Origin of the sequence: Psychrobacter sp. ANT_WB68 (assembly GCF_008369115.1) — a bacterium.
Lineage (GTDB): Bacteria > Pseudomonadota > Gammaproteobacteria > Pseudomonadales > Moraxellaceae > Psychrobacter.
This window is the reverse complement of the sequence record NZ_VOAZ01000003.1, coordinates 115,343-173,013: the sequence shown is the minus strand read 5'-3', so window position 1 is coordinate 173,013 and position 57,671 is coordinate 115,343. Positions and strand designations below refer to the sequence as shown.

General features: G+C 43.2%; 54 protein-coding genes and 2 tRNA genes (2 of these 56 running past the window's edge). 31 read left to right on the top strand and 25 right to left on the bottom strand.

Annotated features, from left to right (window positions below; genetic code table 11):
* The 4 genes from FQ084_RS09245 to FQ084_RS09230 all read left to right on the top strand — a co-directional run.
* On the top strand, positions 1–1,561 hold the 3' portion of the coding sequence (locus tag FQ084_RS09245; RefSeq protein ID WP_149490350.1) for a M3 family metallopeptidase. Its footprint begins 623 nt before the window's first position; only the last 1,561 of its 2,184 coding nucleotides appear in the window; its start codon lies off the left edge, out of view; the stop codon is at positions 1,559–1,561.
* Positions 1,562–1,819 carry a YheV family putative metal-binding protein gene (locus FQ084_RS09240; protein ID WP_149490349.1) on the top strand — a complete coding sequence of 86 codons (258 nt, stop codon included), beginning with the start codon at positions 1,562–1,564 and terminating at the stop codon, positions 1,817–1,819.
* A gap of 121 nt (positions 1,820–1,940) precedes the next feature.
* Positions 1,941–2,471, top strand: a complete 531-nt coding sequence (locus FQ084_RS09235; RefSeq protein WP_149490348.1) for a hypothetical protein — start codon at positions 1,941–1,943, stop codon at positions 2,469–2,471.
* 26 nt (positions 2,472–2,497) lie between these two features.
* Positions 2,498–3,082, top strand: coding sequence for a hypothetical protein (locus FQ084_RS09230; RefSeq protein ID WP_149490347.1), 585 nt, complete (start codon positions 2,498–2,500; stop codon positions 3,080–3,082).
* A gap of 122 nt (positions 3,083–3,204) precedes the next feature.
* Here the strand turns inward: FQ084_RS09230 and pnp are convergent, their stop codons facing one another.
* From pnp to tpiA, 14 genes are all read right to left on the bottom strand, one after another.
* Positions 3,205–5,301, bottom strand: coding sequence for a polyribonucleotide nucleotidyltransferase (gene pnp, locus FQ084_RS09225; protein ID WP_410477342.1), 2,097 nt, complete (start codon positions 5,299–5,301; stop codon positions 3,205–3,207).
* 732 nt (positions 5,302–6,033) lie between these two features.
* Complete coding sequence (rpsO, locus tag FQ084_RS09220; protein ID WP_058023603.1) at positions 6,034–6,300, bottom strand: 30S ribosomal protein S15; 267 nt, start codon at positions 6,298–6,300, stop codon at positions 6,034–6,036.
* A 363-nt stretch (positions 6,301–6,663) separates the two neighbouring features.
* On the bottom strand, positions 6,664–6,837 hold the full coding sequence (locus FQ084_RS13270; protein ID WP_188032942.1) for a hypothetical protein: 174 nt from the start codon (positions 6,835–6,837) through the stop codon (positions 6,664–6,666).
* Positions 6,838–6,902: 65 nt separating this feature from the next.
* Positions 6,903–7,064, bottom strand: a complete 162-nt coding sequence (locus FQ084_RS13265; protein ID WP_188032941.1) for a hypothetical protein — start codon at positions 7,062–7,064, stop codon at positions 6,903–6,905.
* 84 nt (positions 7,065–7,148) lie between these two features.
* Positions 7,149–7,673 (bottom strand): type 1 glutamine amidotransferase domain-containing protein, encoded by a 525-nt coding sequence (locus FQ084_RS09215; protein WP_149490345.1) that lies wholly within the window; start codon positions 7,671–7,673, stop codon positions 7,149–7,151.
* Between the two features lie 355 nt (positions 7,674–8,028).
* Positions 8,029–9,105, bottom strand: coding sequence for a tRNA pseudouridine(55) synthase TruB (gene truB / locus FQ084_RS09210; RefSeq protein WP_149490344.1), 1,077 nt, complete (start codon positions 9,103–9,105; stop codon positions 8,029–8,031).
* A gap of 8 nt (positions 9,106–9,113) precedes the next feature.
* On the bottom strand, positions 9,114–9,518 hold the full coding sequence (locus FQ084_RS09205; RefSeq protein ID WP_149490343.1) for a ribosome-binding factor A: 405 nt from the start codon (positions 9,516–9,518) through the stop codon (positions 9,114–9,116).
* A gap of 286 nt (positions 9,519–9,804) precedes the next feature.
* Positions 9,805–12,534: a translation initiation factor IF-2 gene (gene infB, locus FQ084_RS09200; RefSeq protein ID WP_149490342.1), complete on the bottom strand. Its 2,730-nt coding sequence runs from the start codon at positions 12,532–12,534 to the stop codon at positions 9,805–9,807.
* Positions 12,535–12,698: 164 nt separating this feature from the next.
* Entirely contained in the window at positions 12,699–14,183 is a 1,485-nt protein-coding gene (nusA, locus tag FQ084_RS09195; RefSeq protein WP_149490341.1) for a transcription termination factor NusA, read from the bottom strand.
* Positions 14,184–14,340: 157 nt separating this feature from the next.
* Entirely contained in the window at positions 14,341–14,841 is a 501-nt protein-coding gene (rimP, locus tag FQ084_RS09190) for a ribosome maturation factor RimP (RefSeq protein WP_149490340.1), read from the bottom strand.
* 529 nt (positions 14,842–15,370) lie between these two features.
* A tRNA-Met gene (locus FQ084_RS09185) sits at positions 15,371–15,447 on the bottom strand.
* Between the two features lie 134 nt (positions 15,448–15,581).
* Positions 15,582–15,666, bottom strand: a tRNA-Leu gene (locus tag FQ084_RS09180).
* Positions 15,667–15,908: 242 nt separating this feature from the next.
* Positions 15,909–16,217, bottom strand: a complete 309-nt coding sequence (secG, locus tag FQ084_RS09175; RefSeq protein WP_025652589.1) for a preprotein translocase subunit SecG — start codon at positions 16,215–16,217, stop codon at positions 15,909–15,911.
* A gap of 266 nt (positions 16,218–16,483) precedes the next feature.
* Positions 16,484–17,284 (bottom strand): triose-phosphate isomerase, encoded by an 801-nt coding sequence (gene tpiA / locus FQ084_RS09170; RefSeq protein WP_149490698.1) that lies wholly within the window; start codon positions 17,282–17,284, stop codon positions 16,484–16,486.
* Positions 17,285–17,712: 428 nt separating this feature from the next.
* On the opposite strand from tpiA, the gene pilB reads away from it, so the two are divergent.
* The 4 genes from pilB (at position 17,713) to coaE (ending at position 22,588) form a co-directional block, all read left to right on the top strand.
* Entirely contained in the window at positions 17,713–19,422 is a 1,710-nt protein-coding gene (gene pilB / locus FQ084_RS09165; protein ID WP_149490339.1) for a type IV-A pilus assembly ATPase PilB, read from the top strand.
* Positions 19,423–19,631: 209 nt separating this feature from the next.
* Entirely contained in the window at positions 19,632–20,855 is a 1,224-nt protein-coding gene (locus FQ084_RS09160) for a type II secretion system F family protein (RefSeq protein ID WP_149490338.1), read from the top strand.
* Positions 20,856–20,880: 25 nt separating this feature from the next.
* Positions 20,881–21,780 carry a prepilin peptidase gene (locus tag FQ084_RS09155; protein WP_149490697.1) on the top strand — a complete coding sequence of 300 codons (900 nt, stop codon included), beginning with the start codon at positions 20,881–20,883 and terminating at the stop codon, positions 21,778–21,780.
* A 118-nt stretch (positions 21,781–21,898) separates the two neighbouring features.
* Positions 21,899–22,588: a dephospho-CoA kinase gene (gene coaE / locus FQ084_RS09150; protein WP_149490337.1), complete on the top strand. Its 690-nt coding sequence runs from the start codon at positions 21,899–21,901 to the stop codon at positions 22,586–22,588.
* On the opposite strand, the gene rlmB is transcribed toward coaE, so the two are convergent.
* Positions 22,551–23,321 carry a 23S rRNA (guanosine(2251)-2'-O)-methyltransferase RlmB gene (rlmB, locus tag FQ084_RS09145; protein ID WP_149490336.1) on the bottom strand — a complete coding sequence of 257 codons (771 nt, stop codon included), beginning with the start codon at positions 23,319–23,321 and terminating at the stop codon, positions 22,551–22,553. The genes coaE and rlmB overlap by 38 nt on opposite strands.
* A 198-nt stretch (positions 23,322–23,519) precedes the next feature.
* On the bottom strand, positions 23,520–23,855 hold the full coding sequence (locus FQ084_RS09140) for a pyrimidine/purine nucleoside phosphorylase (protein WP_068407914.1): 336 nt from the start codon (positions 23,853–23,855) through the stop codon (positions 23,520–23,522).
* A gap of 542 nt (positions 23,856–24,397) precedes the next feature.
* On the opposite strand from FQ084_RS09140, the gene recN reads away from it, so the two are divergent.
* The 8 genes from recN to FQ084_RS09100 all read left to right on the top strand — a co-directional run bounded on the left by recN (position 24,398) and on the right by FQ084_RS09100 (position 30,970).
* Entirely contained in the window at positions 24,398–26,077 is a 1,680-nt protein-coding gene (recN, locus tag FQ084_RS09135) for a DNA repair protein RecN (RefSeq protein ID WP_149490335.1), read from the top strand.
* Positions 26,078–26,195: 118 nt separating this feature from the next.
* A complete protein-coding gene (locus FQ084_RS09130) occupies positions 26,196–26,759 on the top strand; it encodes a YqgE/AlgH family protein (RefSeq protein ID WP_149490334.1) in 564 nt (187 codons plus the stop codon).
* Between the two features lie 72 nt (positions 26,760–26,831).
* Positions 26,832–27,344 (top strand): Holliday junction resolvase RuvX, encoded by a 513-nt coding sequence (gene ruvX, locus FQ084_RS09125; RefSeq protein WP_149490696.1) that lies wholly within the window; start codon positions 26,832–26,834, stop codon positions 27,342–27,344.
* Between the two features lie 74 nt (positions 27,345–27,418).
* Positions 27,419–27,898 (top strand): hypothetical protein, encoded by a 480-nt coding sequence (locus FQ084_RS09120; RefSeq protein ID WP_149490333.1) that lies wholly within the window; start codon positions 27,419–27,421, stop codon positions 27,896–27,898.
* 78 nt (positions 27,899–27,976) lie between these two features.
* Positions 27,977–28,303, top strand: a complete 327-nt coding sequence (tusA, locus tag FQ084_RS09115) for a sulfurtransferase TusA (protein ID WP_149490695.1) — start codon at positions 27,977–27,979, stop codon at positions 28,301–28,303.
* Between the two features lie 106 nt (positions 28,304–28,409).
* The gene (locus FQ084_RS09110) at positions 28,410–29,624 is read left to right on the top strand and encodes a methyltransferase (RefSeq protein ID WP_149490332.1); all 1,215 of its coding nucleotides are present in this window, start codon (positions 28,410–28,412) and stop codon (positions 29,622–29,624) included.
* Positions 29,625–29,648: 24 nt separating this feature from the next.
* Positions 29,649–30,587 carry a site-specific tyrosine recombinase XerD gene (gene xerD / locus FQ084_RS09105; RefSeq protein WP_149490331.1) on the top strand — a complete coding sequence of 313 codons (939 nt, stop codon included), beginning with the start codon at positions 29,649–29,651 and terminating at the stop codon, positions 30,585–30,587.
* 44 nt (positions 30,588–30,631) lie between these two features.
* Positions 30,632–30,970, top strand: coding sequence for a DUF3817 domain-containing protein (locus FQ084_RS09100; RefSeq protein ID WP_149490330.1), 339 nt, complete (start codon positions 30,632–30,634; stop codon positions 30,968–30,970).
* A 104-nt stretch (positions 30,971–31,074) separates the two neighbouring features.
* Here the strand turns inward: FQ084_RS09100 and FQ084_RS09095 are convergent, their stop codons facing one another.
* A complete protein-coding gene (locus FQ084_RS09095) occupies positions 31,075–32,331 on the bottom strand; it encodes an ImmA/IrrE family metallo-endopeptidase (RefSeq protein WP_149490329.1) in 1,257 nt (418 codons plus the stop codon).
* A 236-nt stretch (positions 32,332–32,567) separates the two neighbouring features.
* Between FQ084_RS09095 and FQ084_RS09090 the strand changes: the two genes are divergently transcribed.
* On the top strand, positions 32,568–33,176 hold the full coding sequence (locus FQ084_RS09090) for a class I SAM-dependent methyltransferase (protein ID WP_149490328.1): 609 nt from the start codon (positions 32,568–32,570) through the stop codon (positions 33,174–33,176).
* A gap of 109 nt (positions 33,177–33,285) precedes the next feature.
* On the opposite strand, the gene lptG is transcribed toward FQ084_RS09090, so the two are convergent.
* Positions 33,286–34,512, bottom strand: coding sequence for an LPS export ABC transporter permease LptG (gene lptG, locus FQ084_RS09085; RefSeq protein WP_149490327.1), 1,227 nt, complete (start codon positions 34,510–34,512; stop codon positions 33,286–33,288).
* Positions 34,512–35,801, bottom strand: a complete 1,290-nt coding sequence (locus FQ084_RS09080) for an LPS export ABC transporter permease LptF (RefSeq protein ID WP_149490694.1) — start codon at positions 35,799–35,801, stop codon at positions 34,512–34,514. The genes lptG and FQ084_RS09080 overlap by 1 nt, the downstream gene beginning before the upstream one ends.
* 494 nt (positions 35,802–36,295) lie before the next feature.
* Here FQ084_RS09080 and FQ084_RS09075 point away from each other — a divergent pair, with 494 nt between their 5' ends.
* From FQ084_RS09075 to sstT, 4 genes are all read left to right on the top strand, one after another.
* Positions 36,296–36,916: a cysteine hydrolase family protein gene (locus FQ084_RS09075; protein ID WP_262880717.1), complete on the top strand. Its 621-nt coding sequence runs from the start codon at positions 36,296–36,298 to the stop codon at positions 36,914–36,916.
* 217 nt (positions 36,917–37,133) lie between these two features.
* Positions 37,134–38,795 carry a leucyl aminopeptidase gene (locus FQ084_RS09070; RefSeq protein ID WP_149490326.1) on the top strand — a complete coding sequence of 554 codons (1,662 nt, stop codon included), beginning with the start codon at positions 37,134–37,136 and terminating at the stop codon, positions 38,793–38,795.
* Positions 38,796–38,816: 21 nt separating this feature from the next.
* Complete coding sequence (locus tag FQ084_RS09065; RefSeq protein ID WP_149490325.1) at positions 38,817–39,308, top strand: DNA polymerase III subunit chi; 492 nt, start codon at positions 38,817–38,819, stop codon at positions 39,306–39,308.
* 199 nt (positions 39,309–39,507) lie between these two features.
* Positions 39,508–40,710: a serine/threonine transporter SstT gene (sstT, locus tag FQ084_RS09060; RefSeq protein WP_149490324.1), complete on the top strand. Its 1,203-nt coding sequence runs from the start codon at positions 39,508–39,510 to the stop codon at positions 40,708–40,710.
* A 79-nt stretch (positions 40,711–40,789) separates the two neighbouring features.
* Here sstT and FQ084_RS09055 read toward each other — a convergent pair whose 3' ends face one another.
* A complete protein-coding gene (locus tag FQ084_RS09055) occupies positions 40,790–41,113 on the bottom strand; it encodes a chaperone modulator CbpM (RefSeq protein ID WP_149490323.1) in 324 nt (107 codons plus the stop codon).
* 92 nt (positions 41,114–41,205) lie between these two features.
* Positions 41,206–42,180: a DnaJ C-terminal domain-containing protein gene (locus FQ084_RS09050; protein ID WP_149490322.1), complete on the bottom strand. Its 975-nt coding sequence runs from the start codon at positions 42,178–42,180 to the stop codon at positions 41,206–41,208.
* Between the two features lie 459 nt (positions 42,181–42,639).
* On the opposite strand from FQ084_RS09050, the gene FQ084_RS09045 reads away from it, so the two are divergent.
* Entirely contained in the window at positions 42,640–43,002 is a 363-nt protein-coding gene (locus tag FQ084_RS09045; protein WP_149490321.1) for a septal ring lytic transglycosylase RlpA family protein, read from the top strand.
* 92 nt (positions 43,003–43,094) lie between these two features.
* Here FQ084_RS09045 and FQ084_RS09040 read toward each other — a convergent pair whose 3' ends face one another.
* A complete protein-coding gene (locus FQ084_RS09040; protein WP_149490320.1) occupies positions 43,095–45,140 on the bottom strand; it encodes an ABC-F family ATP-binding cassette domain-containing protein in 2,046 nt (681 codons plus the stop codon).
* A gap of 470 nt (positions 45,141–45,610) precedes the next feature.
* Here FQ084_RS09040 and erpA point away from each other — a divergent pair, with 470 nt between their 5' ends.
* From erpA to FQ084_RS08995, 9 genes are all read left to right on the top strand, one after another.
* Positions 45,611–45,991, top strand: a complete 381-nt coding sequence (gene erpA, locus FQ084_RS09035) for an iron-sulfur cluster insertion protein ErpA (RefSeq protein WP_149490319.1) — start codon at positions 45,611–45,613, stop codon at positions 45,989–45,991.
* 349 nt (positions 45,992–46,340) lie between these two features.
* Positions 46,341–46,697 carry a roadblock/LC7 domain-containing protein gene (locus FQ084_RS09030; protein ID WP_149490318.1) on the top strand — a complete coding sequence of 119 codons (357 nt, stop codon included), beginning with the start codon at positions 46,341–46,343 and terminating at the stop codon, positions 46,695–46,697.
* Between the two features lie 309 nt (positions 46,698–47,006).
* On the top strand, positions 47,007–48,590 hold the full coding sequence (gene gshA, locus FQ084_RS09025; RefSeq protein ID WP_410477339.1) for a glutamate--cysteine ligase: 1,584 nt from the start codon (positions 47,007–47,009) through the stop codon (positions 48,588–48,590).
* Between the two features lie 53 nt (positions 48,591–48,643).
* A complete protein-coding gene (locus FQ084_RS09020; protein ID WP_149490316.1) occupies positions 48,644–49,156 on the top strand; it encodes a disulfide bond formation protein B in 513 nt (170 codons plus the stop codon).
* A 474-nt stretch (positions 49,157–49,630) separates the two neighbouring features.
* Positions 49,631–50,251 carry a copper resistance protein NlpE N-terminal domain-containing protein gene (locus FQ084_RS09015; RefSeq protein WP_149490315.1) on the top strand — a complete coding sequence of 207 codons (621 nt, stop codon included), beginning with the start codon at positions 49,631–49,633 and terminating at the stop codon, positions 50,249–50,251.
* 210 nt (positions 50,252–50,461) lie between these two features.
* A complete protein-coding gene (gene mpl, locus FQ084_RS09010) occupies positions 50,462–51,961 on the top strand; it encodes a UDP-N-acetylmuramate:L-alanyl-gamma-D-glutamyl-meso-diaminopimelate ligase (RefSeq protein WP_149490314.1) in 1,500 nt (499 codons plus the stop codon).
* 422 nt (positions 51,962–52,383) lie between these two features.
* A complete protein-coding gene (locus FQ084_RS09005) occupies positions 52,384–52,638 on the top strand; it encodes a GlsB/YeaQ/YmgE family stress response membrane protein (RefSeq protein ID WP_149490313.1) in 255 nt (84 codons plus the stop codon).
* A 247-nt stretch (positions 52,639–52,885) separates the two neighbouring features.
* Positions 52,886–53,440: a peptide deformylase gene (gene def, locus FQ084_RS09000; RefSeq protein WP_149490312.1), complete on the top strand. Its 555-nt coding sequence runs from the start codon at positions 52,886–52,888 to the stop codon at positions 53,438–53,440.
* 183 nt (positions 53,441–53,623) lie between these two features.
* Positions 53,624–54,799 (top strand): type III PLP-dependent enzyme, encoded by a 1,176-nt coding sequence (locus FQ084_RS08995; protein ID WP_149490692.1) that lies wholly within the window; start codon positions 53,624–53,626, stop codon positions 54,797–54,799.
* Positions 54,800–54,917: 118 nt separating this feature from the next.
* On the opposite strand, the gene FQ084_RS08990 is transcribed toward FQ084_RS08995, so the two are convergent.
* The 3 genes from FQ084_RS08990 to dnaJ form a co-directional block, all read right to left on the bottom strand.
* On the bottom strand, positions 54,918–55,853 hold the full coding sequence (locus tag FQ084_RS08990) for a type II and III secretion system protein (protein WP_149490311.1): 936 nt from the start codon (positions 55,851–55,853) through the stop codon (positions 54,918–54,920).
* Positions 55,854–55,941: 88 nt separating this feature from the next.
* Positions 55,942–56,784: a 4-hydroxy-tetrahydrodipicolinate reductase gene (gene dapB / locus FQ084_RS08985; protein WP_149490310.1), complete on the bottom strand. Its 843-nt coding sequence runs from the start codon at positions 56,782–56,784 to the stop codon at positions 55,942–55,944.
* A 210-nt stretch (positions 56,785–56,994) separates the two neighbouring features.
* Positions 56,995–57,671: the 3' portion of a molecular chaperone DnaJ gene (gene dnaJ / locus FQ084_RS08980; RefSeq protein ID WP_149490309.1), read on the bottom strand. 454 nt of this gene lie beyond the right edge of the window; the window shows 677 of its 1,131 coding nt (coding positions 455–1,131); the start codon falls outside the window, past its right edge; the stop codon is at positions 56,995–56,997.

Below are 57,671 nucleotides of genomic sequence, written 5' to 3'. Positions count from 1 at the left end.
TGCAGGCGAACAGTATAAAGCCCGCGAGCTTGCCAGCGGTACGCTCACGCAAGCAGATATCGACGCGTTGCCGAGCCCTTATTATGTGGCAAGCTTAAATATCCCGGTTTACCTTGCCGTCATGACTCATGCGGATGATCGCAATCTGCGTGAAACGTTATATCGCGCTTATGTTACCCGCGCCTCTGAGTTCGATAAGCACACCAATGCCAAAGGCGAATCACTCAATAACGCCGATATCATGAGTCAAATCCTACAATTGCGTGAGAAAAAGGCCAAGCTATTAGGTTTTGATAATTATGCAGAAGTCTCACTATCGACCAAGATGGCAGATAGCGTGGCAGAAGTTGAAAGCTTTTTACGGGATTTGGCGGAGCAAGCGACTCCAGCCGCTAAGCAAGATTTAGCACAATTGCAAAAATACGCGCAGGATGATGGCATTACTGACTTACAGCCGTGGGACAGTGCTTATATCGCCGAAAAAGTAAAACAAAGCGAGTTCAGCTTATCGCAAGAAGAGATACGCCCGTACTTCCCATTACCCAGAGTGATTGGCGGTTTATTCGCTATCGTCGAGCGTTTATACGGTATCAAAGTACAAGAGCAAAGTGAATCCGTGTCGCGTTGGCATGATGAAGTCAGTTTTTATCAGTTGTTTGATGATGATGATAACTTACTTGGTGGTTTTTACTTTGATTTATTCGCTCGTAGTGGTAAGCGTGGCGGCGCTTGGATGAGTGGTTTCCAGTCGCGTTATATGTATGCCGAGCAAGATCATGAGCAGCTACCCGTCTGCTTTATGGTCGGTAACTTCACCCCTGCCCTTGATGGAAAACCAAGCTTGTTGACGCACGATGAAGTATTAACCTTATTTCACGAGTTTGGTCATGGTCTACATCATTTATTGACCCAAGTGACGGTCGGTGATGTCGCGGGTGTCAATGGCGTTGAATGGGATGCGGTCGAGTTGCCCAGTCAGTTCATGGAAAACTGGGCGTGGGATGCTGAAGGTATTGCACTGATTAGTAGTCACGTCGAGACCGGCGAGCCATTACCAAAAGATAAGCTTGCCGCCCTACTAGCGGTAAAGAACTTCCAAAGCGGCATGCAAACCCTGCGTCAAATCGAGTTCGCCCTGTTTGACTTATTGATTCATGCGCACACGCCAGCGCTTGATTATGACGGCATCCTCACCACCTTAAATGCAGTACGTGATGACATTGCTATCATGCAGACACCTGACTACAATCGTTTTGCCAATGGCTTTAGCCATATCTTTGCAGGTGGCTATGCGGCAGGTTATTACTCTTATAAGTGGGCAGAGCTGTTGTCGGCGGATGCCTTTAGTAAGTTTGAAGAAGAAGGTATTTTTAACCCAGTCACCGGTAAAGCGTTTCGTGAGACGATCTTATCGGTCGGCGGTAGTTTCCCTGCCAAGACCAACTTTGAGAATTTCCGTGGTCGCAGTGCCAGTATCGATGCCTTACTCCGCCATAGTGGTTTCGATACTGTTCATAATATCGATGCTGTTAAGAATGAAACGAAACGCGAGGTTATCTAAATGCGTTATCAATCATCAACGCCAAAGCGGCGATTTTTAGCGGGCGTTCGTTGTCCTAAATGTCAGGCGATGGATGCAGTAGTACAAGTAAACATCGCCATACCCGAGCCAGATGAGTATATCGAATGTACGCAATGCGGACATACAGAGCATCGCCCTGACCCTGATGTCATCAGTGCCAAAAATCATTTAGAGGATCAGCTGACTCGCGATGCGATGGCGACAGGTACCAGCGGTACAGTGAAGTTTAAGCCATAAATAATAAAACACGGGTCGTCAAGTCTTAATAGCTACTAGCCTATCTACCAATAGATAGGCTTTTTATTTTGAGTTTGCTATAGTATGCCTACTTATATCTTTGACATAAATCGATCCTTGTATGAATAAAAAAGAGACACGTCCTTTATCCGCTCATTCATTGAAAAAACAATCCACTAAACCGCGCCAAAAATGGTGGCCAATTATTATATTGGCAGCATTATTGATTGGTTACTTGGTTTGGAAAAATAATTCGCCTGACGCAAATATTACGCCTGTTGAAAGTACGCCACCGACTACTGAGCAAGACAGCGCTGTGCAATCAGATACTACGCCATTAGGTAATGATAATGCGTTAAATACTGATGCGTCGATTTTAGATACCGATGGTTCTGCCACCACAGACAGTCAAATGCCTGATGCTGAAGCCATCTTAAATGCACCTTTACCAGAAACAGATAGTTTAGCGAAAGAAGAAATTGATCGTTTAGAAGACGAGCGTAAGCGCTTAGCAGAGCAAGAGAAGTTAGCGGCTGAGCAATTGGCAATGAATAAACAGCTGACAGAGATGAAAGAAGAGCAAATCGCGTTGCTTGAAGAACAAATTGCCCAGTTAGAAGCCGCTGAAGGGGCTAAAACCAGCGCAAAATAATATCATTTTTATAGAGGGGCTGATAAATGGCACATCTACAACTCACCCATGCCCCTATCTTAAATAGTAGCGCACAGCTACTGATACTGCCTGTTAATAACGCCGGTATCCTTTTAGACCCTATCCTCGCACGAACCAAAAACCTATATCCAGACAATTACCAACGCTACTATCGTGCTTGCCGTGATGGTAGCTTAGTGGTCGGTAGCTGTTTACTGCATAAACGCTCACGTGAGCAGGCGGGACTTGGCGTCAGTAGTAATGGGAACCAACCAAATTATATTGCCAATCTCGTGATATCAGACCATCCCTATCATCCAACCAGAGCTCGTTGGTTGACGACAGCTTTACTTGATTTACAACAGCAGCTCATTCCACTTATCCGTTATCAAGGCATCCGTAGGATTGCATTGTTAGCGCGTCCACTTATCTCTAGTCAGGGACAGAATATTCCTTTAAAAAACAGCGACAATGATAGTAGCGATGATGAAATAGCAAAATCCATTGCTCTAGATTGGTATATCGATATACTACCGCTCCTTAACGCTCATCTACAAGATTGCCCCAAGCTACGTATCGATATTCACCTTCCTAAAGACATCAATATATAAATCACTTTCTCATTGTCATTATTTTTTGAGCACATAAAAAAAACCGCCTTGAGTGCTAATTATCAGCAATCGAAGCGGTTTTGCAAGTTTTGACTAGGTCAAATTACATCAAATATCGAGGATTAGCTTTGCTCGATACCTTTCATAGTCAGCTTGATACGACCACGATTATCAACGTCTTGAACCAATACTTTAACGATTTGACCCTCTTTTAGATAGTCAGATACATTCTCTACGCGCTCGTCTGCAATTTGTGAGATATGGACGAGGCCGTCAGTGTTTGGCAATACGTTAATGAATGCGCCGAAGTCAACGATACGAGCAACCGTACCTTCATAAGTTTTACCCACTTCCACTTCTGCGGTGATTGCTTCGATTTTACCGATAGCTGCTTTGGTTGCTGCTTTGTTTTCACCAAAGATACGAATCGTACCGGCATCATCAATATCGATAACCGCGCCAGTTTCTTCCGTTAGCTGACGAATCGTTGCGCCACCTTTACCAATCACATCACGAATTTTATCAGGGTTGATTTCGATAACGGCATAGTTAGGAGCATGGGCGTTGATTTCAGTACGGCTTGAAGGCAATACTTTGTTCATCGCCTCTAAGATGTGGATACGACCTGCATGGGCTTGCTTAAGCGCTTGCTCCATGATATCGGCGGTAATACCTTCGATTTTGATATCCATCTGTAAAGCAGTGATACCGTCTTTTGAACCCGCTACTTTAAAGTCCATATCGCCAAGATGATCTTCATCACCTAGGATATCAGACAATACAGCAAAGCGCTCGCCTTCTTTAACCAGACCCATCGCGATACCAGCAACTGGTGCTTTTAATGGAACGCCAGCGTCCATCAATGCCAAACTTGCACCACAAACCGACGCCATAGAAGATGAACCATTTGATTCAGTGATTTCTGATACCACACGAATCACATACGGGAAGCGTTCGCTATCTGGAAGCATCGCTTCAACACCGCGGCGCGCTAAGCGACCATGACCGATTTCACGGCGTTTTGGAATGCCTTCACGACCGGTTTCACCGACTGAGAAATGCGGGAAGTTATAATGCAACATGAAATGGTCACGAATCGTACCAGCCAATGAATCAATCATGTTTACATCACGCGTGTTACCAAGTGTGGTGGTAACCAATGCTTGTGTCTCACCACGGGTAAACAATGCTGAACCATGAGTGAATGGTAATACGCCTACTTGTACATCTAGAGCACGAACGGTCTCAAGATCACGACCATCAATACGTGGCTTACCTGACAAGATATTGTCACGAACGGTACGGTATTTTAGGTCATTATAGATTTCTTTTAGCTCAGAAACAGTATCATTATAGGTTTCTGCTTCCGGGTCACCCGCCAATGAATCAATAATCGCTTGTTTGATTTCATCAAGCTTGGTATAACGCTCTTGCTTATCCGTGATGGTATAAGCATCAGCAACTTGCTCGCCAAACTGCGCTTTCATGCTAGTTTCTAACGCTTGATCGCGGACAGGCGGCGTATATTGCTGCTTAGCAGTACCGATTTCTGCTGCCATTGACGCGATATTATCGATAACGATTTGCTGCTGCTGATGACCGTATAAAACCGCACCTAGCATTTGGTCTTCAGACAATTCTTTCGCTTCTGACTCAACCATCAAAACGGCAGATTTGGTACCAGCAACCACTAAGTCAAGGTCGCTCTCTTTGAGCTGCTCAAGCGTTGGGTTAAGAACGTATTCACCATTGATAAAGCCAACACGAGCAGCAGCCACAGGGCCATTAAATGGCGCATCAGAGATAGCTAGTGCTGCTGAAGCACCGATTAGCGCAGCGATATCTGCAGATTGGCTCTTATCTGATGACACAACCGTTGCCGTGATTTGAATTTCGTTCACATATCCTTCAGGGAATAGTGGACGAATAGGACGGTCAATCAGACGCGAGGTTAAGGTTTCAGCTTCGCTTGCACGGCCTTCACGTTTGCCATAAGCACCTGGGATTTTACCCGCTGCATACATTTTTTCTTGATAGTTCACGGTCAATGGAAAGAAGTTTTGCCCTTCTTTAGCATCAGACTTTACCACGGCTGCTACTAATACAGTCACGCCGCCCATATGGACTAAAATAGAGTTTGCTTGACGAGCGATACGGCCCGTCTCGATAACAACCTGCTGGTCACCGTATTGGAATTCACGCTTAACGGTATTAAACATTGTCATATAATTTTCCTAATATTGACTGACGAAAGTGATATCAGCACTATAAAAAGCTGATATTTGTCATTTAAAATTCTTTAGATGTAGCCACCACTTACTGACATTAATTCAGTTAAAAAACTGCGTCAATTAGCGCTGGCTTCAACATCTACTTATCCGATGCATCTGCATTTATTTAAAATATAGCGTGTACTTATGATATGTTTTCTTATTCAAATCTGGTTTTCTATGCTTACTATTAAAGGCGCGGCCAAGTCAAAATACGTTAAAACCCAACATGACGCTGCTTCCTTATTTTCTTTAGTAAGGTATTTACATTATTCGTCTATGCTATCTAGACAGTCATCACATAAGGGTAAGCTATATCAATATTCGCTCGAGCGCCAGTATGACTCTAAAACTCACAAGGCATTATTTTACAGTGATTTATGACGATTGACCAATGAAATACAAAACCATCTGCTTATTGATCACTTCCACTTTATAGATGCGAACAAATAATTGTCTATAATTCAATTATCGTATGGCATGAGATTTTAGTATTAAAATCAAATGAACCATACTAATAAGCATAAAAAAACGGCGTGAAACTATTCCACACCGTCTTTAGAAAAAATCTATTTTATCAAGTTCAACAAGCAAGTTCCAAATGGTTTAGCAAAAAATCTAAAATGCTGCCACTTTAAGCTACATTCTAATTTAGCGACCACTCGTACTATTGTCGCCAAATTAACGACGTAGACCTAATTGGCTAATAAGGGTGGTATAGCGACCAAGATCTTTACCTTTTAGGTAGTCAAGTAGTTTACGACGCGTGTTAACCATACGGATAAGACCGCGACGGCTATGATGGTCAGCTTTATGCTCTTTAAAATGGTTTTGTAAGTCATTAATACGAGCACTTAACAAAGCTACTTGAACTTCTGGTGAGCCTGTGTCGTTTTCGCCACGTTGGTACTGGGCAATGATTTGTTCACGATCGGTATTAGTTAGCATAAATCTCTCCGGCAATGCTATAAGTTCCGAGATGTACTTAACATTTAAGCATCAAGGAACGATAGAATAATAAATAAAATAGTTTAATCGTCATTCAGAACAACCCTGCATTACTAGAGTTGACCTAGTGTACGACAAACTTATCAATAATAACGTTTATCCAAAAATAGCCTAGAATAAGATAAAACATCCGTTAACTTAGACTTTCACCCAAGTAAGGATAACACCCAATCTAAAACGATATTCAAATATGACAGCGATTATAGCAAAAAACCGCTGAACTAGCAGCAGTTTTTAGTAGTTTTACAGTCTAATTTGAAAAAATTTAATGACTAGCAGTGATAATATTGAACGTATAATCATTTATTTTTTGACGTCATCTTGCGTGGCAGTGCCACCAAGGGCGTCATCATTAAGCGGCGCAGTCGTTATCTCTGCTAAGCTATCAGGGCTAATATCTTCGTTAGGATTGATGTCTTCTGCCTGTTCTTTAATTTTTTGTTCTTGTTCATCCATGTGCTTTACTGAATCAGTCATAATAACTCCTAATTATAATTACTGAATAATTTTGCTCTTACTAATCATATATCATTAAAAATTAACTATTTATCTTCTTTAGTGTTTTTTAAATTATCAGCAATACGGTCAGCTGCTGCTTCGGTATTCTCAGTATGATTATTTTCAGTTTGACCTTTTAACGCAGCTTTCGCTGATTCAGAACGCTCTTGCTCAAGCTTTGTATCATTTGGATTCGAGTTTGACATAATAGCTTCCTTTTTATGGTTGTCATTAGTAATAGAAATTAAACCAGATATATATTATTCAATACTGGTGGTTCAATGTCGCGCCTAGGATAGCGCCTTATCAATGGCTGCAACAAAGTCTTCGATATCATCTGGATTACGCGAGGTAATCAGATTACCGTCTATTTGCACGCTTTTATCTACAAAGGTTGCCCCAGCATTTTCTAAATCAATCTGTAATGTATGATACGCAGTCAGGGTTTTACCTTTAGCTATGCCAGTATTTATCAATGCCCAAGGGGCGTGGCAAATAACAGCCATTGGCTTACCGGCCTCATTAACAGCATTGATAATACTATGCGCTTCTTTATTGCCACGTATGCTATCGGCATTTACGGTACCACCGGGCAGTACTAACGCATCATAATCAGTAATTTTTGCGTCTTTAGCAAATAAATCGGCAGTAAAAGTATCGCCTTTATCAACGTCTTGCTGCATAGCTTGCACTTGTTTTTCTTTATCGGTCGTAATAAGAAGCGTCTTATAACCTTTGCCTTTTAGCTGGTTATTGACCTCTTCATACTCTGCCTGTTCAAAGTTATTGTGTACTAAGAAAGCAATGGTCTTCATGGTAATCCTTATACTTTAATTTATTAACTTCGTTGTTTTATAACTATATTTTCATTATTATCTTCACGTTAAAACTCAAACATTATCTTTATATTAATTAATATCTTTTTATTTTTATTTAAATAGCTCATTTTTATAGTTATATCTTTGGCTGCTTAATTGACTCGCATTTTATTTTCTTATTTTTATATCCTTGTCGTGCTTTCCCTAGCTGACTTAACTAAGATACAAAAAAAGCAGGTTTCACTATAGGTGAAACCTGCAATAAAATGTGATGATATGTGATTAGTGTAAACTCTTAGTAAGTTTTACCTAGTTTCATTTATGTAAGCTGAAACTCATTTAAAGACTTTTATCATAATTGAATCAACTTTTTAGGCTGTAATCGACCATTTAGACTTAGGGCTCCTAGACCAATAAACTGCCCTAGCTCATCTACTAAGCGGATATCTACTGGTATCTCATGCAGTAATACCGGTTCTCCATCGTATTTATTGTCATCACTATCTTGTTGCTTGGCGGCATTCTCATCATGACATTGCTGTTGCTCGATGGCAGCTGCAAGATAACTTTGTAAATCTTCAGTTAACTGCTCAATGACATTTAAGCGTTGACCCATTTTGACACGGGCACATTGTTGGGCAGTTAATGTAAGCTCAGCTTCAAGGTTGATGCAAGCATCGACTGGTAATAAATACCTCTGACGATCATCTAAAGCTAACGCTTCTAATTCTGCTAAACCAATCGCATCGTCAATACTAAAATTACCGACTTTTATACGCCGTAAAGCGGTCAGATGTCCTAACGTACCCAGTACTTTAGCGATATCTTCTGCTAATACACGTACATACGTGCCCTTGGAACAAGTCACTGTTAACTGGATTTGCTTATTGTCTATCTCTTTTAAATCGATTGCTTTGATGACAATATCTCTTGGCGGGCGATCGATCTCGATGCCCGCACGCGCATACTCATACAGTTTTTTGCCATCTTTCTTTAACGCAGAATACATCGGTGGAATCTGCTGCTGAGCGCCTAAAAACTGCTGCGCAACCTCTTCTAACGTTGTCGCATCAAACTGTGGAATAACTTCCTGAGCGACAATCTGCCCATCGGCATCGCCCGTATCCGTCTGGCTACCCAACAAGATGGTCGCTTGATAAGATTTATCAGCATCAAGTTGGTAGTGACTGAATTTGGTCGCTTCACCTAAGCAAATAGGCAGTAAACCCGTTGCCATAGGATCAAGCGTCCCAGTATGACCCGCTTTTTTACTGTCATGATGGGGTGATTTGAACAGGTATTTTACCTTTGACACCACTTGCTGTGAGGTCATACCTTGAGGCTTATCCACTAAAATAACACCATTGACTTTTATCTTATCAGGCATCTGTTTAGTCTTTGTAGCAGCTTTTGTAGAGACTATCGACATAATGGCTTTTACTCGTTGATTTCTTGCTCTTCAGACTCATTTTGCTCAGTTTTAGTGACCGCTTTACTAATAAGATCCATCATATAGTTACCACGAGCTGTAACTTCATCATAATGGAAGCGTAGGCGCGGTGTCGTACGAGTCTTCAGACTGTGACTCAATTCGGTACGCAAAAAACCTGCGGCTTTGTTCAGGACTTTGATGCTGTCTTCATGGTTAGACTTAGTCATGGCATCGTTGAGCTCAGGCTCCATGATGGTGACATAAATATCAGCGTAGCCCAAGTCTGGACTGACTTTAACACTAGAGATGGTGACGAAACCCGTCAGACGCGGATCATTGACAGCATCACGAATAAGGACAGCAAGCTCACGCTGAATCTGATCAGCTAAGCGTTGTAAACGTTGGTTCATGTTATTACCCTGTTTGTCATACGGCTTATTTTTATTAATTAAAATGCGGTAGTCTATTAAGAAGCCATCGTTAAACGTTAAAAAACGATACTTAGTACACCATCGTTAGAAAACAATGAACTTCATATAATGAGATTAAATTTAAAACACCCAATCTTTGATAAAAAAGGCCTAGCAGGGTGTACCTGTTAGGCCTAAGTACAGCTGAATATTAAGAAATTATCCACTCGACTTAATCATCTAAAATGATAGCAAAAATGGATAACTTCATTATTGAGCAACCGCTTTAGATAGTACGTGCGAACTCTTGGATTTCAAAGACTTCGATTTTATCGCCCGCTTCGACATCATAACCACGAACCGCTAGACCACATTCCATACCGGTACGTACTTCATTGACGTCTTCTTTATAACGACGTAATGATTGCAACTGACCAGTAAAGATAACTTGGTCATCACGCAATACGCGGATAGGTTTGTTACGATAAATCGTACCTTCAACTACCATACAACCAGCAGCGGCGCCAAATTTGCTAGAGCGGAATACTTCACGAACGTCTGCAACACCCAATATCTTCTCACGATGTTCAGGAGCCAACATACCACTCATCGCAGCTTTGACATCATCAATCAAGCCATAGATAACACTATAGTAGCGAATATCCATGTTAGCAGTATCTGCTTTACGACGTGCAGTTGCATCTGCACGGACGTTGAAACCTAATAATACCGCTTCACTAGATTCTGCTAATGTCACATCAGATTCAGAGATTGGACCAACCCCTGAGCTAATGACTCTGACTTTAACTTCATCAGTTGATAGCTCATTCAATGCAGCAAGTAACGCTTCAAGCGAACCACGAACATCTGTTTTTAGAACGATATTCAAGAACGACACATCACCTTGTTCCATCTGATCGAACATGCTCTCTAGACGCATGGCGTTCTGACGCTCAAGTTGACGCTCGCGCTCACGATTGGTTCTAAAGTCAGCAACTTCACGGGCTTTTTTCTCATCGGTTAAGACTAAGAATTCACTACCTGCAGCAGGCGTTTCAGGTAATCCTAAAATCTCTACTGGAATAGAAGGACCTGCTGACTGAATACGATTGCCATGCTCATCGGTCATCGCACGAACTTTACCGTAATGCTCGCCTGCTAACACTAAGTCACCTTGTTTCAAGGTACCTTTTTTAACCAGTACACTGACAACTGGACCGCGACCTTTTTCAAGTCTTGACTCAATAACCACACCTTGAGCAGCGCCATCTAACGGCGCTTCTAGCTCCATCAGTTCAGCTTGTAAACTGATAAGTTCTAATAGCTCATCAATACCGTCGCCTGTTTTGGCTGAGATACGAGCCATTGGGGTATCGCCGCCCCACTCTTCTGAAACCACTTCTTTAGCAGTCAATTCGTTAAGAACGCGATCAGGATCGGCACTTGGCTTATCCATCTTGTTGATAGCAACAATAATAGGTGTACCAGCGGCGCGCGCATGATCAATCGCTTCTTCCGTTTGTGGCATCATGCCATCATCAGCAGCGACAACAATCACAACGATATCCGTTGCTTGTGCACCGCGTGAACGCATAGCACTAAAGGCGGCGTGACCTGGGGTATCAAGGAAGGTAATAACACCACGTCCAGTTTTCACATGATAGGCACCGATATGCTGGGTAATACCACCGGCTTCGCCAGTTGCAACCTTAGTTTCACGGATTTTATCTAACAGTGAGGTTTTACCATGGTCAACGTGACCCATAATAGTGACGACTGGCGGACGCGTTTGCACGTTGCTGCTGCGCTCATCAACTGCATCTTGTAGATCGTCTTCAACTTTCGTATCACTAACAGGTACTGGGTTATGACCCATTTCTTCAACGATCAGGCTCGCTGTCGCTTGATCAATCGTATCTTCTTCGCGTGCAATTTCACCCATTTTCATGAGTAATTTGGTTACTTCACGAGCTTTAACTGCCATACGCTGCGCCAAATCAGAAACAGTAATATGTTCACTGATTTCGACATCATAAATGATTTTATCGAGTGGCTTTTCAAACTTATGCTGTGAGGCTTGCGTTGAACGTAAGCCATTTTTGCGGTTTTTGATTTCACGCTCATCTTGATTCTTACGACGACCACGGCCGCCACGAGCACTAGTAGTACTGGTGCCACGCTTGATTTCACGACGCTCTTTTTCAAATGACTCTTCTAGCGCGTCACCGACCAAACCTTCAGCTAATGGTTCGTCTTTACGAACTTCAGCAGCAGGCTGATCGGTATATTTACCAGCCATTTTACGCATTTGCTCAAGCGTACGTTTTTGAGCTTCTTCGGCTTGCGCGCGGCGTGTTTCGGTTTCGATTTCGCGTAGACGGGCTTCTTCTTTCTCACGGGCTTCGCGAGCTTTACGCTCAACAGCGGTTTCGACTTTTGGTTTCGTCGCTGCAACTTTTTTCTTTGGTTGGTCTTTTGGCTTAACTTCTACTGCCGCTTTACCGCCCTTTTTCACAACCACTGAGGTTGAGATATCATCATTCTTATCGTCTGACTTTTTACTAGAACCCAAGCTTGCACGCATCGCCGCTAAGGTAGCCGCCTGACGTTCTTCAGATTTTTTCTTAGTAGCTGCACGTTCTTCAGCGTCTTTAGTCGCACGCTCTTGGGCTTCAATCATTGCTTGCTCGCGAGCAGCCAATTCTTCAGCCATTTTTTCTGGGTCAGGCTTTTCGAATATTTTCTTTTTACGCACTTCCACATTGACGCTCTTAGATTTACCTGAAGAGCCAGTCACGCGCGCGGTGCTAGTCGTTTTAGATTTAAGACTAATACGACGCTTTTCTTGCTGACCATGACTTTGCTTTAAATACGTCACCAACTTCTCTTGCTCAAGCTCGGTGACTACGTCACCCTCTGCGCGAGCAGGCAGTCCAGCGTCTACCAGTTGCTGTTGTACAGCACTTGCGGTTTTGCCTACCATATCTGCCAGTTCTTTGACGGTCTTATCTGCCATTTATTATCACCTACTGTCTATTATTTGCTATATGTTCAATTCAGTTGTTGGCTACAAATGATTGGGTTAAGGCTGGTAGTTATGTTGCATTTGATTATGTTACGTTGCACCAGCCCTTATTATCGATAGCATATCACTAAAAGACAGCGATATGCAGTTACCGCTTATTCATTGAACCAAGATTCCCGAGCTTTCATGATGAGTTTTCCTGCTGTTTCGCTATCTAATCCTTCGATATCTTCTAGATCGAAGACGGCTTGTTCTGCCAAGTCATCAACGGTAATGATGTCTTTTTGGGCCATTTTATAAGCCCAACTGACCGTCATTCCTTCAAGATCTTGTAGTTCTTGACTTGGCTCTTTCATGTTCTGTTGTTTGACCAATTCATCGGCGATGACAACTTCTTTCGCACGCTCTTGAATCATGTCAATCGCTTCGTCGTCTAGACCTTCAATATCATAGAAAGTTTCGACAGGTACATAAGCGACTTCTTCAATACTGGTAAAACCGATATCGACAAGCGCTTGTGCTAAGTCTTTATCGACTTCTAGGCGCTCATAGAATAGTTCAATAAAGGCTTTCGATTCGTTTGCTTGACGCTGCTGATACTCTTCTTCTAGCATCATGTTGAGCTTATAGCCTGTTAATTCAGACGCTAAACGCACGTTTTGGCCTTGTGAGCCAATCGCACGCGCCAACTGATCATTGGTGCTAAAGATAATATCCGCAGTTTTAGTATCTTCATCGAGAATAATACTGCTAACGTCAGCTGGCTCTAAAGCGCTGATGATAAATTGGGCAGGATCATCTGACCACACCACCACGTCAATACGCTCGCCATCAAGCTCTTGCTGTACCGCTTGGATACGCGTACCGCGCATACCGATACAAGCGCCAACTGGATCGATACGATGGTCGTTGGTCTTCACGGCTATTTTAGCACGCGTACCCGGCAAGCGAGCAACGTTGCGAATTTCAATAATTTGTTCTGCAATCTCAGGCACTTCTTTTTGCATTAACGCTGAGAGCATTTCAGGATGGGTACGTGATAATAATAACTGCGCACCGCGATTTTCACGGTTAACATGATATAAAATGGCATTGATACGCGATTTTGCGCGTAATTGCTCACGTGGCAGCATTTGGTCACGTGATAAATACCCTTCAGCGTTGTCACCTAAATCAATGATATAACCATCGCGAGTCTGTTTTTTGACTTCGCCATACATCATCTCGCCAACGCGTGGCTCAAAAGCATCAGCTACTAAATTGCGCTCCGCTTCACGGATTTTTTGGATGATAACCTGTTTGGCTTGAGTGGCAGCAATACGACCAAATTCAATCGATTCGATTTGCTCTTCTTTGATATCACCAATTGACCATTCATCTTGGTCAAGATCGGTAATCGCAAGCTGACACGCAGGCATCTCATGGTCTTCATCTGCAACCACTGTCCAGTAACGATAAGTATCGTAATCACCCGTCGCACGGTCAATTGAAACCCGCACTTCTACTTCCGGCTGATCGGTATATACTTTTTTCTTAGTGGATACCACCAAAGCATCTTCGATTGCTTCAAAGATATCTTCAGGATTTAAGCCCTTTTCATTACTGACAGTTTCTACTACCGTTAAGATTTCACGACTCATGCTATACCTGTCCTATCGTTTTATAATTGACTTAAACTTTATCGTTAGTGTGTTGACGTTATATTTTCACCGTAAGCTATAAGCTGTTTGGAGATTAAAATATGGACTTATAAGGAAGCTGTTTTAAGTAAAGCTATTTTAAAACTAGTCTTTAAAACTAGGCGTCTTCATAAATCAGGTTGGCTTTATCAATATTGCTCAACGCAATCTCAAACTGCTCACCATCGGTGGCAGTCAGTTTTAAAGAAGTAGCATCAATACTGTCTAAAGTACCGGTTGCTTTGCGGCGTTTTTTATCGCCTTCACCTATCGCTTGTATCAAGCGCAAGCTCACTGTTTGACCCACATAGGCATGCATTTGCTCATCGGAGAAAAATGCACGGTCAAAACCGGGTGACGACACTTCTAAGATGTACTCACCAGCAATAGGATCATGAACCTCAAGAATACCGCTCACTTGGTGATTCACTGCGGCACAGTTCTCAATCGTTACTTGCTTATCTTGGGCTTGATCTTCTGGCAATGCCTCAATATAAATACGTAATAACGAGCGACGGCCTTGTGGCGCAAACTCTATACCCCACAGCGCCACATCACAAGCAGCTACCGCAGGAGCAATAATATTGGTCAGTTCTGTAACTTTTGTCGAAAGCTTCATAATCTATTTATCTTTTCCTATTCACTTCTCTAGCGTACTGAGTCAAGTGATTTCAATTTATGCATCGAACTTTCATGAGTTCGAACTTTTTTAATCAGCGCTTTATCATCAAAGCTGTATTCATCGTTGCCTTATGCAGACAAAATCATTACTTCAACCACGATCATCATTTTATTCTTAAAACGTAAACACGTCACTATATATGCTATGCGCTTTATGACTCGTGCTTTTATATAAGGATGAGCATAGAAAACATCAAGCTCAACCATGCAATGCTTATATTATTTATAAAGCAGAACTATCGATAAAAGCGTGAGGAATAAAGGATAGTGTGCTTACCAAGCATCGCGCCGGTCGCGGCTGATGATGGTTAGTAACGAGTAGCATCGTACTCTATAGAAATAGAGCTTAGCATAAGTAGGATAGATATCGCGATAACACCGACCATCAGATACAAAAAAACCCACAAACATAATGGTGGGCTAATCGTTACTGACAAATTTAGTGTACAAAACATCAGTATAAAAAGTGGTAGCGGGGGCTGGATTTGAACCAACGACCTTCGGGTTATGAGCCCGACGAGCTACCAGACTGCTCCACCCCGCATCAATCTAGAACGCGTATTATAGGGAGGTTTTATAGAAGTGTCAATACTTATTTTAAATAAATCCTAAATTAAGTATTGCCGACAATAATTCCAATCTTATACCGTTCAAGTAAAACATCGTACAGATAAAGCTTGGTGCGATTGGGGGGACTTGAACCCCCACAGCTTGCGCCACCACCCCCTCAAGATGGCGTGTCTACCAATTCCACCACAATCGCATTTTTCTCACTGCGCTGTTTTTCACCTTTAACCCATTATAACGGATGCTTAAGGAAGGCATCGAAGGTTAAAGACTGCTAAAAACAGAGAAGCATTGTAAGACTAAGCGCTTAAAATAGCAAGTACTGCCTGTAACAAAAGCCATTCAATCAAAGCGCTTTTCTTTGTCATCTATTAATAGGTAGCTATTAACCGTTATTAAAAATATTAATTATGAACGATAAATAACTACTGAAAACAGCTACTGAGGATTTTGTGTCAAAGGGCGCGGCGTTTGTGGCGCTGAAACTGGCGCATCTAAACGAAATTGGTCTTCTGCCTGTTTACGTGCATGTACGGCAAGCGTCATACTGGTGATAAAAAATATCACCGTTAAAACCGCAGTTGCACGCGTTAAAAAGTTTGCAGTCCCTGCGGCGCCAAATACTGTACCCGATGAGCCCGCCCCAAAAGAAGCCCCAGCATCTGCCCCTTTACCATGCTGTATCAAAATCAAGCCAATCATGGCAATCGCCACGATAATGTGCAGGGCTAATATAAACGTAAACATGGTGGCCTCTTTTGCCGCGTAATGACGACTGATAACGAAAAATAAATCGTAGGGATTAATAATGAAAATGAGTGGTGTTTAACGATTGACATCTAATAGCGTTAATAACGCCAAACCAGTTATATAAACAAAGCGATTATATAAATAAGGCGCATTGTACACGATTGCAAGGGCACTGTTAAAGCCACTTTTACCAACTGCTAAAGACATTTTTTGAATAAAGTAGCCATTTGGTATTTATTAAACGGCTGTTTTATTTGATTTTATTAAGCCGTAGCGCGGTTAAAGGCCTGAGCAATGGCCAAAAAGCTTTCTGCTTTTAATGATGCGCCGCCAACCAATGCGCCATCAATCATGCTATCGGCGGCAAAGCTATCGGCGTTTTCGGCATTGACGCTACCACCATATAAAACAGTCATGTTTTCTAATGCATCATTAAAGCTAGCAAGCGTTTGCTTAATATGTTGATGCGTCGCACTCACCTCTGCCACGGTTGGTACTTTGCCAGTACCAATCGCCCAAACTGGCTCATAAGCGACGATTAAACGCTCTGATAAACCTGCAATAAGTTCGGGGTTTTGCGCAAGTGAGTCCTTAATAACGGCTAATTGAGCATCAATGACTGTAAGCGTTTTTTTCGCATCATACTGCGCTTGGGTTTCGCCAATACAAAATATCACGCCTAAATTTTGCGTGAGCGCATGAGTCATTTTTTGCAATAAGCAGTCATGAGATTCTTGATGGTACTGGCGGCGCTCAGAGTGCCCCAGTATGGTCCATGTTGCGCCAGCATCAGCAACTTGCTGCGCTGAACAATCCCCTGTATAAGCTCCTGTGCCTGCACTATGAGCACCAATATCTTGGGCAGCGCACAACACCGAGCTGCCTTTTAGACGCTTACTGACAGCCGTTAAATGAATAAAGCTTGGTGCAACCATCAATTGACAGCCATCGATATCAGCATGCGCTTTCGTGCTAACGGTAGTTAATAAGTCATCTAGTAGCGCATCGACGTCCTGGCTCGTTGCTGGATTCTGCTTCCAATTTCCAATTATCCACGCTTGCATACTCATCTACCTTGTCTTATCTATTGCTGCCAATATGGCTCATATGCGCGCAAGTATAACAAATATTTCCCAAGTGCTATAGTATAGTGGAGGCAGAATTGGAACTGATATTTTGCCGACTTTTATATTATGTTTTTCTAAGTGGCTATTTCTTATAGACTAACAATCCCATACCCTATATAAAGTCGTTTAATACTACTAAATTCCGATGCAACTCTATCCATAAAAAAATAAAACCAAGACAATCAATCATCTGTATGATTGCCTGTAACAAGCTGGACATAAATGATTGGCACTAGCTTATTAAAAGTTATATAAGTCATTGTCGCTCGTTGGCTCTTAGTCATATAGATATAGAGTGATGTGGTTTCGATAAAATTCAGTCTAAAAAATACAGCCTATTTGGTATCAAGCAAAGAGAGGTCTTAATGTCTATTACAGCCAGCAAATACGGCGGCTTAGCGCAGCAATTGATTAGCGAAGGTATTGTGAGCGAAGCGCATATGAAAACTGCGCAAACGGAGTCACAACAACAACAAATAGGGCTGGTGCCTTATTTAGTCGAGCATAAGCTAGCTAACCCTTATCAAGTGGCACAGATGTTGTCACAAGCTTTTGGTGACCCTTTGTTCGATCTCGATGCGCTAAGCTCAGACGTCATACCAAAAGACTTGGTCGATGAAAAAATTGTCCGTAAGTTTAATGCGTTACCGCTCTTTAAGCGCGGACAGCGCTTGTTTGTTGCGCTGAGTGATCCGACACGTATTGATGCCATCGACGCCATTGCCTTTAACTCACGCCTGTCCATTGAAACCGTTGTCGTTGAAGAAGATAAGCTAAAAAAGCGTATTGAAAACCTTTACGCTGATACTATGCAGAATTTTGATAGTTTTTCTGATAGTGATTTAAATGTAGGCTTTAATGAAAATGATGAAGAAGAAGGTGAAACCAAGCTTAGCGACGGCGTCGATGAAGCACCGGTTGTAAAGTTTGTCAATAAAATGCTGGTTGATGCTATTCGTATGGGCGCATCAGACTTACATTTTGAGCCATACGAGAAAACCTTTCGGGTACGCTTCCGTGTTGATGGCGTCATGCAAAAAATGGCTAACCCGCCGGTACAGCTTGCCAGTAAAATCGCGGCACGTTTAAAAGTAATGTCACAAATGGACATATCCGAGCGCCGTATACCGCAAGATGGTCGTATTAAGCTTAAAATCTCTAAAGATAAAGCCATCGACTTCCGAGTAAACTCTTTACCTACTTTATTTGGCGAAAAGCTTGTTTTGCGTATCTTGGATCCCTCATCAGCCATGCTTGGTATTGAAGCATTGGGTTATGAGCCTGACCAAAAAGAGATGTTTTTAGAAGCCTTACATAAGCCACAAGGCATGCTTCTTATTACCGGTCCCACTGGCTCTGGTAAAACTGTCTCTCTCTATACTGGTATTAATATTCTAAATACTGGCGAAACCAATATTTCGACTGCCGAAGATCCAGTCGAGATTAACCTTGAAGGTATCAATCAGGTCAACGTCAACCCGAAGGTGGGTTTAACCTTTGCCAATGCCCTTAAATCATTCTTACGTCAAGATCCTGATATCGTCATGGTCGGTGAGATTCGTGACCTTGAAACCGCCGAAATTGCGATTAAAGCGGCACAAACGGGACATATGGTTCTCTCGACTCTGCATACGAACTCCGCGCCCGAGACCTTAACGCGCTTACGCAATATGGGTGTTGCCTCATTCAACATCGCAACGTCAGTAAACTTGGTGATTGCCCAGCGGTTGGCACGCCGTTTATGTAAAAACTGTAAAAAGCCCATTAATATCCCCCGCCAAAGCTTGCTTGAACTAGGCTTTAACGATGCTGACTTAGACAATCCAGATAATATCATCTATGAACCTGTTGGCTGTAATGAATGCCGTGAAGGTTATAAAGGGCGTGTCGGTATTTATGAAGTGATGAAAGTCAGTCCTGACATCTCACGCATTATCATGGAAGATGGCAATGCGATAGATATTAAAGATGCGGCGCTAAAAAATGGCTTTAGAGACTTACGTCGCTCTGGCATTTTAAAAGTGTTACAAGGGGTGACCAGTATTCAAGAGATGATGCGCGTGACCTCTGAATAACTATCGTCAAAAATAAAAGCGCTATTATTTGTAATTTCAAGCATGAGTTTTTGTAAACCAGCAATATTACCTAACAGATGTACTTAAATATAAAACAGATATATACTGGCTTTTTACGATAAAATAAAGTATGCCACTTTTAAAGTGCGCATCAGGTATCTTTTATAGCTTTGTAATATCTCTATTAGACAATTTTTGAGGGTAGTAACATGGCAAAAGCTAAAACCGACATGCTGTTAGACTTTGTCTATGATGGGGTAAACCGGCGTGGACAAAAAATAAAGGGCGAAACCACCAGCCGCAGCTTGGAGCTGGCAAAAGCTACTCTACGCAAACAAGGCATCACCGTTAAAGGTATCAAGAAAAAACCAAAGCCACTCTATACTTTTAAAAAGTCTATCAAACCAATTGATATTGCTATTTTTGCGCGTCAATTAGCAACCATGATGAAAGCAGGTGTGCCACTGACCCAGTCTTTTGAGATTGTTGCCGATTCATTGGATAATCCGAGTATGAAGGACTTGGTCTTGCAAATAAAAGCCGATATTGAAGCAGGCGGTACTTTTGCTTCGGCATTGCGCAAGCATCCTCGTTACTTCGATGATCTCTTTTGTTCACTCGTCGATTCTGGCGAGCAATCAGGCGCACTTGAGACCATGCTAGAACGTGTTGCGACCTATAAAGAGAAAAGCGAGCTTTTAAAAGCCAAAATTAAAAAGGCGATGAAATATCCGATTGCGGTTGTTGTCGTGGCTATTATCGTTACTATTATCCTATTAGTTAAAGTCGTTCCCGTATTTGCTGATTTGTTCAGCTCTTTCGGTGCCGAGTTACCCGCTTTTACTCAAATGGTAGTAGGTATGTCTGAATGGATGCAGGCATGGTGGTTTATTTTAATTGTTGTTATTGGTGGTGCCATCATTGGTTTTTCAGAAGCCAAAAAGCGCTCGAAGAAATTTCGTGATTTCTTAGACCGTGCAGTTTTAAAAGCGCCAATATTTGGCAATATTGCTTATCAAGCTGTTATCGCCCGTTTTGCGCGCACGCTATCAACCACTTTTGCTGCTGGTGTACCACTTATTGACGCCTTAGACTCTACTGCTGGGGCAGCAAATAACGTGGTATTTTATAATGCCATTCAGCAAATCAAAAATGATGTCTCAACCGGTCAGCAATTGCAGTTTTCAATACGTTCAACCAATCTATTCCCAAGTATGGCGATTCAAATGGTCGGTATTGGTGAAGAGTCGGGTAGCTTAGAAGAGATGCTTGATAAGGTCGCTGTCTATTACGAAAATGAAGTCGATAACGCCGTTGATGGTTTGACCAGCTTAATGGAACCATTGATTATGGCAGTGCTAGGCGTACTAGTCGGTGGCTTAGTGATTGCCATGTACTTACCAATCTTCCAAATGGGCTCAGTGGTAGGCTAAAAGCCACTGCAAGGACAACGACTTGATGCAATTTATACAGTTATTACAAGAAAACATGGCACTTTCTTTAGTCGTATTTGGTCTACTCGGTCTTTGTGTCGGCAGTTTTCTAAATGTCGTCATTCATCGTACGCCGCTTATGATGGTGGCGGCTTGGCGACAAGAGTGTAGCCAGTTTATGGCTGAGCAAACAGACATGCTGCGTGAACACACGCTACCACTAGCGAATATTGTCGCCACTGATACCCCTATCACATTAAGCAAACCTGCCTCACGCTGTCCTCATTGTGCCCATAAAATAAAATGGTATGAGAATATCCCTTTAATAAGTTGGCTTGCGTTACGTGGACGCTGCTCGAACTGTAACGCCCCTATCGGACTACGTTACCCTCTCGTTGAGCTAGTGACAGCCCTGCTATCTATAGCGGTCATCTATCAGTTTGGCGTCAGCGCAGCTGGATTATCTGCACTGATTCTAGTGTGGACACTGGTTGCATTAACGGGTATCGATTTTGATACGCAGCTACTACCTGATCGCTTCACTTTTCCATTAGCAGGATTAGGATTAGCCGTAAACTCGCAAGGCTGGTTTGTGTCACCCACTCAGTCCATTTGGGGACTATTACTCGGGTTTTTATCCTTGTGGATCGTAGTAAAAGTATTTTATCTCATCACTAAGAAACATGGCATGGGGCAAGGCGACTTTAAATTGCTGGCAGTATTAGGTGCTTGGCTTGGCCCTATGATGTTGCCGTTAATTATTCTACTGTCATCACTGCTTGGTTCAATCGTTGGACTTATTCTGATGAAAAAACAAGGGGAAAGTCGTCCTTTTGCCTTTGGTCCCTACATCGCTATCGCTGGTATCATCGCTTTACTATACGGCTCAGACATCGTCAATTGGTACCTAGGGATGTATACTTAACCTTATATACTCATGCAAGTAGACCAGCAATTTCTCAAAAGAGGGTCTTTAACCTGCTAGAATATGTCATTGGTCTATTACGGTTATTCCTCTTCTATCAGTTAAATAAGTCATCACTATGTCAAACTATGCTTCATCTTCATCTTATTCCTATCAACCCCAACCTCATCAAGCCAAAAGCAAGACGTTAGTCGTTGGTTTGACGGGTGGTATCGGCAGTGGCAAGTCGGCTGCGAGTGAGTGGTTTGCCCAGCAAGGGATTGATATTATTGATGCTGATGTGATTGCTCATGAAGTGGTCGCTAAGGGTAGCGCCACTTTACGCAAAATCAAAAGAAAATTTGGTGATTGGGTGTTAAAAGCCGATGGTGAAATGGATCGTGCCGCCGTGCGCACCCATGTCTTTACCCATCCTGAAGCCTTGATTGAGCTTGAGGCCATCACCCATCCAGCGATACGTGAAGCCGCAAAACTGCAACTAGCAGCCAGTACGTCACCATACGTGGTGCTATCAGCACCCCTGCTCATTGAAGCCGCAGAAGCGGGGCTGGCCAATTTATGCCACCGTATTTTGGTCATGGATGCCACTGAGGACACCCAACTTGCGCGTGCCAGTCAGCGTGACGAGCAAAGCGTGCAGAAGATTAAAGCCATTATGGTCAATCAGCTGAGCCGCGAAGAGCGTAATCGTCATGCAGATGATGTGGTACTCAACGACAGCGATCTTGCGGCGCTATATGTCCAGCTTGAGCCCTTACACCAAGACTACCTTACGCTTGCCCAGCAGCTAAAGTTCGCTGTCGATTAATCTCGTATAACGCCATACCGGTAGCAACACTGACATTTAAACTTTGTAAGTTACCATGCTCGTTTCCTGACATCGGAATATAAACCAGCTCATCACAGCTTTCTGTTGTCAGGCGACGCATACCCTCGCCCTCTGACCCCATAATAATAGCAGTTTTGCCCGTCAAATCGGCCGCATGTATCGGTTTGGCATCTGCATTTAAAGCCGTACCAAAGACAAACACACCAGCGTTTTTAATCTTGGTTAACGTACGTGCTAGATTGGTCACACTGACGATAGGCATCATCTCTGCTGCCCCTACCGATACCTTAGCAACAGTTGGCGTTAGACTTGCCGCATGGTGTTTTGGACAAATAACCGCATCAACGCCCATTGCCACCGCAGTACGTAAACATGCACCAAAGTTATGCGCATCGGTGATTTGGTCTAGTACCAGTAGCAAACAATCCTCACGTTCTGCAAGAGTATCTAGTAAACCTTCATCAGCGAAACCTAAGGGACGAGCATTAAGCACCACGCCTTGGTGCTGCGGGCTGCCGCACAGTTGCGTGAGCTTGTCTTTTTGCGTCGGTTGGATACTAATGCCATTATCACGTGCTTGCGCCATAATCTCTTGCACTTGGCTGTCAGTCTCACGTCCTTGCTGGACAAATAAGCTTAATCCATCGAGAGGACGGTGTTCGAGTAAGGCATCAATCGCGTGAATACCATAGAAATAGCTGGGTTTTGCCATAATAGGCCTGCCGATTATAAAGTGGATATCGCGCGCGGCGATAAAGAAAAAAATATAGCGATAATTGTAGCAATTAATCAACGGCTAAAAGAAATAATGTCACCAAAAAAAAGAAATAAACCTTATTATAAGATTTATTTCTTTTGAATCATTGGCTTTTTTGGCGTCATCAATCATCTAACGACACCTTGAGGCGTATCAGCCTTCTAAGTGACAGATATACTGTACGATTTCTTCCGTCCGTAAGTTAAAGCCACTATTGCCTTCGACCACGAACGATTGTCCTGCACGGTAGTAGCTGAATTCTTCTTCGCCATTTATTTTAACCTCGCACTCACCGCTGATAATTTCGATGCGTTCGGAGGTATTGGTGCTAAAGTGATAGTGTTCGACCAAATTATCGCAAGGTAAAATAACCCCTAACGTTTTATGGCGACCGTCCTCAAACATAATGGTATGGCTTGAGCAACGACCATCGTAGGATATCGTGGCTTGAGCATTGACTGTTACATTGGTAAATTGCGCCGCTGTCATAGTGGCTTCCTTATCAAATAATTATTGCCAAACTAAAAAACCAAATTGAAAAACTAAAGAATAATGAACTGCCTAAATGACAGCTGAATTATCGCTTTTTAACGACTAACTCTATATTTAGCTTGATGTTATTAGCGGCTAAATATAGAGTCAGACTGGTCTTGCGCTGCTTAAAACGATCATGCAACACTGACTTTGACAGTCATAAAGCTGCATCTCATTACCTATTAGATAAATCTTGTAGCACAGATTGTATGAAAATCTGGTGGTAAGAGTTTATCATTATGTGAGATTATGCTACCACATTATATCTATAAAGTTTGTTACAGCAACTAGGAAAGTTTCGCTTATTATAAAATGAACGGCTCACTTTCATTACCTTTAAAATTTGTATTTACTATCTTTTGCCACCATAATATTTGCCAATCTTTTTTATCTCATTAGCACCATTAACCAGAGCCATTTATTCCCTTATTTACCTATTTTAGACATGAATGATCAGCATGACTGATAAATTTCATTGTCTGCCATGAGAGGCGTTGATGCTAGTATCATTAACTTTACATCAGTTTGCATTGATTGCTCAGCATGAGCTGAGTGTGGCTGAAGGCTTCAATGTCATCACCGGTGAGACGGGGGCTGGCAAGTCATTATTATTGGATGCGTTATCTCTATGTATAGGCGAGCGCGCCGACAGTGCGATGGTCAGACATGGGGCTGCGTACGCCGATATTTATGCGCAGTTTGATGTAGAAAATAATGACGTCGTTGCGGAATGGTTTGCTAAAAACGACCGACCTCTAGAAGAACCCGAAGTCCTTATTCGCCGTCAACTCAGTAATATAGGGCGCTCAAAAGCGTGGTTAAATGGCACGCCAGTCAGTTTGGCTGAGCTAAAAAGTCTCGGTGCCTTACTGGTTAATATCCATAGTCAACATGCTCAGCAGGCGCTACTGAAGCCACAATTTGTGGTGCAATGGCTGGACGAGATGGCGCAAATCACGCCGCTGGCTGCACAGACGGCTAGTAGCTATCAAGCTTATCAGCAGCTCAAACGCCGGGCTGATGATATCGCAAGTCGCGAAGCCCAGCGCCAAGACCGTATGCAACTGTTGCAAAGTCAACTTGCTGACATTGCACCTTTATTGGCTGTAGATTATGCAGAAGTTGAAGCAGAGCACGAAGAGCTGTCTAATATCGAAGCCTTAATGCAAGAGGCCAGCCATGGCTTGCATCTGCTCGACAATGATACTGATGAGCCTGACGTCATGACCTTGCTTGGGCAAGCAATTAAGCTTTGTGATAACCAAATGAGCGTCAGTCAAACCTTTGAGCAAGCCTCCGAACAACTGCATTTAGCGCAGCAGCAAATCACTGAGGTGACAGGGTTACTATCGGATTATGCGGAGCAGCAGCTACCTGATCCTGAGCGCTTGCAAACACTCGACAGCCTAATAAGTCTGGGGCACCGCTTGTCACGTAAGCATGGCTTGCCAGCAGGCGACTTAATCGATGAAGCAAAAGGCTGGGAAGCACAACTAGAGCAGTTAGAAAACGAGCTCAGTAGCGATGCTATGGCGGCACAAATCGAGCAAGCATGGCAAGACTATCTTGCGCTTGCAACTCAGTTAAATAAAGCACGCTCAAAAGCCGCGCCGACTGTTAGCAAACAACTTATAAAGCAATTACAGCCGCTTGCCTTACCCAATGCGCGCTGCGAGTTTGTCTTTACTAAAAAATCTGAATCTAGCCAGTATAGTGCGCAAGGTTGCTATGATATTGATTTGTTATTTAGCGCCAACGTCGGTATGCCGATGCAGCCACTGCATAAGATTGCTTCGGGCGGTGAGCTGTCACGGATGGCACTGGTTATGCAAGTATTGCAAGCGACCAATGCCGATAATAATGCTGCCAAGCCCATGCTAGTATTTGATGAAGTCGATGTGGGTATTAGTGGCGGCACGGCGCAAGTGGTCGGTGAGCTGCTGCGTGCGCTTGGGCAGACGCAGCAGTTATTGGCTATTACCCACCAAGCGCAAGTCGCGGCGCAAGCCCATCAGCATATCTTGGTACAAAAACATCATGATGAGCAAACCGAAAGTGAGCTATTAATCTTAACCGATAGCGCGCAAGTCGACGAGCTAGCACGCATGTCGGGCGGCGTAACTATTACTGACGTCACCCGTGACCATGCCCGTAGTTTATTGAGCGATGTTAAATAAAACTTTACGGTTAAGCATTAACGTCGAATCACCACTAAACATTTGCTTTGGTTGATTTTTTACTCAGTATCGCCATATAGTGGTGTCTCACCATTCATATTAGGTTGCGTTTTTTGCTATGTCTAAAGCCAATTTGACCCATCATTTCTTAATCGCCGCGCCAGAGCTGTCAGACCCACGGTTTGAGCAGGCGCTGATTTATATTTGTCGCCATGATAAAAACGGTGCACTTGGTCTGATGGTCAATCGTCCATTGGAGCAGTCGCGCGTTGGCAAACTGCTAGAAGACTTAGATATTGAAGTGACTGATCCGCAAGTGATGGAAGATGTGGCGTTAGAAGGTGGTCCTATGTATCCAGAAATTGGCTTTGTCCTGCATACCGGTCAGCCGGAATGGGCGTCTTCTTTTGCGATATCAGAGAACGTCTGTATCACCACCAGTCAAGATATTCTTAAACGTATCGCTGCTGGTCAAGGCGTTGGTCATTATCAGCTGTGCTTAGGTCATGCCAGCTGGGGTAAAAAACAGCTCGACCAAGAAATTAATAACGGCGACTGGCTCGTCTGTCCTGCGGATCTCAACTTATTGTTTGATACGCCATTTGAAGAGCGTTGGCAAATAGCTGCCGATAAGATTGGCGTGAATTTTGACTATCTGAGCAGCGATATCGGCCATGCTTAGCATTATATACTGAGTACTATATACTCAGCATCACTTGCTCAATGAATACAGAAATAGGACATACCCCTTATGATGGTAGATAGCACGCTTATAACAGATACGCTAGATGCCGAACCAGCTATTAAGCCACACCTTGTCCTAGCCTTAGATTATGGGGTCAAAAAGATGGGCATGGCGTTAGGTAATACCATTACCGAGACTGCGCGTGCTTTTGATATCTTGGCGATGAATAATGGTCAGCCTGATTGGGATAACTTGCTCGGCATTATCAAGGTTTGGGGCGTAGCAAAAGTCGTGGTCGGGTTGCCACTTAATATGGATGGTAGTAGCTCGATGCTGTCTAAGCGGGCGCACAAATTTTCCCGCCGCTTGGCACATAGAATTATGGAGCAGCACCTACCAGTGGTGGTGAGCCTCTGCGATGAGCGCCTGACTTCAGTGGCAGCACGCGAAATTGCGTGGGAGAACGGCTGGATTAAAAACGAGCGCGACCCGATTGATGATATCTCCGCCTGTATCTTGATGTCAACTTACTTTGCTGATCCCAGTAGCAGTATCGCCATCGACGCCATTAAAGCGGATTAATAGTGCGGTAAATCCATTGCTAACATACCGCGCCTCTTTGCTCCATCATCTAAACGAATAAATGACTGATTAATATGACCACTGTCTCAGACCAATCCTTGCAAAACAAGTCGCAACGTGGCTTTGCGCCGCTCGCGATTGCTCGTATCAAAGGTGCTCAGCGAGCAAACCAATTAGCAATTTATCTTATTTATGCTGCTATCTTCGCCTTTATGGTTTTTGGCACCATTGCCAGTATCAAAACCTTTCATGACAATCAGCTGCTTTATCAACTCTTCTATAACTTGCCATACGCTTTAGTAGCGCTCACGATTCCCATTACCGTTTACGATGCATTGGTGATTTATCGTTATCGCTTAAATCAGCCATCGATGATTGCTATGACTATTGGCGTATCAACGATCATATTGCTTGGCGGGCTATTATTTGCAGATACTGCTTGGTTGGGGTTATCCTGCTGGCTTGGCGTAGCATTTTTATTCAAAGTGAGCTTTAAGCGCTTTTTTAACTTTTTGGAAGCCGACAAAGAAGCTGATGTTGTTAAAGAAGCGTAAAGCAGCTGAACACATGGTACGGCAACAAATGAATAGCAAAAAACTTTAACCATACTTTATCGATTCAAAATCATGACTATGACACCTTCAATATCTGATACTACTATTCAACATCATTTAGATACCCAAGGACTCATTTGTCCTGAGCCGGTCATGATGTTGCATCGAACAATTCGTAAAGCCGATGCTGGTGAAGTGATTGAAATACTCGCCACTGATCCGGCGACAACTCGCGACATTCCTAATTTTTGCCGTCATTTGGGGCATACGCTTGTCCATCAAGAGACACTTGCTGAAAATGTGGATTTAAATATCGATCCGGATGAAATAAGAGTCGCTGGCGATGATAACGCGCCAACCAGCGCCACGCTTTATCGGTATTTGGTCAAGAAAAAGAATGCTTAAATGCATTTAATCACCTCTAACGCATTAATGATTTAAGAGCATGAAAAGCACAAAGATATCTTTGCTTTGTACAAAACATATCATTCACAAATTAAAGGTAGATAACGTGTTAGCAACCCAAAAGCAGTATGTGCAGTGGCTCGAAAACAAAGACGGAAACGAAACCTTACATCAAGCACTTTGGTTGTCTGAAAGCAATCATGCGCCGCCTGCGCGTATTGTATTGGTCGATGACAAAACAACCGCGGATGATGCTTACCGCTTAGCTTGCGAAGGCACATCATTACTATGGCGCGGTGACTTTCATAATGCGCGGCAATTGCTACAAGCGCTTGGTCGGCGTATCGATCGCACTAATGAGCGCTCTGAGTTGCGTAAGGTTAAAAAAGCCGCAAATAAATCTGCGGCTGATAAATCGGTTGCGCCTAAAGAAATACCTAACTTGTTTCATCAACAACGCCAAATCCAAGCCCAGCGTGCGCGCATATTAAGCCGCTTGCTATTAGAGCTTGATGCCAATTATGTCAGCCAATTACGTCGTGCCCCTGATGTCAGTGCCGCCTGTACAGTAGCTTTTGGTCAGTTGGATAAAGAACTGAATGAATCATGCGTGCTATCGTTTCGTGACCTACAAGGTGTATTGGGTGCAGCGCAGTGGCGCGAAAAAGGCGTACCGATTGAAAGTCTAGGCCTATCAATTTTCCCGCATTATGGCGTCTTTGCGCCAACCCGTCATGAATATGTGCAGCTATTGCTCGATGCACCGTTGCCAAAAGTTCATGATGTTGCCTATGATATCGGTACGGGCACTGGCTTGCTGGCTATTATCTTGGCACAGCGCGGTGTCAAACAGGTGATTGCCACAGACTTAAATCCACGTGCTTTAGCCTGCGCCAAAGAGAACTTTACACGTTTAGCGTTAACTAGCGTACAGTTACAGCAAGCGGATTTATATCCGACTGATGCGCCACTCGCCAATCTAATTGTTTGTAATCCACCTTGGTTGCCTGCTAAGCCAAGCTCGCCTTTAGAGTATGCCGTTTATGATGCCAATAGCAAAATGCTGCGTGGGTTTCTACAAGGCGCGAAAACTCATTTAGCCGAGCAAGGAGAAGTCTGGTTAATTCTGTCGGACTTGGCTGAGCATTTGCAGCTACGTACTCGTGAGGAATTATTAGGCTGGTTTGCAGATAGTGGTTTAACCGTAAAATATCGTCTTGATACAAAACCTAAGCATGGTCGCAGTCAAGATGATACCGATCCTCTATTTGCCGCGCGCAGTGCGGAAATCACTTCGTTATGGTGCTTAGAACGTGTTTAACATTCAATCACCGAGTCCTGTCTTATGAGCCGCGACCGTGCTGTGCAACAGCGCCAACCAAAAGCGCTGGCGGTTGATGACGAACCAGCTTATATCACGGAATTTCGCCAAGCGATGCTCGCTCGTGGTCTTGCAACGCGGACGCGTAATGCTTATGTGCGTGACTTGCGCTCTTGCGAGCTGACCAATCCTATTGCGCTGACGAAATGGCAGCCTGAAGACGTACTGCACTGTCTATCAACCCTTACTCAGGAAAGCAAAACGCCGCGTACGCAAGCACGGATGCTCTCAAGCTTGCGTCAGTTTTATCTATGGATGATTGCTAGTAATTTACGTGAAGACAATCCGTGCGAGCGGATCAAAAGTCCCAAATTGGGCCGTCCATTGCCAAAGGATTTGAGCGAGGCGGATATCGATAACCTACTTGCCGCACCTGACAGCAGCACGGCGCTCGGTCTGCGTGATAAAGCCATGTTAGAGGTGCTCTATGCCTGTGGTCTGCGGGTTAGCGAGCTAATCAATCTATCGCTAGAGCAAGTCAATCTAAACTCTGGTTGGCTACAAATTACGGGTAAAGGGAATAAAACTCGACTGGTACCATTGGGCGAATATGCAGCAGATGCGCTGGAAGATTATTTAACGCATGCTCGTGGTGATTTGATTGCGCATTTGAAATCAGGCAATTGCCAAGCAGTGTTTTTGACCGCGCAAGGTGGTTATATGACGCGGCAGAACTTTTGGTATCTATTGAAGAAATACGCCAAAGTCGCCAGTATTGATAAAGAGCTATCGCCACATACCTTACGTCATGCTTTCGCCACCCATTTGCTCAATCATGGTGCAGACTTGCGTAGCGTGCAATTATTACTTGGGCATAGTGATTTATCGACCACGCAGATTTATACCCATGTGGCGACGGCGAGATTGCAGAAGTTGCATGCCGAGCATCATCCGCGCGGTTAAAGTTAAAACTGACTATTTATTGATGATTGTAAAAGGAATAAAACGTGTTGCAAGCTCAGCCATCTACTCTGCCTACCCTAACAAAAGGGCAAAATTCTGCACTCAAAAACCTGACCATGATGGGTTACCTAGAAGGCACTTCTTTTTTATTATTACTTGGTATCGCCATGCCACTAAAATATATGATGGGTATTCCTGAGGCAGTGAAATGTATCGGTATGGCGCATGGGGCATTGTTTATCGCCTATATTTTGATGCTGTTGATTGCAACCAGCAAGATAAAAATGCCACTGTGGGCAATGCCTGCAGGTGTGCTTGGCTCGTTTTTACCGTTTGGTCCGTTTATATTTGATCATTTATTAAAGAAGAGTTTGAGAAAATAGGATTAAAAGCTTTTCGGTATCGGTTGCGCTTAGACTTTTAAGGATAGGGATTTATTAACGACGACAAGATTACAGAAGCTGCATGCAGTGCATCATCTAAGAGGTTAAAGTATTTCCGATCTCTCGTCATGAAGTAAACCAAAACCTATTAATCTAATTCTAATAACACTTTTTGAAACATCAAAGTAACGAGCTAGCTTACTAACAATATTATTCGCTATCATTTTGTTTTCGGGCTGGTTATCTAAATAGATCCAGAACACACCTCTTCGTTTTAATCCTGAATTAGAATATATCTTGGAGAATTCTTTTGCTAATTGGTCATTAGGAACCAACAAACAGCTTGCTAAGTAATTTGCTTGAAATTCAAGCTTTGCAACCATAGAGTTGTCTAAAATTTCTAGATTATCTAAGTCGCTCTCTTCAAGTGAATCTTTATCCAGATATTGACTGTGCCCTAGTAGGATATGTGAAATTTCATGTGCAAGAGTGAACCTATCTCTTTTTTCGTCATCAATTTCTTTTTTGTACATAAAAATTTCATTACTTTTAAAATCAACTTTGCCGAGTAGACTCTTCTCATGTGCAGATGGAATAACGTTTTGATATAACTTTACGCTACTTAATACCTCGTAAGATAGTAAGTCAGATAAGCAAACAGCACCGTCTAAATACGCAATTTTTATAAGTATGTCTTTAGCCATATCTTCCAAAGTATCTTTAGAAAAATATTTTACTTGAGACTTAGTAATTTCGTCTTTCTGTCCAGTGATGTATCTTAGGTATTCCTTCAGACTACTAAACCATTTATTATGAGAATAAAAGAACCAACTAGAATTATAGTAGTTTGGTTGATCGCTATCCACAAATACGCCCTCTGAACTAAGAGCTTGATTGATACCATATTTTTTAAAGCTTCTATTTAATACCCATTTCAGCCCATCGCTTTCGTTTATTTTGATGAGTCCTACATTTCTCTCTGATGCTATATTAAATGCTGATTTTGCTAAGCTAGAGCTAATTGCCATTATAGGCTTCAAACTATGGCTAAAATTACCCTCACTTAGATCTCTTACATCTTGTAAAAACTTATTAACTTGGTCAACACCAACTGCTCCTTTATAGTCCTTACACTCAATCAGTATTAGAAACGAATAGTTTGGAATTATTTCATCCTGATATACCTCAATAGCAATATCAAACTCTATATCGCTTTTCCTAAATCTTGAAAAATACTTTTTCTTTTTAAAAACTTTTATATGATTTTTAGGGTTTATGAAAGTATTAAAATCCTCTATTTCCTTCATGAGAAGTGTCAGCACTTTGTCTTCAAACTTATCACCTTTTTCTGTCGTATTCATAATGATCTCATAGGCTATATCGTTATAAACTAATCTTACACTACAAAGTATATGTAGAGTTCGCCTTGCGCACCAATGCTAAGTATTATTTTGATTAAGAGACGGAAGGTATACCTTACTTTTCTTCAACCCTTGCTACAATTCTCACCATAGGATGCTGCAAACCTGCCCTTTTCTCGTTACAATACCTGCCATAATGTATTAACCTTCTATTTATTAAATAATCCGAGAATTCCATGAGCCATAGACCACCTGCTGACCTGTTAAAAAGCGCTGAACACTGGCGTGAAGATATTAATTTTCGCCAAGATGTGTTGGGCAAGCCGTTTGATTTTGCGACCACGTGGGGCATTTTTTCACCGCAAAAGCTCGATGATGGCAGCTTGATGCTGCTTGATTATGTAGATTTTCAAGCGGATGATGATTCTATAGATTTGGGCTGTGGTTATGGCGTGCTCGGTATGACGGCGGCGCGTGAATGTCCGAATGGTCTGCATACCTTGATTGATAAAGACTTTATGGCGGTGGAATATGCGCGCCTTAATTGTGAGAAAAACGGTCTAAAAAATGTCGATGTACATTTATCAAACGGCTTTAATCATGTAGCAAAAGATAAAGACTTTAGCCTTGTGATGTCAAACTTGCCAGCCAAAGTAGGCAAAGAGCAGCATTACCTATATTTTCTCGATGCCTATGCGCGCATGCGTAAAGGTGGGCGTTTTTATGTGGTCACCATTAATGGTTTACGCCAATTTATGAAACGCTCATTTACCGAAGTGTTTGGCAATAGTGAAAAAGTCAAACAAGGGAAAACTTACACTATTACGATGGCGACGAAAGACTAATCTATAAACACTTAAGCCTTCAAAGCTTATATCTTAAACGCTCCGTAAACAAAAAGCCCGCTAACACCATGATGTGTTAGCGGGCTTTTTTGTGCCTAAATTTCTAGAGTTACATTTGCCGTTTCAGTAAATATCCACCCAATATCGTGCTGGCGATAATGGGTAATATCACCATTAATAATGGCGAAAATCCAGTCGCTAATGAGACAAAACCAACCAAGTCTTGCACGTAACTAAACAACAAACCAAATAGCAATGCCACGACGATACGTAAACCCAAGCTATGCGTACGCAATGAGCCAAAAACGAATGAGCAGGCAACAATCACCAGCGATAAAATCGATAACGGTGAAAGCAGCTTTTGCCAAAATGCCAACTCATGACTTAACGAGCGCGTGCCTTGTTGGCGCATAAACTGACGATGCTCATACAGCTGAGTCAATGACAAATCCTCTGCCTGACGAGTGAGTAAATATACCGATTCAGGGGCAAAAGGCAAACTTAAGGTATCTGACGGTGCGATAGCTTGGCTACTCTCAAAGCCCTGATTGATCATCAGCTTGGTCATATTATTCAGCTGCCACTCGTAACGATATTGCTCGCTCGGTTTGCTGCTATCGGTATCTATAGGCTCGCGGCCGATATATTGCCCGCCCTCAGCATGAATGGCGGTTTGCAAGTTGCCATTATTGTCTAAATGCCAGCGTTTGACCTCACCAATATTTCCTTGCACATCGGCATAATCAATATACAAAATATCACTACCATCCGGCTTGGCACTACCGTCTTTTGCACTCTCGAAACGTGGTTGTACCGTCCAATAACCCCGTACCGACGTGACAAGCGAGCTGTTGTCTTGATCATTAATCTCTTGCGCCAATTGATTGGAATGCGGCAATACAAACTGATTAATCACCAATGCCAACAGCACAAAAATTAAGGCAGGCTGCAACACCCAACCGACGATACGATAAACACTGACGCCAGCGGCGCGCATCACAACGAGCTCGCTTTTATTAGCAAGTAAACCTAAACCGACTACCGCGCCAAGTAGCGCACCGGTTGGCATAAACTGCTCTAAGAAATAAGGTGAGCGGTAAAAAATATATTTAATTGCCTCGCCCATGGTATAGCTGTCATCCAGCGAATCTAGCTCAGACAAATAAGAAAATACCAACTGCAATGCCCACAAGCCTATGACCGCGCCGATGATGGCAAGCAAGGCATTCAATTTAACGTAACGGCTCAGCACTTTTAAATTGGTCGGTTTTGGCGCAAGTTTCAGTTTAGTATTTGGCGAATTTAGCTTTGGTGATTTAGAAAATAAAGCGCTCATTAGGATTGTCCTCCTTGTGAGCCATTGCTTTTGTGGTCAATATTGCCTTGATGCTCGCTAACGGTTAACAGCTCATCTGGTTTGCGAAAGCGCAAACGATGCTGCATGCGGCTGCCCCAGTTCATATAAAGCGCCAATACTATAAAGCCTAATATTAACCATGCATACGCCCAAACGCTCACACTGCCTTTACTCACAGCATTTTTGAGCGAAATAATACCCAGCGCACAGCTGACAAATAATAAAATAGAAGGGAAGAGGCGCAACCAGCGACCTTGGCGCGGACGTACTTGCGCCAGTGGTACAGCCAGCATCGGCGCGATAATCATTAACCAAGGCAATGACAGACGATAGCCAAGCTCACCTTGCGCGGCTCGTAGTGCACTGTCACTATTGACTGCTGCATTGCCCGTTGCTGCTTGCCATAATGGACCAATTGCTTGGGTTTCAATATTGTCTTCGGTGATGACTTCTTTGGAGGGTTCGGTCAAGGTGATACGATAGCGATCAAAACCTACTTGATTATATTTCAGGCTGCCCGCGCCCACTTCATAACGACGACCTTGGAATAAGTCCAATTGGGTCACGCCACTACTACCCGTCTCTACTTGCTCAGCGCGCTTGGCAAGCGTAATGGTGTCTTTACTAATACTATTTTTACTTGTGAGTGCATTTGGTAGCTCTGGGATATTGAGTTGCTCAGCGGTTTCAGGGTCAATATTACTATTGATATCAACGGCGGCATTTTTTGCGGCATTGCCTTTAGTCTTAGGCTCAGACTGAATAAGTATCACATCTTGCAATTGCTTTTTATCATCGCTCAAGCTGCCCACATATAAATGATAATTGCCACTACTGATAAACTGATTGGGGCGAATCAAATCAAAAGCACTGGTGAATGCTTGCTGCTGCCAAACGCTCTCGGATGAGCGTACGCCCCACGGCTTCCCAACGATAGATAAAGCCGCTTCGCCGACAAATAATGCCAGTATCAATGGCGTCATCAGACGTCCAAGCTTGCCACGCGACACGCCACTGGCATTAATCACCGCCATTTCTTGGTCAACGTATAAGCGCCCAAATACCAACATGAGAGCGATAAAAAATGCCAGTGGCAGGATAAGTTCTAAAAAGTAGGGCAAATTATAACCAATGATGGTAAATAATAAGCTGATATCTAGATTGCCTTCTGCCGCAATACCGAAGTAACGGATTAAACGACCGCCCAGCATCATCACCACTAAAAACCCCAAGACCAAGGCGGTCGTTGAAGCAACTTGTTGGGTCATATAGCGGCGTAATATCACAATAGGCACTCTTTTAAAAAAGGTTGGTATGCGCACAATTTATCGCAGTTTTATTGGCAATGACTGACGACTATAGAGAGAAGTAAACTCGATAGCTGAGACTTAAAGACAGTTATAGAAAGGCGATGACTTAGCGAAACACTATAAATAGTAGCGATAAAGATAACCGCTAATCGTAGCATATTTTGCTTAAAAATGGCTGTGAAATGTGTTTGAAAACATTGCGTCTATCTTACTGTAACGCTGGATGAATGGCTGGATATTAGATAAAATCAGCACAGTATATAGCGCACATAAGTTATGTGCGCGCCTTAATATAAGTGCCACCCTATTAAGTCTTTGCAATATATTTTTGCTTTATGTTATTTGGAAAAGTTTGTTTGTCCTTCGTATCCTCTACCACGCATCTTTAGTATTAGTTGTTAGACTGAGAAATCTGCAAAATTTCTAATCATGTCGCCTAATGGAGAATACTAATGATGAACACAGTCGCGTCTACACCCTCTACTTTACTTGAACTCGCTGGTGGTCAATTTGATGCACTCGATTGGTCAAAGTGCGCCGTCGTTTTTATTGACTATCAAAACGAATATGTTGATGGATCCATGCCTTTGGGACAAGCTGGTGCGCAAGCCATTAAAAATGCACGCCTCCTGCTAGATAAAGCTCGCGCGCAAGCCATTCCTATTTTCCATATCGCCCATCACGGCGAAGATAACGGCAATGTTTTTGATCCTTTATCATCGAATGTTGATATTGTCGCTGAATTACAACCGAAAGATGGCGAAACGGTCATCGTCAAAAAACATCCTAACGCTTTTTATGATACCCAGCTTCAAGCGCTAATAGCAGGCACGCAAAAGCAGCAAATTATTTTTGCAGGTTTTATGAGCCATATGTGTGTCAGCTCAAGCGTCAGAGCGGCATTTGATTGGGGCTTTGACAGTTTTGTCTGCCATGATGCTTGTGCCACCCGCGCCTTGCCTAATGATAAAAAAGAAGCCATAAGTGCGGATGTGATGCACGAAACAGCGATGGCAGCATTACAGGATAGATTTGCAGCTTTAGTCACGACCGCTGAATTGGTTGGCGAGTAACTGACTACTCTATAAAGACATAAAACAATTACTTAAATAATTATCGCAAAATTGTTCAAACATATTACCTAAGCCTTACTCGCTGCGCACTCGCCTTGCAATATGCTACACTATTGCGATGGCGAAATTGCCCAAACGATTTAACAGGTATCAGCAATTTAAATAAAACCTGCCATTTTTATAGCGCTAAATTCATAACTCTAATAAGGATAACTATATGAATATTAAATTAACCCAAACGCTGCCAAAAACTCATACGCAAAAAATACTTAAAAAGGAAGCCAAGAGTAAAGATGCCGCCTGCCTTGTGGTGCTCATCGATGATAAGAAAAACATCTTAGCTGAAGCAGCATTAAGCGACTATCAAACCCGTATTGAGCAATTGATTGAAGTATCACACTTTAACGGTAAAGCCTGCGAAACTGTGGCTGACTATGCGCTTGCTGGCGATAAAAAAACAGCGAAAGAAAACCCAGTACAGCTATTATTAGTCGGTGTTGGTAGTATTGACAAGCTTAGCCATAGCATATTGCAAAAAATCGCCAATACCATTTATCAAAGCACGCAAAAACGCGTCGATTCTATTACAGTGGCCTTAGGTGATGCATTAGAAGAAAATCACTTCGGTCAGTTTGCTCTGAATTTATTGGCAGCCAGCTACCGTTTTGATAAATATAAATCAGAGCAAACCACGCCAGTTTTAACTGATATTTACTTACTTGCTGATGAGTCATTGAACGCTGCATTAGCGTTTGCCGAAGCAGTCTTCGCGGGTCAAAGCCTGACCCGTGATGTCGCCAATGAGCCGGGCAATATCTGTTTCCCCGCTTATATGGCTGAACAAGCGCAAGAGCTTGCCAAAACCTATCCTGACTTATTAAAAGTCACCGTACTCGGTGAAGATGAGATGTCAGCACTGGGTATGGGTTGTTTCTTGGCCGTTTCGCAAGGCTCTACCAAAGAAGGCAAGCTGGTACTCATGGAATACCGTGGTAAATCTAACTTTAGTACTGGCACTAAAAAAGCAACGACTAACAGCGCAAAAGTCGCTGGCGGTCTCAAAGCCTTGGCGGATAAACTACCAACCAAGTTACCTAAGAAAGCGGCTAAAAATGCTGATGTAAACAGTGATAACGATGTACAAGCTGCCAATGATGACGCGCCTATCGTCTTAGTCGGTAAAGGCGTCACCTTTGATTCAGGCGGTATCTCAATCAAGCCCGGTGCGGCCATGGATGAGATGAAGTTCGATATGGGCGGTTCAGCGTCCGTACTCGGTACCATTAAAGCATTGTGTGAAGCGCGTCTACCGATTAACGTCGTTGGTGCTCTCGCTTGTGCAGAAAACATGCCATCAGGTGATGCGACTCGCCCAGGTGATATCGTTAAAGCCATGAATGGCAAATCGGTTGAAATTTTAAATACCGATGCAGAAGGTCGTTTGGTGTTAGCTGATACCTTATGCTACGTGCAGCGCTATAATCCAAAAGCGATTATCGACGTCGCGACTTTGACTGGCGCTTGTGTGGTTGCTTTAGGTCACGTACGTTCAGCAGTATTTAGTAATGACGAAGACGTATTGTTTGACTTAGAAAACGCCAGTCATTTATCAGGCGATTTGATCTGGCACATGCCAATGGATGACGACTATCAAACACAGCTTGACTCGCCTATCGCTGATATGCAAAACATCGGTGGTAAAGGTGCTGGTGCTGTGACTGCTGCTTGCTTCTTATCGCGCTTCGTCGAAGAAGGTCAAGCATGGGCGCATTTAGATATTGCTGGTACGGCATGGAACTCTGGTCAAGACAAAGCGGCAACTGGTCGTCCTGTACCACTGTTTATGCAATATTTAAAAAACAGCGCGAATATGGCCTAATCCATTGATAAAGACCTGTTTATGAAAATCAGTTTCTATATTTTAAGTGAGAGTAAAGCCCAAGATTTCTTGGGCTTTATTTGTCAGCTGACCCAAACGGCGCTCAATAAAAGCACTCAGTCGTTATTGATTCTTATCGAAAAAGAGGATGAGTTGCTATCGACGCTTGATGAGGCACTATGGTCACAAGATGCCGTCAGTTTTATACCGCATCAGCGGCTTTTAGCTGCTGATGTTGACGGTGCTGATACTGGAAACACGGCTATTAATTCTATTAATAATCAACCGTTAGCCCCCGTTTTACTTAGCAGCTATATGCCAGCCGATTTTAAAGGTATTGTCCTTAATACTACCATCCATCCGGTAAATCGCTTTATGGCAGCGACCAATAATGCGCAGCCTACCCGAGTACTTGAGCTAATAAAACCCGATCCTAACAGCGTGCAAGAAGGTCGTCACAAATATAAGAGCTACCAGCAATTAGGCTATGAGCTGACGCACTTTAACGTTTAATTGATTGATTCTTATCTTTACTTCCTTACCCTGCTAACGGCCTTTATTTTCCTAGCGTGCCACGCTTTTTATCGCCATATAACCTCATGTCCATGTGGGTTAAAGGTAGGCGCTTATCGCAAAAAATGCTACCATCCTGCGATTACTTTTCCGTTCTATTATAAATTTCATATTTATTGACTAAGTCGAGGGTGTATAGATGCGTTCATTGATTGCGATGTACCAGCGTATAGGTTTGGTACCGCTCATTATTATTGGTTTAATACTGGGAGTTTTGATTGGCTGGATGGCACCAAATATCGGTATTGCCTTAGGACTATTAGGGACGCTATTTGTCGGTGCTTTAAAAGCTGTCGCGCCGATATTGGTATTTATTTTGGTCATGGCAGCCATTAGCCAACACCGTAGCGGCAATGAAGTGTATGTCAAACCTGTGCTGATTATGTATATGTTCGGCACCTTTTTGGCAGCGCTAACGGCAGTTGCCGCCAGCTCTTTATTCCCCACAGAGCTGATATTGATCAATGCCACCATTGAGCAAGTACCACCTGCCAACCTCAAAGAAGTATTGACCAACTTGCTGATGAATTTGGTTGCCAACCCAGTTAATGCCATCGCTGAAGCCAATTATATTGGTATTTTAGCCTGGGCCATCATTATTGGTTTTGCCTTGCGTCAAGCCAGTGATACCGCGCGTACCGTGGTCAGTGATTTTTCAAATGCTATCTCGCAAGTGGTCAAATGGGTCATCGCTTTAGCACCTTTTGGTATTTTAGGCTTGGTTGCCAATACCGTCGCTGAAACAGGTTTTGCTGCGTTGGCAGGCTATGCCCGCATCTTGATGGTATTGATCGGTTGTATGCTATTTATCGCTTTAGTCGTCAACCCGCTGATTGTCTTGGTTAAGACACGTAAAAACCCTTATCCGTTGGTATTCACTTGCTTACGCGAGTCAGGGATTACGGCGTTCTTTACCCGTAGTTCGGCGGCTAATATTCCTGTCAATATGAACCTTGCGCGCAAATTGGGTCTACACGAAGACACTTATTCGGTCACCATTCCACTGGGTGCGACCATTAATATGGCAGGCGCAGCGATTACGATTAACGTCTTAACCCTTGCTGCGGCACATACGCTCGGTATTGAAGTGACGTTTGCGTCAGCGCTGCTATTAAGTTTAGTCGCAACGATCAGTGCTTGCGGTGCCTCGGGTGTCGCTGGCGGGTCACTGTTGTTGATTCCCCTTGCGGCGAGTCTATTTAGTATTCCAAACGACATTGCCATGCAAGTGGTCGCCATTGGCTTTATCATCGGTGTATTACAGGATTCAGCTGAAACTGCACTGAACTCATCAACAGACGTGTTATTTACCGCTGCTGCTGATCCAAAATATGCGCGCTAATTGTTAAAGCATGATCTGTAAACCATTAAGGGTCTCACTTTAGAGACCCTTTTTTATGGGCTGAATAATGAGTCACTTGTTATTTCAAATGATCGACCTCTACTTCAATCACTGGGGTCTGCATTTCTAGCTGACGCTTAAATTGACGCAGCTGCTCAATCTCATCTAATAGCTCAAGTATCAACCCAATCGCCGGTACACTGGCTTCAAAGTCGCGGCTAAGGCGTGAGGCACGGCGTACAGTCGTCAATTGATAGCCGGTGAATTGCTGGCGCTCTGGCACATCATATTCAATGATATTTTCTTCAATCAATTCGATGACCCATTGGCGCTCTTGACCACAGGCAGATACGAGCTCATCTAAGCTCAAGATAATGTCGGTAAATTCAGGCGAGTGTTTCATAGCGATTATCCTCGTTTACTCTTTATTTTATCGTTATCGTTTGCATCTCTAGTTTTTATTACCATAATCAATGACTGCTGTTAAAGGCGTTTTTAGCGCTCAATACTAATGTCTGAAAAAGCTTGTTTTAACGCCTCGTAAGCTTTAACAGCCTGGTCATTATTGATATTCGGGTTGATAATATTTAGGGTCAAGTACAAATCGCCGGCCTGTTTGGCAGGAATTCCTTTACCTTTTAGACGTAAGTTGCTACCCGATTTGCTGTTTTTAGGAATCGTCACGCCGAGCGTCCCTGCTGGAGTGCTGACGTTAATCTTCTCGCCCAGTGCCGCTTCCCATGGCGCAATATTGACCGTCTGATAGATATCAGCACCTTCGATACGGATATTATCCGCATGACGGATTTTGACCTTTAAAAATAAATCGCCGTTTTTCCCTCTACCGCCGCCCGCCGCACCTTGCCCTGCTAGACGAATTTGTTTACCGTCAGTGATGCCTTTAGGGATTTTAATTTTTAGGGTTTTGTTTTCGTAATCGACGCTGCCATTCGGCTGACGAACGGGAACATTTAATTTAATACTATAATCATCGCCACTATAGACCGAAGATAAATCAACGGTAATCTCTGCATGTTGGTCTTGACCTTGGCTACCAAAGCCGCCATATTGCGACTGACCACTAGCTGAGCCGCCACGTGCACCGCGCCCAAAGGCGGAAAAAATATCATCAAAGCGAAAGCCACCATCGCCGTAGGCTTCGCCCTCCCCAAATTGGTCTTTAATATCTTCCCAGCGGAAGCCACCCTGTCCAGCGCCTGCCGATTGCCCACCAAAACCGCTTTGACCAGCAAAGGGATTGTTTAACATGGCGTCGTATTCCGCACGCTTATCTTTATCTCTGAGGGTCTCATAAGCGTTATTGATTTCTGCGATTTTATTATCAGCGTCTGGAGCGTCGCTCACATCAGGGTGATATTGACGAACAAGCTTACGATATTTCTTTTTAATCTCAGCATCTGTGGCGTCTTTTTTGACCCCTAAAATGTCATAGTAATTTTTTTCTGCCATGTTGTTGTTCCTCAAAATAAAAGCCTATTTATAAGGCTGGTATGCCAATGTAAACCAGATGATAAGGAAGTTTATTTGACGGCGACATAACAGATTGTCGTTACCATCTAGTAACCATAATAACAATAATAAAAACCCATAGCGTTAGATAAATATAACCAGTTATGACGACTAGCTATAAGCGTACCACGAATAACTTAAGTATAAGAGCTATGTATATAGGTAATCATGGGGATATTGTTAAGAAAATTAAATAAGATAATCGCTGTTTAAAAGTGATGAATTTATAGATTTTTGGCTCTAAAAAGTACTGTTTTGACCTTAAGAGTTCTTTTACAGACCGGTAATAATATGACAAGTTACTTCTTGTAAAATACTTTTACTATTTGTACTCACAGGGAGTATGGATAACATAGGCAAGCGTATCTGTCTATCTCATCAATAGAAAAAAGGTATTACATGTCTTATTTCATCAAGTCTTTAGTCATCACTTTATCGCTACTGTTAAGTACCACTGTTTTTGCCGGCAACACCAGTTACTATGGTAGTAAGTTCCACGGCAAACGTACCGCAAGTGGCAGTATCTTCAATATGAACTCTCTAACCGCCGCACATAAAACGCTGCCGTTTGGTACGAAGGTACAAGTGACTAACAAAAAGACAAAGCAGAGCGTGATCGTAAATATTACCGATAGAGGACCTTTTATTAAAGGTCGTATTTTGGATTTATCGAAAGCCGCTGCTGGTCAAATAAACTGCGAACTTTGTACAACCACCATGAAAATACTATCTTATGGTGATGGTAAATACCGTATGGAATAATGTAATAAAAAAGGGAGAGCTAACGCTCTCCCTTTTTTATGCTGCTGTCTTTTAAAATGAATGCTTATCATTTTATAACTGGCTATTGCGGCCTATTTAACAGCTACTTCCATATCCTCTAAGGTTGTCATCGCGAGCAATAACTTCTCTTCATTATCACTATGCTGCTGCTGTAGCACGGTTTGCTCATTGAGTAAAACCAGCAAATCAGACTTGCGGCTTTCTTCATACAACTCAGTATCGGCAAGCTTGGTTTCAAGACTGGTTAATTTCTCAGCAATCTTAGCCAAGGCTTTTTCTGTCTCTTCAATCTCACGGCGAATAGGTGCGGTGAGTTTGCGTTGTTCAGCGGCCAATTTACGCAGCTCTTCTTTACTCAGCGTAGGCTGAGCAGCACTGTCTTTTGCAGAATGGGTGGAGGCTTTATTACTGATTTTGTTACTTGCGTGGCTGTTTGTTGCACTGGCATCTGTTTCACGTGAAACAAACTTCTTATTGTCTTTTTTATTCTTTTTCTTACTGTTGCTTTTATCTGGCGTATTTTCTTGCTTACGCTTTTCGGCCAGCCATTTACCGTAGTCACTGATATCACCATCGAACTCATCGATTTGACCATCATGGACCAAAAATAGCTCATCACAGACGTTAGCAATCAGCTCGCGATCATGCGACACCAGTACCACTGCCCCTTCGAAACCCTGCAAGGCGATGGTCAACGCTTGACGCATTTGTAAGTCTAAATGGTTGGTTGGCTCATCGAGTACCAAAACATTTGGACGCTGCCAGACAATCAATGCCAACGTTAAACGCGCGCGTTCGCCACCCGAAAACAGCTCACTTGGCGTGTCGATACGCTCACCGCGAAAGTCAAAACTGCCGAGGAACGAGCGCAATTCGGCATCAGAGGTTTTGCCCGCTAAGCGACGTAACATTTGCATAGGCGTCGCCGCAGCATCCAATGCATCCATTTGATGCTGATTAAAATAGCCAAGCTTAAGCGTATCAGAGACGCGATAGCTGCCCGTTAAAATACCAAGCTCGCCAACCAAAGCTTTAATCAAAGTTGATTTACCCGCGCCATTCATACCAAGCAAACCAATACGCGTATCCGGCGTCACTTGGATATTGGCATTATGCAGTAGCGCTGTATCTGTGTAACCAATATCAGCATTGCTCAGCTCAATCAGCGGTGAGCTCATATTTGCCGGCTCATAAAAGCGGAATGAGAACGGGTTGTCCGCCATCATCGGTGAAAGCTCCGCCATACGTTCAAGCTGCTTAATACGGCTCTGTGCCTGCTTTGCTTTACTGGCTTTGGCACGAAAACGACGAATAAAGTCATCCAAATGCGCTTTGGTCGCTTCTTGCTTCTCAAAAGCTTGCTGCTGCTGCGCCATACGCTCATGACGGGTGCGAATAAACTGTTGATAATTACCCGTATAAAGTGTGATTTTTTGTTGTTCCACGTGCAAGATATGCCCGACAGTAGCATCTAAGAACGCTTGGTCATGCGAGATCACAATCACCAAACCGCTAAATGCATTAATCCACGTCTCAAGCCACAAAATCGCATCCAAGTCCAAATGGTTGGTTGGCTCATCAAGCAGCATTAAATCCGCGCGGCTCATCAAGGTTTTGGCAAGGTTTAAACGCATGCGCCAACCACCGGAAAACCCTTCTACTGGCAGCTCGTGCTGGCTGGTATTGAAACCAAGACCTGCCATAATTTGTGCGGCTTTGGTCGGGGTACGATAGCCATCAATCTCATCAAACTGTTGATGCAATACCCCAATCTGATCATCACTGACACTGCTCAAATCATTTAAGGCGGCATTAATCTCATACCACTGCTCATCGCCACTTAACACATAATCAATCGCCGTTTGTGTACTCGCGCCCACTTCCTGCGCCATGTGCGCCACATGCCAGCTATCAGGAATGCTGACCTCACCCTTATCAAGCGTCACTTCGGTATCACCGGTGCCCATGCGTGTTAATAATAAGGCAAACAAGGTCGATTTGCCTGTGCCGTTATTGCCCGTTAAGCCAACTTTGTGGCCCGGATGTAGCTGGAAGCTTGCCCCTGCAAACAACTCACGACCATCACGGCGAACACCAACGTCTTTAAATTCGATCATATAATTTCTTCATCTCAACAGTAATATAAAACATAAGGCAATAAGAAAAACACACGTCTGGCATGTTTACTGGCGGCTATTATTTCAAACGCTTGCCGCATAGGCAAACAATTAAATAAGTATTTTAAATTCAAACCTTTATACTGCTAAAAACCTCTTAATATCGTCAGAGAGCGGCGACTATTTAAAAACTTGCGGTTTAAAACGCCTTTTTTCGTCGCAAACGCTACTGTCACCCTTGACAAATCAATCATTAGCCCAATTATGCTATACTAGTAAAACACTATTGACATCATGCAGTTAAGTCGTAGCAGCTCGACACGAGCGTCTAAAATCGTGACCCAATCTCACTAATATTCCCGTAGCCTATGCTTATCAGCCGTTACGGATCAGTCGCCCTATCCAGTATAAATAGACGACCTCGCATACATAAAAAATAATATCATTTGATTTTAGCCACTGAGGTAGATATGAACGAATCAGCCAACCAATTTAACCCAAGCTCAAGCCAACCCGTTGATCCAACTGTTTTAAACCTAACGGACAGTGCCGCACAAAAGGTGCGTCGTCTGCGTGAAGAAGAAGGTGACAGCAACCTGATGCTGCGTGTATATGTGACGGGTGGTGGCTGCTCAGGCTTCTCTTATGGTTTTAACTTTGCCAACGAGCTCAATGAGGACGATGCGAATTTTGATAATGACGATGTGACCTTAGTCGTCGATTCGCTAAGCTATCAATATTTGCAAGGCTCTACAGTTGATTATACGGAAGGATTAGAAGGCGCGCGCTTTATCGTCACCAATCCGAACGCCACCACCACTTGTGGCTGTGGCTCATCGTTTTCTATTTAAACCATTAGTGTTATCTAACAGCTTTTAGATTATTTGCATAAAACTGAGTACACAATCGTATATCGAAAATTTCATTTTTAACCGATAATCTGGTTAATAGTGGCTTTTGTCGGTTTACGATTGTTTTTTTATGGGGATATGCTTAAATATTGTCTTCTTTTGAGTAGCTAAACTAATCAATCCTATATTCAGCTACTTATTAAAAGATTTTTTATGGCAAAGTTGGTTACTGCGAGACTTTTATCAAAAGATTTTTATTAGAAGATTTTTTATTAAAGGATTTTGCTGTCAGACGCCAACGACTGGAACACAACCCCATTCCTATCCCAAATAATTAAGGCACACCCACATGGCTAAGTTATCACTTGACGCATTAAACGACATTGACGGCTTCATCGCAGCAGCATTAGTAGATAGCGAATCAGGTCTAGCATTAGCAACTCTGGGGGCTGGTATCGATCTTGAGCTTGCGGCGGCTGGCAACACTGAAGTACTGCGTTCTAAGCGCAAAGTAGCAGAAGCGTTAGGTTTAAACGAAAGTATCGAAGACATTCTCATTACCCTGAGCAAGCAGTATCATTTGCTACGTCCACTGGTACGTAATGACAGCTTATTTTTGTACCTAGTACTTGATCGTCAAAAATCAAACCTTGCGATGGCACGACATAACCTAAAAAACTTTGAGACTGAATTAGAGTTCTCATAAGTTGACCGTTCATTTAAAAGTGCGATTAATGTCTATATGAACAATCAGAACCCATCATATAAATTGATAGCGCCTAAAGCATCTACCTCATAAGTAGATGCTTTTTTTGCTTAATATCTGCTGAAGCTAGAACGTTATCTTATGTTTTATCCGCTGAATAGCAGCACTCTAACCACCAGCGAAGCTTACCGTATTTGTAATTGCACGTGGTTTTTAGGGTGGCTTTGGGCTAAACTGACGTGATTATCTAACCTCTTTTTGCGGTCGGACAGCCCTTGTGTTTCGACCGACCATAACTAATAACAACAGATGACTATTATGAGTAATTTTGCGAGTAGCTTTGTCGATTTTGAAATTCCAAACTGGTTTGACAGTCAGCATTTAGCGGGTATGCTCCGCGGTATTGAAAAAGAAGGCCTACGGGTTAGACCTGATGGTTATTTGGCACAAACGCCACATCCTGCCAAACTTGGCTCAAAGCTGACCCATCCGTTTATCACCACTGATTATTCAGAAAGCCTGCTTGAGCTTATCACTGACCCTAAGACCTCACCAAAAGAGACCTTAACCATGCTGCGCCAACTGCATTTATTGGTCTATCAAGGTATGCCTGAAGGCGAGCTGATGTGGCCATTATCGATGCCTTGTATGCTGTCCTCAAATGATGAAGATATCCCACTGGCAGATTATGGTAGCTCTAATAGCGGTAAACTTAAGACACTGTACCGTAGTGGCCTTGGTATCCGTTATGGTCGCCGGATGCAGACGATTGCTGGTCTCCATTACAACCTGTCCTTTGGCGATGATTTATTTAGCGCGTGGCAAGCACAAACGCCAACCGCACAAAATCTGACCCTAATAGAGTTTAAAAATGATAAGTATTTAGGACTTATCCGTAATTTTAAACGTCTGACCAGTTTGGTACTTTACTTATTAGGTGCCAGCCCTAGTGTCTGCCCGTGCTTTGTTTCGGGGATTGAGCATGATCTTGAGCTGCTGAATGACTCGACCTATTATAAACCGACTGCCACCAGCCTACGTATGGGTAAGCTCGGTTATACCAATAGCGTGCAAGAACATCTTGATATCCGTTATAACAATTTGCCCGAGTATATCAAAGGGCTGCGCCGTGCGATTCAAACCCCGCATGAAAGCTTTGAGAAGCTTGGTTTAAATGACGCCGATGGCAACCCGATTCAAATCAATGATCATATTCTACAAATAGAAAACGAGTACTATAGCCCTATTCGTCCGAAACAGATTGCTGAAAGTGGCGAGAGCCCAACCGAAGCGCTTGAACGTCGCGGTATTGCTTATGTTGAATTTCGCGCCATTGACCTCGACCCTTATAGTGATATTGGTATTCGCTTATCTAGCGCCTGCTTTTTAGAAGTGATGGCGCTATATTGCTTGCTTAGTGATTCACCAGAGCTGATGCCTGAGGAAGAAGATGCGCTTGCCATCAACCTTGAGCGTGTGGTCAATGAAGGTCGCCGCGAAAACTTGCAAATCATTAATAATGGTGCTGAGCAATCATTAGAGAGCTGGATGCTCACGCACTTAAGCCGTATGCAGCCATTGGCAGCACTGCTTGATGCGCATTATGGTGGCAACGACTATCGGGCGGCAGTTGCTTTGATGCAAGGTAAAGCGGGTCATTCGGAATCGACCATCTCTGCGCAGGTCAACTCTGATAGTAAACGCTTGGGCAGCTTATGGCAGCTCGGCTTTACCTTAGCGCAGCAGCATCGCGAGTCGCTACTACAGCAGACTCTGAGCCCAAATACTCAAGCAAAATATGAAGTCTTGGCTGAAAAATCCATCTTGCAGCAAGCTGAGCTTGAAGCAGCAGAAACCGAGGACTTTATGGATTTCTTACAGCAATATCGCTAATCTTTATATGTTTTCACTTTCATCAATAAGCACTTTATAAGAGTATTCGCCCCATGCGACAGCTGACCACTTACCGTAATTTACAAGTGTTTTTAGTGATAATGGCCTTGATAGGTATGAGTTTTGCGCTGTTCTTTTTGCAGCGTTATATGGGATTTTCGCCTTGTCCACTGTGTATCTTTCAGCGCATTGGGCTAATGGTGATGGGCGGCTTTGCGCTCATCGCGGCGCTATTGAATCCCAAATCAATTGCCGTACGATTGATGTTATGGCTGGGGAGCTTGGCAGGTGTTGGTTGGGCCGCAGTAGTTGCAGGACGTCATGTCTGGCTACAGCATTTACCTGCCGACCAAGTGCCGTCATGTGGCCCAGGTTTAGACTACTGGCTCGATACGCTACCCATGCAGCAGGTATTAAAAGAAGTGTTTGCCGGTTCCGGCGAGTGCGCGTCTATCGACTGGACCTTTATGGGACTTAGCATTCCTGAACAATCATTGATTCTATTTAGTATTCTGATATTGGCTCATGTGCTCATATTGTGGCGTATCGTCCGCCCTGTTCGCTAACGTGCTTTCATAATCTGCTTTGCTTTTCTTAGCGAGTACTCTCATAGCTTTGCTTCGTAGATTTGCTTCATAGCTACCTATAACCGTCAGGCTGAATCGCACTGACGGTTTTTTTATACTTTATGGAGGTGTCTATACATTTCTTTATGATAGAAGTGAAACCAGAAAACCGCTTTAGTCACTTTTAGGCTTTGATATCTTTAGCAAGTTTATTTACCCTATTGGAATAAGGGTTGGCTTTATAATGCCTTAATCGTATATAGAAAGTGTTGGTAGTACTAGCGTGTGTGATGCCTACAGGCGGCGATGTTTATCCACTCTGAGACTTTTATCACATAAATTAACGAAGTCAGGGTCGCACATTTTACCTATTGCCGTTAAGCTTGTTCTTTGATTTATCGTAAAGCCTTAGATCATTTATCATATTGACAACGTTTAGACATACTATTTAAAAAACTGTTTATTGGTAATACTATGATAACTTTCTCGCCTATTTCTTCCTCTGCTATTATGACTATCAGCCGCTCTGTGCGCCCATTATTGGCGCTACCGGTCTGTCTGCTCCTCATGAGCTGTGACAGTGCGTCATCTTCTACCAATAAAACGACGCAAGGCACGCCAATTAATAGCCTACAGCAAACCGATTTGCAAAATGATCAGTTTCAAGAGAGTAATGCTAACGATGTAGTGAATGAAGCAAGTCACGAAGAAGGTCAGCCAGTCATTGCAGCGACCAATTTAGCTGATAGTACTCGTCGCGTGCCGATGATTTCAGGATCGAACAACGATAGTATGCTACAAGCAACCTTAATGGGTGATTATGGCGGTATCGTGCCATGCGATTCTTGCGATAATATCACTATCACCTTAAATCTCTTCTCTGATGGCTCCGTTCTAAAAACCAGTCTCTTTAATCATGCCGAGCCTGCGCGCGCGCCCTTGCTGGAATCGGGTGTCTATCGCCAAGATGACGATATGATTACCATTGTCTATGAGAGACAAAATATCGAAACCTATCATATTAAAGACAATCTATTGATTATGATGGACGCGGATAAAAACCCTGATGATGACTACACCCTTTCTCGTAAATAAGCAGAGGTACAAATAAGGCGGTGCATAAATAAGCCAAATCAATCGTCTGAATTGAGCATCTATATAACGCCTACTTACTGGCGTTTTTTATTGGTCATCTTACGGTGTTTACTTTACAATGAGCCTTTGCCTACCGAGCTGTCTGCCGCACTAGGATGTGTTGGCTGATTTAAAGCTCAATTCCCTTTTTCAAGCGTGTACGGAACGTCTATGCATATTCATATTCTTGGTATTTGTGGTACTTTTATGGGCTCGCTGGCATTATTGGCGCGCGCGCTCGGGCATACGGTCACGGGCTCAGACACCAATGTCTATCCACCGATGTCCACTCAACTTGAAAATGCGGGCGTGACGATTGCAGAAAGCTATCTGGTAGAACATTTGCAGCCAGCGCCTGATTTGGTGGTGGTTGGTAACGCCATGAAACGTGGCATGGATGTTATCGAATATATGCTCGATAGCGGTCTGCGCTATACCTCAGGGCCACAATTTTTATCTGAACAAGTGCTGCAATCGCGCCATGTTATCGCGGTGGCAGGTACGCATGGTAAGACCACAACGACGACCATGCTGGCATGGATACTACATTATGCAGGTATTGATGCAGGGTTTTTAATCGGTGGCGTACCATTGGTCGATACTACTGATAAGCACTTGCAGCAAGTCTTTGCGCATAGCAGCTACTTGGGTGCTGAAAAACTCACTGATGGCGATACAGAAAAGACTGGCTATTTTGTCATCGAAGCCGATGAGTACGATTCTGCGTTTTTTGATAAGCGTTCAAAATTCGTTCATTATCGCCCGCGTACCGCAATTTTAAACAATCTTGAGTTTGATCATGCTGATATATTCGATGATCTGAATGCCATTCAAACTCAGTTTCATCATATGGTACGGATGATTCCGAGCACTGGTAAAATCATCATGCCAGCGGCGACCATTAGCTTAGAAGATACTTTGGCAAAAGGTGTGTGGACACCTATTTGGCGTACAGCGGTTCTAGATTCAGTGTCTAATAATGCCAATACAGAAGAGAATACGTTAAAAGACAGCAGCGACTGGCAAGCTGAGCTTATTAGCGCAGATGGCGGTCAGTTTCGCGTCAGTTTTGCGGCTGATACCGCTGATAAAAAAGCAACAGCAGTCGTCGATTGGTCAATGAGCGGCATTCATAATGTGAATAATGCGCTGGTTGCGGTCGCGGCCGCTTATAATGTTGGTGTCAGCGTTGAAACCGCTTGCGCGGCGTTATCAGACTTTGCCGGTATCAAACGTCGCATGGAGCTGATCGGCGATGTAAATGATATCTTGGTATTTGATGATTTTGCCCATCATCCGACCGCCATTACCACCACCTTAGATGGTGCCAAAAAGAAATTGGCAGATAGGCGCATTTGGGCGATTATCGAGCCGCGTAGCAACACCATGAAAATGGGCATTCACCAAGATAGCTTGGCTGAGTCCGCTGCCCTTGCCGACCATACCTTATGGTATGAGCCTACAGGACTCGAATGGGGTTTAAAAGAAGTGATTGAAAACGCCAATATCGCCAATCCAAATATGGGCAACCAACAAGTACTCTCTAGCGTCGATGGTATTATTGAACATATTATTACCTATGCCAAATCTGGCGATGCTATTGTCATCATGTCAAATGGTGGCTTTGAAGGTATTCATCAGCGCCTATTAACGGCACTGCACAACCAATGATGTGCTGCTAAGAAATTAAACGCAGTAAAATGTTATCTTAAAAGCGTGGTTCGTTAAACGAGCTGCGCTTTTTTATGTCCGGTACTTTTTAACATATATCTTAACGAATGTCTTAGCTCGCCTCTATCACTTAAATTTTCTTAACCTAGTTATATTTCCTTAGCCAAAAACTCATCTTTGAAGTTTTGTACGTTATGATTACTAAATATTGCTTACGTTAGCGACTTTACTACCTTTGTAACCTGCTGTTTACCTATCTCATCTGCTTAATAGCAAATATGGCTTTTTCCTCACATAGCCCGTACACAGATAACACTTTGTGCTTACTTTTTGGCTTTAGGAATGACTACAATGAATTCACTAAAAGAAAGCAACATAAATAAGTAACACATTATAAATAGCAACATCTTAGGAGAATAAAAATGGGCTTTATTTGGATGATTATTGTAGGTTTGGTCGCAGGTCTATTGGCACGTGCTATTAAGCCAGGTAGTGACCCTATGGGTTGGATTATGACCATCGTTTTAGGTATCGTTGGTGCGATGCTGGGTGGTTTTGTCGCAGGATTAATCGGTATCAATGCTGATGGTGGCTTTATTGGTCTTATCTTCTCAGTAATCGGTGCGATTGTTTTACTGTTTATTTATGAGATGATTATGACTAAGCGCCGCATATAACTGCCGCTTGCAACTTATATCACCTACCATTTATATGAATAAAGGTCTTGCTCAATGCAGGACCTTTTTTATGAGACCAACTTTATTTTTTCTCAAATATCGTTTTTCTGTCTTGACTCTTAATGATGGGTTTTCGTTATGTTATTAAGTAAGTATAGAGGGCGTCATGTATTGATAAGCATTACTTTTGTCCCCATTTATCTTATAATATCAGACCTATTTTATCTTTATCATTGAGGTGAGCCCTATGGCGTTACTCCCTATTTTAAGTTATCCCGACCCACGCTTGCGTACGATTGCCAAGCCTGTCAAGGAAGTCACGGCTGAAATCAAGACCTTAATCGCCGATATGATTGAGACGATGTACGATGCCCAAGGTATTGGTTTGGCGGCTAGCCAAGTCGATCGCCATATTCAGCTTATCGTGATGGATTTATCTGAAGATAAAGACAGCCCAAGGGTGTTTATTAATCCCAAAGTTACGCCATTGGTAGAAGAAAAGCAGCCGTATGAAGAGGGTTGTTTGTCGGTGCCTGAAGTCTATGATAAGGTTGAACGTCCGAGTAAAGTGCGTATCGAAGCCTTAGATGAGAATGGTGACAAGATTGATGAAGAAGTGGAAGGCTTACTTGCCGTTTGCATTCAACATGAAATGGATCACTTAAATGGGGTCATATTCGTCGATTATTTGTCGCGTCTCAAGCAAACGCGTGCACGTGATAAAGTACGTAAAGTCCTTAAAATACGCGAAAAACAAGGCGAAGAAGCACACGATAAACAACCACAACCTATCAGCTCTTAATTCACTCATCCATTTATTTTTCAAGCTGTGTATCACAGCGTTTAATCGTTATTTTCGTTAAGAGATTATGATTGTCGTCAAGCTTTATCAGCGCCAACGATTACGATGATAAGACTATGACGATGATATTGGCTTTTACTCTCTGACATATACTGTCTTCATTAAAGGTTTCCTACCATGACCATGATCAAAATTGACCAATATTTTGACCCTGCCGGCTGGCAGAAATTTACCAAAGCTGCCGAAGGTCGCGAAACCCCATTTCTGGTCGTCGACCTGAGCCGCATTAAAACTAAATATGCTGAAATGGTCGGCTTTTTTCCGAAGGCGAAAATTCATTATGCAATGAAAGCAAGCCCAGCGGTTGAAGTCATTAACTTGCTTGCTGAGCTTGGTTCAAACTTTGACTGTGCGTCAATCTATGAGCTTGATCGTGTGCTTGACTGTGGCGTTGATGCCTCACGTATCTCTTATGGCAATACCATTAAAAAAGCGGAACATGTCAAATATGCTTTTGAAAAAGGCATCGATTTGTATGCGACCGACTCAGAAGCAGATTTAGAAAATATCGCTAAGCATGCGCCTGGTTCCAGAATATTTGTGCGTATCTTAGTACAAGGGTCTGAAACCGCTGAATGGCCACTATCACGCAAATTTGGTTGCCATCCGAATATGGCGATTGACCTGTTGATTCAAGCGCGCGATTTGGGCTTGGTACCTTATGGTATCTCGTTCCACGTCGGTAGTCAGCAAAAAGACGTTGCCGCTTGGGATGACGCGCTCGCCAAGGTCAAATATATGTTTGACTGGATGAAGAACGAAGAAGGCATTAAGCTACAAATGATCAATTTGGGCGGCGGCTTTCCGGCGAACTATATCAGCGAAGTCAATCCAGTAAAAGTCTATGCTGAAGAGATTAACCGTTATCTGACCGATGACTATAATGAAGATGAAATGCCCGAAATTATTTTGGAGCCAGGTCGTTCATTGGTTGGCGGCTCAGGGGTATTGGTCAGTGATGTGGTACTTATCTCGCGTAAATCGGATACTGATTTGACACGCTGGGTCTATACCGATGTGGGCTTATTCCAAGGCCTAATTGAAACCTTGGGTGAGGCAATCAAATACCCTATTTATACGCCTAAAATGGAAACTTCAAAAAGCGAAGGCACGGTCGTATTGGCAGGTCCAACTTGTGATTCAACCGATATTATGTATGAAGAAGCAGGTTATCAGTTGCCAGAAGAGCTAGAGATTGGCGATAAAATTTATTGGTTAACCACGGGCGCTTATACCAACTCGTATTCATCGGTTGAGTTCAATGGTTTCCCGCCGTTAGAAGTGATTTATATTGACTAATTTTTAAACAATCAATGTCAATTCAAAGCGCGGTACTGTGATAAGCAGTGCTGCGCTTTTTTATGTTTGTTTGTTTATTGACGTTACTAACTAACCAGATGCAGTAAACAGTCATTCGCTACTGCACTAAGAGCGAAATCGGCACGCTATTACTGCTACTCAGCGTGCGATTACTGCCATAACCTGAGCTCTGGGTTTGGTTGTTTTGCGAAATTTGTCCAATATTGACCCATTGCCCGCGTGGCACGATGATGGTGCTATTTAATCTTTGCCCTTGCACGCTACTGTTATTATTATAACCATAACGATTATAAGAAGGATTAGCGCGCACGAGCTGTTCTTCTACTTGGGTTAATGTTACTTCTACTTGCCCATTTGGTAGTAGCCTTGGCGTAACGGCAATCCCTTGCGTCGTTGGTAATAATACTTGCTGCTGAATAACAATCTGTCCGGACGAGCGGTTATAGGCTGGATAGCTATTGGCAATATGGGTTTGGCTTAGTGAATAAAGCGTGCCTGTACTGATGCTCGCCGCACTACCAGACAGCGTTTGCACTTGATATAAATTATTACCTTGCTGCTGACTGTTACGCTGGTTAATAACGCCTGCGCCTTGAATACCACGATTGCTAATAATGACCTGACCTTGTTGGATATTACTTTGGGAATCGCTATTGCTACCGACACGCACAGCAACGGTCAACGCTTGTGACTGACCATCAATCTGCCTCAGTAACTGTTGGACAGTTTGATAGTTAACAGCAGTGGTATGCAATATCAGTTTATCTTGATACGTCGTGACCGTGCCGCCATCGCGACTCGCATCTAACTGCTGACGAACCGCTGGTAATAAGCTTTCACCGCCATAAGTATGAATCACATAGGTTTGATAAGCGGCCGCTTGTACAACTATTGGTAATGAAGCTAAACTTAGAGCAAACGCTATCGAGCGCGCATAACTTATGCTTCTGGCAGTTTTTATATTTTTAATAGTGTTAAGTATAGCCACCGTGCGACCAAAACTCGCTATTAGATTTTCACTAAACTTATTCATAATCGACCTCTAGCAATAGGTAAACGCTATCAAGAGCCATACTCAGCAGCTACCAAACCATAAGCAAAAAACCTTAATCCTTTAAGCTTTAGTCATTTAAGCCTAAAACATCTTGCATATTATATTGACCAACTTCCTGCTTAATAACCCAAGTAGCCGCACGTACCGCACCAGCTGCAAAGGTCATACGCGCACGCGCACGGTGGGTAATTTCAACCACTTCCCCATCAGCGATAAACATCACGGTATGATCACCGATGATTTCACCGCCGCGAATCGCATGAATACCGATGGTCCCTGCTTCACGCGCGCCAGTTTGTCCTTCGCGGCCATAAACGGCAACGTCTTTTAAATTTTGGCCACGAGCTTCTGCGACGGCTTCTGCCATCATATAAGCCGTACCAGATGGCGCATCGATTTTATGCTTATGATGGGCTTCGATGACCTCTACATCAGCATCAGTGCCAAATGCTTTTGCCGCCATACCTAGCAATTTTAATGACAGATTAACGCCTGTTGAATAATTACCTGCATAGACGATAGCTATCTGCTCGCTCGCTTTTGCCAATACTTGCTCTTGCTGCTCATTAAAGCCTGTTGTACCGATGACCATGGCGACGTTATTTGCTGCGCAGATTTGCATATTTTGTTCAGTGGCATCAGGCAAACTAAAATCAATGAGCACATCAATGTCATTAATAACTGCTTCTAGGTCATCAACAATCTGCACATCCAAGCGTCCGATAGCGGCGACTTCGCCAGCATCGGCACCAACGAGACTTGACCCTTGACGTTCAATCGCTGCATTAAGTGTCGTTTGTGGATTGTCTTGGACGGCTTCGATAAGCATACGCCCCATACGCCCACCGGCACCGATGACACCGACTTTAATAGCTTGTTTCTGCTCTTTTTTTTCTGCTTGCTGAGTCATAGTTTTTCCTAAATGCTTCATTTTTAATAAGGGGATTGATACATATTATTTATCATAAGTTTAGCAAATATCACTGCACGAGTGGCTTTTTATACGCTCATTAAAAAACCCAGAGGTTCCACATGAAACTTCTGGGTTAGCATAACTGCTTATTTGAGCGGCTTATTTTAGCTATTTGCTTTAAATATAGCGATTCAGCCATACACAGCGTTAATCAAACAAGTCGCCAATCTTTTTAAAGAATGATTTCTTATGGGGTGACTGCTGATGCTTGCTATCACCATCTAACGTATCTTGGAATTGACGCAACAAATCTTTTTGCTCACGAGTCAGATTTACTGGCGTCTCGATGACCACACGGCAAATCAAATCACCTTTCATGGTGGTGCGTACTGGCGTCACACCTTTACCGCGTACACGCAATAATTTACCACTTTGCGTGCCTTCAGCGACCTTGATTTTTACTTTGCCATCTAAGGTTGGAATTTCAACTTCTTTACCGAGTGCCGCATCGGTGATACTAACTGGCACATCCATATAAAGATCAGCACCTTGACGGGTAAAGACATCATGCGGTTTGACGCGTACTTCGACGTATAAATCACCGTTTTGCACACCTGCACCGCCCGCCTCACCTTCACCCGCTAAACGCACGCGGTCACCATCATCGACGCCTGCTGGGATAGACACTTCAAGCGTACGTGATTTGTCTTTAACACCATTACCATGACAGTCAGAGCAAGGGTTTTTAATCTGTTTACCAGAGCCGCCACACTGTGGGCACGCTTGCTGCACCGCAAAAAATCCTTGCTGCATACGCACTTGACCCTGACCATGACAGGTCTGACAAGTGACGATATCAGAGGCATCTTTGGCGCCTTTACCAT

Coding starts and splice junctions, on each gene's coding strand:
- FQ084_RS09240 (WP_149490349.1), top strand. CDS start 1,562: ATGCGTTATCAATCATCAACGCCAAAGCGGCGATTTTTAGCGGGCGTT.
- FQ084_RS09235 (WP_149490348.1), top strand. CDS start 1,941: ATGAATAAAAAAGAGACACGTCCTTTATCCGCTCATTCATTGAAAAAA.
- FQ084_RS09230 (WP_149490347.1), top strand. CDS start 2,498: ATGGCACATCTACAACTCACCCATGCCCCTATCTTAAATAGTAGCGCA.
- pnp (WP_410477342.1), bottom strand. CDS start 5,301: ATGTTTAATACCGTTAAGCGTGAATTCCAATACGGTGACCAGCAGGTT.
- rpsO (WP_058023603.1), bottom strand. CDS start 6,300: ATGCTAACTAATACCGATCGTGAACAAATCATTGCCCAGTACCAACGT.
- FQ084_RS13270 (WP_188032942.1), bottom strand. CDS start 6,837: ATGACTGATTCAGTAAAGCACATGGATGAACAAGAACAAAAAATTAAA.
- FQ084_RS13265 (WP_188032941.1), bottom strand. CDS start 7,064: ATGTCAAACTCGAATCCAAATGATACAAAGCTTGAGCAAGAGCGTTCT.
- FQ084_RS09215 (WP_149490345.1), bottom strand. CDS start 7,673: ATGAAGACCATTGCTTTCTTAGTACACAATAACTTTGAACAGGCAGAG.
- truB (WP_149490344.1), bottom strand. CDS start 9,105: ATGTCGATAGTCTCTACAAAAGCTGCTACAAAGACTAAACAGATGCCT.
- FQ084_RS09205 (WP_149490343.1), bottom strand. CDS start 9,518: ATGAACCAACGTTTACAACGCTTAGCTGATCAGATTCAGCGTGAGCTT.
- infB (WP_149490342.1), bottom strand. CDS start 12,534: ATGGCAGATAAGACCGTCAAAGAACTGGCAGATATGGTAGGCAAAACC.
- nusA (WP_149490341.1), bottom strand. CDS start 14,183: ATGAGTCGTGAAATCTTAACGGTAGTAGAAACTGTCAGTAATGAAAAG.
- rimP (WP_149490340.1), bottom strand. CDS start 14,841: ATGAAGCTTTCGACAAAAGTTACAGAACTGACCAATATTATTGCTCCT.
- secG (WP_025652589.1), bottom strand. CDS start 16,217: ATGTTTACGTTTATATTAGCCCTGCACATTATCGTGGCGATTGCCATG.
- tpiA (WP_149490698.1), bottom strand. CDS start 17,284: ATGCAAGCGTGGATAATTGGAAATTGGAAGCAGAATCCAGCAACGAGC.
- pilB (WP_149490339.1), top strand. CDS start 17,713: ATGTCTATTACAGCCAGCAAATACGGCGGCTTAGCGCAGCAATTGATT.
- FQ084_RS09160 (WP_149490338.1), top strand. CDS start 19,632: ATGGCAAAAGCTAAAACCGACATGCTGTTAGACTTTGTCTATGATGGG.
- FQ084_RS09155 (WP_149490697.1), top strand. CDS start 20,881: ATGCAATTTATACAGTTATTACAAGAAAACATGGCACTTTCTTTAGTC.
- coaE (WP_149490337.1), top strand. CDS start 21,899: ATGTCAAACTATGCTTCATCTTCATCTTATTCCTATCAACCCCAACCT.
- rlmB (WP_149490336.1), bottom strand. CDS start 23,321: ATGGCAAAACCCAGCTATTTCTATGGTATTCACGCGATTGATGCCTTA.
- FQ084_RS09140 (WP_068407914.1), bottom strand. CDS start 23,855: ATGACAGCGGCGCAATTTACCAATGTAACAGTCAATGCTCAAGCCACG.
- recN (WP_149490335.1), top strand. CDS start 24,398: ATGCTAGTATCATTAACTTTACATCAGTTTGCATTGATTGCTCAGCAT.
- FQ084_RS09130 (WP_149490334.1), top strand. CDS start 26,196: ATGTCTAAAGCCAATTTGACCCATCATTTCTTAATCGCCGCGCCAGAG.
- ruvX (WP_149490696.1), top strand. CDS start 26,832: ATGGTAGATAGCACGCTTATAACAGATACGCTAGATGCCGAACCAGCT.
- FQ084_RS09120 (WP_149490333.1), top strand. CDS start 27,419: ATGACCACTGTCTCAGACCAATCCTTGCAAAACAAGTCGCAACGTGGC.
- tusA (WP_149490695.1), top strand. CDS start 27,977: ATGACACCTTCAATATCTGATACTACTATTCAACATCATTTAGATACC.
- xerD (WP_149490331.1), top strand. CDS start 29,649: ATGAGCCGCGACCGTGCTGTGCAACAGCGCCAACCAAAAGCGCTGGCG.
- FQ084_RS09095 (WP_149490329.1), bottom strand. CDS start 32,331: ATGAATACGACAGAAAAAGGTGATAAGTTTGAAGACAAAGTGCTGACA.
- FQ084_RS09090 (WP_149490328.1), top strand. CDS start 32,568: ATGAGCCATAGACCACCTGCTGACCTGTTAAAAAGCGCTGAACACTGG.
- lptG (WP_149490327.1), bottom strand. CDS start 34,512: ATGAGCGCTTTATTTTCTAAATCACCAAAGCTAAATTCGCCAAATACT.
- FQ084_RS09080 (WP_149490694.1), bottom strand. CDS start 35,801: ATGACCCAACAAGTTGCTTCAACGACCGCCTTGGTCTTGGGGTTTTTA.
- FQ084_RS09075 (WP_262880717.1), top strand. CDS start 36,296: ATGATGAACACAGTCGCGTCTACACCCTCTACTTTACTTGAACTCGCT.
- FQ084_RS09070 (WP_149490326.1), top strand. CDS start 37,134: ATGAATATTAAATTAACCCAAACGCTGCCAAAAACTCATACGCAAAAA.
- FQ084_RS09065 (WP_149490325.1), top strand. CDS start 38,817: ATGAAAATCAGTTTCTATATTTTAAGTGAGAGTAAAGCCCAAGATTTC.
- sstT (WP_149490324.1), top strand. CDS start 39,508: ATGCGTTCATTGATTGCGATGTACCAGCGTATAGGTTTGGTACCGCTC.
- FQ084_RS09055 (WP_149490323.1), bottom strand. CDS start 41,113: ATGAAACACTCGCCTGAATTTACCGACATTATCTTGAGCTTAGATGAG.
- FQ084_RS09050 (WP_149490322.1), bottom strand. CDS start 42,180: ATGGCAGAAAAAAATTACTATGACATTTTAGGGGTCAAAAAAGACGCC.
- FQ084_RS09045 (WP_149490321.1), top strand. CDS start 42,640: ATGTCTTATTTCATCAAGTCTTTAGTCATCACTTTATCGCTACTGTTA.
- FQ084_RS09040 (WP_149490320.1), bottom strand. CDS start 45,140: ATGATCGAATTTAAAGACGTTGGTGTTCGCCGTGATGGTCGTGAGTTG.
- erpA (WP_149490319.1), top strand. CDS start 45,611: ATGAACGAATCAGCCAACCAATTTAACCCAAGCTCAAGCCAACCCGTT.
- FQ084_RS09030 (WP_149490318.1), top strand. CDS start 46,341: ATGGCTAAGTTATCACTTGACGCATTAAACGACATTGACGGCTTCATC.
- gshA (WP_410477339.1), top strand. CDS start 47,007: ATGACTATTATGAGTAATTTTGCGAGTAGCTTTGTCGATTTTGAAATT.
- FQ084_RS09020 (WP_149490316.1), top strand. CDS start 48,644: ATGCGACAGCTGACCACTTACCGTAATTTACAAGTGTTTTTAGTGATA.
- FQ084_RS09015 (WP_149490315.1), top strand. CDS start 49,631: ATGATAACTTTCTCGCCTATTTCTTCCTCTGCTATTATGACTATCAGC.
- mpl (WP_149490314.1), top strand. CDS start 50,462: ATGCATATTCATATTCTTGGTATTTGTGGTACTTTTATGGGCTCGCTG.
- FQ084_RS09005 (WP_149490313.1), top strand. CDS start 52,384: ATGGGCTTTATTTGGATGATTATTGTAGGTTTGGTCGCAGGTCTATTG.
- def (WP_149490312.1), top strand. CDS start 52,886: ATGGCGTTACTCCCTATTTTAAGTTATCCCGACCCACGCTTGCGTACG.
- FQ084_RS08995 (WP_149490692.1), top strand. CDS start 53,624: ATGATCAAAATTGACCAATATTTTGACCCTGCCGGCTGGCAGAAATTT.
- FQ084_RS08990 (WP_149490311.1), bottom strand. CDS start 55,853: ATGAATAAGTTTAGTGAAAATCTAATAGCGAGTTTTGGTCGCACGGTG.
- dapB (WP_149490310.1), bottom strand. CDS start 56,784: ATGACTCAGCAAGCAGAAAAAAAAGAGCAGAAACAAGCTATTAAAGTC.